47 protein-coding genes and 1 riboswitch (1 of these 48 running past the window's edge) are annotated in these 57,671 nt (G+C 44.7%); of the genes, 34 read left to right on the top strand and 13 right to left on the bottom strand.

Annotated elements, in window-relative coordinates; all coding sequences use genetic code 11:
* Together ACWNM1_RS12135 and ACWNM1_RS12140 are read right to left on the bottom strand one after the other, a co-directional pair.
* On the bottom strand, positions 1–965 hold a 965-nt coding region (locus ACWNM1_RS12135; protein WP_449601116.1), incomplete at its 3' end, for a ketoacyl-ACP synthase III.
* Between the two features lie 10 nt (positions 966–975).
* Complete coding sequence (locus ACWNM1_RS12140) at positions 976–1,317, bottom strand: hypothetical protein (RefSeq protein ID WP_449601117.1); 342 nt, start codon at positions 1,315–1,317, stop codon at positions 976–978.
* Between the two features lie 323 nt (positions 1,318–1,640).
* Between ACWNM1_RS12140 and deoC the strand changes: the two genes are divergently transcribed.
* The 7 genes from deoC (at position 1,641) to ACWNM1_RS12175 (ending at position 10,680) form a co-directional block, all read left to right on the top strand.
* Positions 1,641–2,318 carry a deoxyribose-phosphate aldolase gene (gene deoC, locus ACWNM1_RS12145; protein WP_449601118.1) on the top strand — a complete coding sequence of 226 codons (678 nt, stop codon included), beginning with the start codon at positions 1,641–1,643 and terminating at the stop codon, positions 2,316–2,318.
* A 271-nt stretch (positions 2,319–2,589) separates the two neighbouring features.
* Positions 2,590–3,882: a homocysteine synthase gene (locus ACWNM1_RS12150; protein WP_449601119.1), complete on the top strand. Its 1,293-nt coding sequence runs from the start codon at positions 2,590–2,592 to the stop codon at positions 3,880–3,882.
* Positions 3,883–4,093: 211 nt separating this feature from the next.
* On the top strand, positions 4,094–5,170 hold the full coding sequence (locus ACWNM1_RS12155) for a hypothetical protein (RefSeq protein ID WP_449601120.1): 1,077 nt from the start codon (positions 4,094–4,096) through the stop codon (positions 5,168–5,170).
* Positions 5,171–5,699: 529 nt separating this feature from the next.
* The gene (gene aroB, locus ACWNM1_RS12160; protein WP_449601121.1) at positions 5,700–6,839 is read left to right on the top strand and encodes a 3-dehydroquinate synthase; all 1,140 of its coding nucleotides are present in this window, start codon (positions 5,700–5,702) and stop codon (positions 6,837–6,839) included.
* 475 nt (positions 6,840–7,314) lie between these two features.
* Positions 7,315–9,279 carry a heavy metal translocating P-type ATPase gene (locus ACWNM1_RS12165; protein WP_449601122.1) on the top strand — a complete coding sequence of 655 codons (1,965 nt, stop codon included), beginning with the start codon at positions 7,315–7,317 and terminating at the stop codon, positions 9,277–9,279.
* A 156-nt stretch (positions 9,280–9,435) separates the two neighbouring features.
* The gene (gene trxB, locus ACWNM1_RS12170; RefSeq protein ID WP_042191901.1) at positions 9,436–10,377 is read left to right on the top strand and encodes a thioredoxin-disulfide reductase; all 942 of its coding nucleotides are present in this window, start codon (positions 9,436–9,438) and stop codon (positions 10,375–10,377) included.
* Positions 10,378–10,446: 69 nt separating this feature from the next.
* Complete coding sequence (locus tag ACWNM1_RS12175; protein WP_234538840.1) at positions 10,447–10,680, top strand: glutaredoxin family protein; 234 nt, start codon at positions 10,447–10,449, stop codon at positions 10,678–10,680.
* Between the two features lie 266 nt (positions 10,681–10,946).
* On the opposite strand, the gene ACWNM1_RS12180 is transcribed toward ACWNM1_RS12175, so the two are convergent.
* Positions 10,947–11,147, bottom strand: a complete 201-nt coding sequence (locus ACWNM1_RS12180) for a hypothetical protein (RefSeq protein WP_042191897.1) — start codon at positions 11,145–11,147, stop codon at positions 10,947–10,949.
* Positions 11,148–11,362: 215 nt separating this feature from the next.
* A complete protein-coding gene (locus tag ACWNM1_RS12185) occupies positions 11,363–12,523 on the bottom strand; it encodes an ROK family protein (RefSeq protein WP_449601123.1) in 1,161 nt (386 codons plus the stop codon).
* Positions 12,524–12,898: 375 nt separating this feature from the next.
* On the opposite strand from ACWNM1_RS12185, the gene xylA reads away from it, so the two are divergent.
* From xylA to ACWNM1_RS12230, 9 genes are all read left to right on the top strand, one after another.
* Entirely contained in the window at positions 12,899–14,215 is a 1,317-nt protein-coding gene (xylA, locus tag ACWNM1_RS12190; RefSeq protein WP_042131068.1) for a xylose isomerase, read from the top strand.
* Between the two features lie 186 nt (positions 14,216–14,401).
* The gene (xylB, locus tag ACWNM1_RS12195; protein WP_449601124.1) at positions 14,402–15,898 is read left to right on the top strand and encodes a xylulokinase; all 1,497 of its coding nucleotides are present in this window, start codon (positions 14,402–14,404) and stop codon (positions 15,896–15,898) included.
* 217 nt (positions 15,899–16,115) lie between these two features.
* Positions 16,116–17,903 (top strand): sensor histidine kinase, encoded by a 1,788-nt coding sequence (locus tag ACWNM1_RS12200; RefSeq protein WP_449601125.1) that lies wholly within the window; start codon positions 16,116–16,118, stop codon positions 17,901–17,903.
* Positions 17,900–19,444: a response regulator transcription factor gene (locus ACWNM1_RS12205; protein ID WP_449601126.1), complete on the top strand. Its 1,545-nt coding sequence runs from the start codon at positions 17,900–17,902 to the stop codon at positions 19,442–19,444. Before ACWNM1_RS12200 ends, ACWNM1_RS12205 begins: the two co-directional genes overlap by 4 nt.
* A 709-nt stretch (positions 19,445–20,153) precedes the next feature.
* The gene (locus ACWNM1_RS12210; protein ID WP_231574304.1) at positions 20,154–21,089 is read left to right on the top strand and encodes an ABC transporter permease; all 936 of its coding nucleotides are present in this window, start codon (positions 20,154–20,156) and stop codon (positions 21,087–21,089) included.
* Positions 21,090–21,154: 65 nt separating this feature from the next.
* A complete protein-coding gene (locus ACWNM1_RS12215) occupies positions 21,155–22,060 on the top strand; it encodes a carbohydrate ABC transporter permease (protein WP_042131063.1) in 906 nt (301 codons plus the stop codon).
* A 146-nt stretch (positions 22,061–22,206) separates the two neighbouring features.
* Positions 22,207–23,964: an ABC transporter substrate-binding protein gene (locus tag ACWNM1_RS12220; protein WP_449601127.1), complete on the top strand. Its 1,758-nt coding sequence runs from the start codon at positions 22,207–22,209 to the stop codon at positions 23,962–23,964.
* Positions 23,965–24,079: 115 nt separating this feature from the next.
* On the top strand, positions 24,080–26,461 hold the full coding sequence (locus tag ACWNM1_RS12225; RefSeq protein WP_449601128.1) for a glycoside hydrolase family 95 protein: 2,382 nt from the start codon (positions 24,080–24,082) through the stop codon (positions 26,459–26,461).
* A 140-nt stretch (positions 26,462–26,601) separates the two neighbouring features.
* A complete protein-coding gene (locus ACWNM1_RS12230; protein WP_449601129.1) occupies positions 26,602–27,741 on the top strand; it encodes a transglutaminase domain-containing protein in 1,140 nt (379 codons plus the stop codon).
* Positions 27,742–28,106: 365 nt separating this feature from the next.
* On the opposite strand, the gene ACWNM1_RS12235 is transcribed toward ACWNM1_RS12230, so the two are convergent.
* Both ACWNM1_RS12235 and ACWNM1_RS12240 read right to left on the bottom strand, forming a co-directional pair.
* Complete coding sequence (locus ACWNM1_RS12235) at positions 28,107–29,585, bottom strand: amino acid permease (protein WP_449601130.1); 1,479 nt, start codon at positions 29,583–29,585, stop codon at positions 28,107–28,109.
* A 201-nt stretch (positions 29,586–29,786) separates the two neighbouring features.
* A riboswitch (Lysine riboswitch) is annotated at positions 29,787–29,992 on the bottom strand.
* Positions 29,993–30,094: 102 nt separating this feature from the next.
* Entirely contained in the window at positions 30,095–31,231 is a 1,137-nt protein-coding gene (locus tag ACWNM1_RS12240) for a virulence factor (RefSeq protein WP_449601131.1), read from the bottom strand.
* Positions 31,232–31,477: 246 nt separating this feature from the next.
* On the opposite strand from ACWNM1_RS12240, the gene ACWNM1_RS12245 reads away from it, so the two are divergent.
* Together ACWNM1_RS12245 and ACWNM1_RS12250 are read left to right on the top strand one after the other, a co-directional pair.
* Complete coding sequence (locus ACWNM1_RS12245) at positions 31,478–32,443, top strand: MBL fold metallo-hydrolase (protein WP_449601132.1); 966 nt, start codon at positions 31,478–31,480, stop codon at positions 32,441–32,443.
* 156 nt (positions 32,444–32,599) lie between these two features.
* On the top strand, positions 32,600–34,225 hold the full coding sequence (locus ACWNM1_RS12250; protein WP_094872450.1) for an ABC-F family ATP-binding cassette domain-containing protein: 1,626 nt from the start codon (positions 32,600–32,602) through the stop codon (positions 34,223–34,225).
* 396 nt (positions 34,226–34,621) lie between these two features.
* On the opposite strand, the gene ACWNM1_RS12255 is transcribed toward ACWNM1_RS12250, so the two are convergent.
* Positions 34,622–34,807: a hypothetical protein gene (locus tag ACWNM1_RS12255; RefSeq protein WP_094872449.1), complete on the bottom strand. Its 186-nt coding sequence runs from the start codon at positions 34,805–34,807 to the stop codon at positions 34,622–34,624.
* A 124-nt stretch (positions 34,808–34,931) separates the two neighbouring features.
* Between ACWNM1_RS12255 and ACWNM1_RS12260 the strand changes: the two genes are divergently transcribed.
* On the top strand, positions 34,932–35,801 hold the full coding sequence (locus ACWNM1_RS12260) for a cation diffusion facilitator family transporter (protein WP_042191865.1): 870 nt from the start codon (positions 34,932–34,934) through the stop codon (positions 35,799–35,801).
* 201 nt (positions 35,802–36,002) lie between these two features.
* On the top strand, positions 36,003–37,079 hold the full coding sequence (locus ACWNM1_RS12265) for a C40 family peptidase (protein WP_449601133.1): 1,077 nt from the start codon (positions 36,003–36,005) through the stop codon (positions 37,077–37,079).
* A gap of 236 nt (positions 37,080–37,315) precedes the next feature.
* Here ACWNM1_RS12265 and ACWNM1_RS12270 read toward each other — a convergent pair whose 3' ends face one another.
* Both ACWNM1_RS12270 and ACWNM1_RS12275 read right to left on the bottom strand, forming a co-directional pair.
* The gene (locus ACWNM1_RS12270; RefSeq protein ID WP_449601134.1) at positions 37,316–37,690 is read right to left on the bottom strand and encodes a hypothetical protein; all 375 of its coding nucleotides are present in this window, start codon (positions 37,688–37,690) and stop codon (positions 37,316–37,318) included.
* Between the two features lie 125 nt (positions 37,691–37,815).
* Entirely contained in the window at positions 37,816–37,983 is a 168-nt protein-coding gene (locus ACWNM1_RS12275; protein WP_042131050.1) for a DUF1328 family protein, read from the bottom strand.
* 188 nt (positions 37,984–38,171) lie between these two features.
* Here ACWNM1_RS12275 and ACWNM1_RS12280 point away from each other — a divergent pair, with 188 nt between their 5' ends.
* From ACWNM1_RS12280 to ACWNM1_RS12320, 9 genes are all read left to right on the top strand, one after another.
* Positions 38,172–38,678 carry a DUF948 domain-containing protein gene (locus tag ACWNM1_RS12280; protein WP_076285482.1) on the top strand — a complete coding sequence of 169 codons (507 nt, stop codon included), beginning with the start codon at positions 38,172–38,174 and terminating at the stop codon, positions 38,676–38,678.
* 60 nt (positions 38,679–38,738) lie between these two features.
* Positions 38,739–39,263, top strand: coding sequence for a hypothetical protein (locus ACWNM1_RS12285; protein WP_449601135.1), 525 nt, complete (start codon positions 38,739–38,741; stop codon positions 39,261–39,263).
* A 235-nt stretch (positions 39,264–39,498) separates the two neighbouring features.
* The gene (locus tag ACWNM1_RS12290) at positions 39,499–40,671 is read left to right on the top strand and encodes a SpoIIE family protein phosphatase (protein WP_449601162.1); all 1,173 of its coding nucleotides are present in this window, start codon (positions 39,499–39,501) and stop codon (positions 40,669–40,671) included.
* The gene (locus ACWNM1_RS12295) at positions 40,668–44,339 is read left to right on the top strand and encodes a response regulator (RefSeq protein WP_449601136.1); all 3,672 of its coding nucleotides are present in this window, start codon (positions 40,668–40,670) and stop codon (positions 44,337–44,339) included. Before ACWNM1_RS12290 ends, ACWNM1_RS12295 begins: the two co-directional genes overlap by 4 nt.
* 87 nt (positions 44,340–44,426) lie before the next feature.
* The gene (locus tag ACWNM1_RS12300; RefSeq protein WP_449601137.1) at positions 44,427–45,293 is read left to right on the top strand and encodes a CheR family methyltransferase; all 867 of its coding nucleotides are present in this window, start codon (positions 44,427–44,429) and stop codon (positions 45,291–45,293) included.
* A gap of 21 nt (positions 45,294–45,314) precedes the next feature.
* Positions 45,315–46,985: a response regulator gene (locus tag ACWNM1_RS12305; protein WP_449601138.1), complete on the top strand. Its 1,671-nt coding sequence runs from the start codon at positions 45,315–45,317 to the stop codon at positions 46,983–46,985.
* 99 nt (positions 46,986–47,084) lie between these two features.
* Complete coding sequence (locus ACWNM1_RS12310; RefSeq protein ID WP_449601139.1) at positions 47,085–47,423, top strand: STAS domain-containing protein; 339 nt, start codon at positions 47,085–47,087, stop codon at positions 47,421–47,423.
* 18 nt (positions 47,424–47,441) lie between these two features.
* Positions 47,442–47,894, top strand: coding sequence for an anti-sigma B factor RsbW (rsbW, locus tag ACWNM1_RS12315; RefSeq protein WP_449601140.1), 453 nt, complete (start codon positions 47,442–47,444; stop codon positions 47,892–47,894).
* Positions 47,891–48,661, top strand: coding sequence for a sigma-70 family RNA polymerase sigma factor (locus tag ACWNM1_RS12320; protein ID WP_042131042.1), 771 nt, complete (start codon positions 47,891–47,893; stop codon positions 48,659–48,661). The genes rsbW and ACWNM1_RS12320 overlap by 4 nt, the downstream gene beginning before the upstream one ends.
* A gap of 151 nt (positions 48,662–48,812) precedes the next feature.
* Here the strand turns inward: ACWNM1_RS12320 and ACWNM1_RS12325 are convergent, their stop codons facing one another.
* The 3 genes from ACWNM1_RS12325 to ACWNM1_RS12335 all read right to left on the bottom strand — a co-directional run bounded on the left by ACWNM1_RS12325 (position 48,813) and on the right by ACWNM1_RS12335 (position 51,669).
* On the bottom strand, positions 48,813–49,145 hold the full coding sequence (locus tag ACWNM1_RS12325) for a DUF5665 domain-containing protein (protein WP_449601141.1): 333 nt from the start codon (positions 49,143–49,145) through the stop codon (positions 48,813–48,815).
* Between the two features lie 149 nt (positions 49,146–49,294).
* Positions 49,295–49,804, bottom strand: a complete 510-nt coding sequence (locus tag ACWNM1_RS12330) for a YtxH domain-containing protein (RefSeq protein ID WP_042191844.1) — start codon at positions 49,802–49,804, stop codon at positions 49,295–49,297.
* Between the two features lie 104 nt (positions 49,805–49,908).
* Positions 49,909–51,669, bottom strand: coding sequence for an alpha-glycosidase (locus ACWNM1_RS12335; protein ID WP_449601142.1), 1,761 nt, complete (start codon positions 51,667–51,669; stop codon positions 49,909–49,911).
* 453 nt (positions 51,670–52,122) lie between these two features.
* Here ACWNM1_RS12335 and ACWNM1_RS12340 point away from each other — a divergent pair, with 453 nt between their 5' ends.
* The 4 genes from ACWNM1_RS12340 (at position 52,123) to ACWNM1_RS12355 (ending at position 56,986) form a co-directional block, all read left to right on the top strand.
* Positions 52,123–53,457, top strand: coding sequence for a sugar ABC transporter substrate-binding protein (locus ACWNM1_RS12340; RefSeq protein WP_449601143.1), 1,335 nt, complete (start codon positions 52,123–52,125; stop codon positions 53,455–53,457).
* A gap of 19 nt (positions 53,458–53,476) precedes the next feature.
* A complete protein-coding gene (locus tag ACWNM1_RS12345; protein ID WP_449601144.1) occupies positions 53,477–54,784 on the top strand; it encodes an ABC transporter permease subunit in 1,308 nt (435 codons plus the stop codon).
* Positions 54,781–55,617, top strand: coding sequence for a sugar ABC transporter permease (locus ACWNM1_RS12350; RefSeq protein WP_149644890.1), 837 nt, complete (start codon positions 54,781–54,783; stop codon positions 55,615–55,617). Before ACWNM1_RS12345 ends, ACWNM1_RS12350 begins: the two co-directional genes overlap by 4 nt.
* Before the next feature lie 364 nt (positions 55,618–55,981).
* On the top strand, positions 55,982–56,986 hold the full coding sequence (locus tag ACWNM1_RS12355) for an asparaginase (protein WP_149644891.1): 1,005 nt from the start codon (positions 55,982–55,984) through the stop codon (positions 56,984–56,986).
* A gap of 77 nt (positions 56,987–57,063) precedes the next feature.
* On the opposite strand, the gene ACWNM1_RS12360 is transcribed toward ACWNM1_RS12355, so the two are convergent.
* A complete protein-coding gene (locus ACWNM1_RS12360; RefSeq protein WP_042191840.1) occupies positions 57,064–57,288 on the bottom strand; it encodes a DUF1128 domain-containing protein in 225 nt (74 codons plus the stop codon).
* 144 nt (positions 57,289–57,432) lie between these two features.
* On the opposite strand from ACWNM1_RS12360, the gene yyaC reads away from it, so the two are divergent.
* Positions 57,433–57,671: the 5' portion of a spore protease YyaC gene (yyaC, locus tag ACWNM1_RS12365; protein ID WP_231573347.1), read on the top strand. It continues 289 nt past the right edge of the window; the window shows 239 of its 528 coding nt (coding positions 1–239); the start codon lies at positions 57,433–57,435; the stop codon falls past the right edge of the window.

Consider the following 57,671-nt stretch of genomic DNA (forward strand, 5'->3'; position numbering starts at 1 on the left):
TGCCAACCAGCACCAACCGACCAGAAGAAGACATAATCGCCACGTTTGATTCGTCCGTCTTCGACTCCGCGTTGAAAGGCGATAAAAGGACTGCTTGTAGCCGTATACCCGAACTCGTCGCCTACATAGATGAATTTCTCATCAGTAAGTCCAAGACCCTCTTGGATGAGTTCGATATTTTTGAGAGAGAATTGGGAAAGGCAGAAGGCAGAGATATCATCTGTAGTCAGGCCGTTTCTTGAGAGAAGCTCTTTCATGTCTGCAACCGCCGCATTTACACAAACAGTACCGTCAAAGGGTGTCCAGCGTATCCGAATTTGCTCAGGTGTGATGTCCTCGTGATAAATATTCGATAAACCGCAAGCAGGGAACATAATGTTCTCAGATCCCTCAGAATCAGTGTAATAAAGGGAGTCAATGAAGCCTGATTGCTCGCTACTCCGTTCCAGAATGACAGCTGCAGCGGCATCTCCGAAGTTAGGGTAAGTAATTTCATCATCCGTATTGCAGTGCACTGAGCTATAGTCGCTTCCCACGACAAGTGCGTACCGGATACTAGGATTAGCTTGCATATAACGACTTGTCTGCTCTACAGCAGACACCATTCCTGCACAGTTGGCATTGGAATCTTGCGTAATGGTCCGATGTTTACCTTGTAGCATGCGGTGCAGCAGGAGTGCGTTGGTAGGATAGGTATATTCCGGTGTCTGTGAAGCGAACATGATCATATCCATATCTTCACCTTGTAAATTGGCTTCTTGTAGCGCTTTTTGGGCGGCCTTGAGTCCCATCGTTAGGGCATTTTCATCCTTATCGTTTACGATGTATCTCCGGTCACGACCCATGACTTCTAGGAATCGCTTAATGTCCTTGCCCATGCTCTGGAAATGCTCCAGATAATAATCATTAGATACGACATGTTCCGGATGGTAATAAGCGGCTTGGCGGATGGTTATATGTCCCAAATGAAACCTCCTATGCTTCAATAATTTCGTAATTTTCTAATTTCGTTGCCCGGGCTACTCGACTTAGCTGCATTTTTAGGACAGGGCTTTTTGCAATAATGAAGGTTACTTTTTTAAATCCTGATTCTTTATACAGTATGTAGCATTGCTCAAGCATAGGAAGAGTGTCGGGCGAGGATACGTTTAATGTCTTGCAATCTAAAATGATCTCATATTGTGCTGGGTCAAATGTACTTACGATTTGGTTGTACTCTTGAATGAAGCGCCCGGCGTCCTCGGGTGACATAGTACCTTCTACTTGTACATTCAGTTTTTGGGCTGCAGCGTTTGAGGTGAAATTAAAGTTTCCCATTTTAAAATCGATCTCCTCCTAAATATGATAAAAGAAAAATTTAAATAAATAGGCTAAAAAACCCATTTATATAGATATTATCGTATTTTTTAATGGGAAAGTTTAGGGGTATTATCCTTTGTATTTTAAAAAATACAAGAAGGTATAAAATTAACTTGAAAAAGATAATTTAGTAAATAATGACCTTCTCTAAGTGTATTTATATGAGTTAACCGAGGTTAGGGTGGGTCTGATCGCCCAGTCGACTTTGCAAAGCAGAGTTCTATTGGTATGATTACAGAGATGAAAAAAATTCACTATCCAATCATGGAGGAATGATAAAAATGAGCGAAATTACACTATCGCGGATCATTGATCATACACTGCTTAAAGCAGATGCACGGAAAGAAGATATCGTTAAATTGGCAGAGGAAGCAAAAGCATATAAGTTTGCTTCAGTCTGCGTAAACCCTGCTTGGGTAGCTACTGCCCATGAAGTGTTGAAGGATACGCCTGAGGTTAAAGTCTGCACAGTTATCGGCTTCCCGCTCGGATCCTCGACAACAGAGACCAAAGCATTTGAGACTACCAATGCTATCGCTAATGGTGCAGGTGAAGTGGATATGGTCATCAACATCGGAGCGCTGAAAGATGGTAACAATGAGTTGGTTAAACGTGATATTGCAGCAGTTGTAGACGCAGCTCGCGGCAAAGCACTGACTAAGGTCATTATCGAAACCTGTTTATTAACGGAAGAAGAAAAGGTTCGCGCCTGCAAGCTTTCTGTTGAAGCTGGAGCAGACTTCGTAAAAACATCGACAGGATTCTCTTCAGGTGGGGCAACGAAGGAAGATATCGCGCTGATGCGTGCAACGGTTGGACCTAATGTGGGTGTGAAGGCTTCCGGTGGTGTTCGTAGTGCTGAAGATGCACATGTAATGGTACAAGCTGGTGCAAGCCGAATTGGTACCAGCGGCGGTGTAGCGATTGCTAAGGGAGAAACAAGCCAAAGCAATTACTAAAAGAAGATAAGTAAAATGGTAGCGGTGAGATGAGGTAGACAAGCTTTATCCGCCGCTATTCTGTTTTTTATTGCGTAGATGTAAAAACTTTTTTTGAAAGCGTTATCTGATGTTCATCGGACATGCTTTCCTTTGAATAAATCAAAATATAATAATTCACACCGGAATAATAAGATTTTTTTCTTTTCAAATGATGTCGTTTATGAGAGAATGGGTACAATTATTATTTGTTAAAGATTTCTATTCTTATTTTTAAAGGGAGGAAATACCTATGTCAGAAGACCGTAAGCTGTCATTTGAAACTTTGACTGTTCATGCAGGCCAGGAGATTGATCCAACTACTTTCGCACGTGCTGTACCGCTTTATCAGACCACATCTTATGGATTCCGTGATGCTGATCATGCAGCGGATCTGTTTGCGCTCAAAGAATTCGGTAATATATACACTCGGCTGATGAATCCTACTACAGATGTATTTGAACAGCGTTTGGCAGCACTAGAAGGTGGAGCAGGTGCACTTGCTACAGCTTCCGGGGCAGCGGCTATTTCTTTCTCCATTCTAAATATTGCGGGCGCTGGGGATGAAATTGTATCTGCGGCAAGCCTATACGGTGGAACTTATAATCTTTTTTCTACAACGCTTCCTAAGCTTGGCATTAAGGTGCATTTTGTGGATTCGGATAATCCAGAGAACTTCCGTGCTGCGATTAATGATAAAACCAAAGCTTTGTATGCAGAAACCATTGGTAACCCACAGGGGAATGTACTAGATATTGAAGCCGTTGCAGCGATCGCGCATGAACATGGAATTCCTCTTATCGTGGATAATACGTTCCCAAGTCCATATTTACTGCGTCCGATTGAGCATGGAGCTGACATCGTTGTCCATTCAGCAACCAAATTCATCGGCGGACATGGCACGTCCATCGGCGGAATTATTGTGGATGGCGGTAAGTTCGATTGGAAGGCAAGCGGTAAGTTCCCAGGACTTACAGAGCCTGACCCAAGTTATCATGGCGTTGTTTATACGGAGGCTGTTGGACCGATTGCTTATATTATCAAAGCCCGCGTTCAATTACTTCGCGATTTAGGTGCTTCTATTTCACCATTTAACTCTTGGATGCTGTTGCAAGGGCTCGAAACACTCCATTTGCGGATGGAACGTCACAGTCAGAATGCACTAAAGGTTGCGCAATTTTTGGAGGGGCACGCAGATGTAGAATGGGTAAGTTATTCTGGACTTTCTACTCATCCATCTCATGAATTAGCGCAAAAGTATTTACCTAAAGGTCAAGGAGCGATCCTTACCTTCGGTATTAAAGGTGGAAGTGCTGCGGGACGCAAGCTGATTGAAAATGTGAAGCTGTTCTCGCATTTGGCGAATGTCGGTGACTCCAAGTCATTGATTATCCATCCTGCAAGCACAACACATGCACAGCTGTCGGATGAAGAGCAAACCACAGCGGGAGTAACTCCGGAATTGCTCCGCTTATCGATTGGTACGGAATCCATTGATGATATTATTTATGATCTGGAACAGGCCATCGCCGCCAGTCAACAATAGAACATTGAAGTTCAGGGAAGGCATTCGCTGCTATACGGCGATGCCTTTTTTTGTGATTTAATAAGGCTAAATTATTCACATCATTTGGCAACGCTTGCATATTTCATGGGAGGTTCCCGTATTTATAAGTGTGGTAATAAGATGTCGGTGGCATGATGTTTATTAACTTGGCGTACCGGCAGCAATCCAAAGATAAAGGGTGGGTGCGAAGATGAAGGGTGAACGTCAGCAGGATGGTTTTCGGAGTAGTGAAGAGCGCCCGTTCAAGTTCTTGTATAAGGCTGGTGATCGGGCTGTTGGGATGGAAATGAGCCAAGCCGGATCCGTTGCCTCCGCTGCCGCAGAATTTATCACCGGAGTAGAGCAGAAGGATGTTGTAGAACCTTTGAACCGTTCTTATTTTAAGCGCCCTGGAGAACAGTCGGCCTTCTTAGTGCTGCGTGAAGGACGAGAAGAACGTGAAGAGCGCCCTACTACAAGGGAAGGAACAAGATCCGTTCAAGCTGGACCTTGTCTGATACGAAGTGAGGAATGGCTGCTTGAACCTGAATTGTTTTGTCTTTATGAGAACTGGTTATCCAGTGAAGATGAGCTGCAGGCTAATCGAATGCTGCAGCGGATTTATTATCGATTGCAGGCAGCGACCACAGCGCTGCTGGAATCGGCGGATGGTGAATGGGCAGCAGTCACCCTGCTTCATCCAGAGGAGCTTGCGGCGCAGCCCGCAAAGCTCACCGCGCTTCAGGACGCGCAGCTCGAAGCGCTTTTTACTGCGGTGGCGGAGAGCCAGCGGCAAGGCGGCGATTGCCGCCTTGACCTGCTGGTCGCCTACACCGCAAGCGGAGCCGAATTCGCGGCAAAGCGCGAATTCATCGAGGTCGTGGCCGATCAGACACTCGGCCACGCTTATGCGGCGGCGTGCCGCATCGGGGCGCTGATCGCGCCCGATGTGGAGCCCTCCGCCGCCGCGGAAATCGCGCGCATCGCCGATTTCCTAGTGCTCGACGGCGCGGCGAGCGAGCTCGCGCCGGAAGAGGCCGCCGCAGAGGGCTTCGCCCTGGCGGCGGGGGAGATCCTTGCCGCCGTGCGGAGCGTGAAGCCGGCGGCGGTAGTTCTCGCCGCGGGGACTCCGGCGGCGTCGGCTTTGGCCGATCTGTATCAGATCGGCCTCAGTGGGATCTTTTGCAGCGCAGGTCAGCGGACCGAAGCGCTGCTTAGAGCAGCTTGTCTAATCTGGATCGCCAGGCAGCAGGAAACACTGGATACTGCCGCCGGTGGAAGGCCGTGATACAACAACGAAGCGGCTGTCACATAAGCCGCCTTCTCTTCTAAATAAGAGATACGTTTCATTTAGAATCGATAAAAAGACAAAAGGGCAGTGATTCTGCCGTTATTAGAGAATCACTGCTCTTTATTATTAGAGGATCGCTGCTCTTCGCTATTGAATGATCACTGTAATTTATGGTTGGGAGATCTTCTTCATTTGAGTGTTTTGGCTACTTGCTTCAAAAGTAAAATCATCATCTTTTGAGGCTTACGGACTCAGATGACCTTATTGCATGATTTATGTTTCAGCAGTGTACATGTGTTCAATGGGCGCTTCGTCCACGGAGATCTTACTACTCAAATGAAGTTAAGTACATAACAAGTACGGCTGCACTATGACCTTTGCTTCATTCATAATGCTGCCTGTCGTCAATGTCATATCGTCTTGCCTCAGTCGATTTGCTTTCAGGTCCTCATTGGTTTTACATAAAAAGGATAATTGAAGAGGCGGCACGAATCTATTAGCATCCTACTGAAAAGAGGCGCTGCACATGTCCGCAAATTTTAGAGTTGCCCTGAAGAAGGTTGTTGATGATTCTTACGACATTGAGATCGGTGAAACTTTATTTAACTCATTAATAGAAGACTTAAAACGAGGAATCGTAGAGAATGTGAGCAAATTTGCGATTATTACGGATTCCAAAGTTGAAGCGCTGTATGGACAAGCCTTGCTGGAACAGCTGATTCAGAATGGTTTCCATGGGGAGCTTTTTTCTTTTCCAGCCGGAGAAAAGTCCAAAACCCGTGAAACGAAGGCACAGCTTGAGGATCAGCTATTAAGTCGTTCGTATGGAAGAGATTGCTGTATTATTGCGATTGGAGGCGGGGCGGTAACGGATTTAGCAGGTTTTCTGGCAGGGACATTTGGCCGGGGAGTGCCAAGTTTGAACTATGCAACTACTTTATTAGCGGCAGCAGATGCATCCATTGGCGGTAAAACAGGCGTAAATACACCAGTCGCTACCAATCTAATCGGTGTATTTCATCAACCCAAAAAGGTGTACATCGACTTAGCGACTTGGAGAACTCTTCCGGTTCGTGAGTTTCGTAGCGGCTTGGCTGAAACGATCAAACATGCCTGCATCGCTGATATAAGATTTTTTGAGTTTTTGGAGCGAAATATGGATAAAGTAGTCTCCGACGATGGTGGACTTGTATTAGATCGCGAAGTTTGCGAACGGATTGCACTTTACAATTGTGAGATCAAATATGGTGTGGTAGAGAAGGACGAATTGGAGAGTAATCTGCGTCAAATTTTAAATCTGGGGCATACCGCAGGTCGAGCACTGGAGGCTTTAAGTGGTTATGAATTGTTACATGGCGAGGCCATAGCGATTGGACTTTCGATTCAGGTGCAGTTAGCAGAGCACTTGGGGTATGTGACTCCGGATCAAGCTCAGCGTGTGATTGCTTTGCTACAGAAGGCAGGTCTGCCAACTGAAATCCCAGCAACCATTACAGACCGAATGTTAATCGATAAAATGTACACTGATAAAAAAGTACGCAAAGGGCGCATACGTTTTGTATTCCAAGAAGGAATCGGCTCGATGAAACGTTTTGAGGATGGATCTTATTCAACTCCAGTTGAGGAACATGTCCTAACAGAGCTTTTAGATAAAATTCGCCACTAAACGGGCAGCTAACACATATTCTGAAATAAATGGCGTTTAGTTGAATAGATAGGCTTTACTTTTTAATTTCTGGTGGTATGATTGAAATATAAGTTGCACTAAGGAAATATAGTTGTACTATTGCAACAATGATTATCATTCTCACTACCTATAGTTATCAATCATGCTGTCCCGGCTAAGCCGGGGCAGCATGTGTCATTTTAGGGGTCTTAATAATGGCTCTCATTCTCACTTGGCAGAAGCAAAACTCCACAAAACAGAGTGTATGCTCACGAAGTAAGTTTGGTTGCGAAGAAAACCAATAAAGTTAGGCTCCACAAAACAAAGCGTATGCTCACAAAGCAAGTTTGGTTGCGAAGAAGAGTCACAGAAGGAACGCTCCACAAAACAAAGCGTATGCTTACGAAGCAAGTTTTGTTGCGAAGTAGAGTCAATGAAGTAAAACTCCACAAAACTTTAAAGGACGGCGATTATTATGCAAGCAACATCAAAACATTTACCCAAGCAGTCATCTATCTCTGGCAGCATGAAGAAGCCAGGCGCTCCAAAGCGCCGGTTCGATCCGCGTGCCATGCTCAGCAATTCTGAAATGCAGGCTGCTCTGGGCAGCGGACTGCTTATGCTTTTCGCTTGGGCTATTGGTGGTTGGTCTGAAATTCTCTCGATTGCACTCTATGTCATTTCTTATACGATTGGTGGCTGGAACAAGGCAAAGGAAGGCGTAGAGACGCTCGTCAAAGAACGAGATCTCGATGTGAACCTATTAATGATTGCAGCCGCACTAGGCGCAGCTTCCATTGGATACTGGAATGAAGGTGCTATGCTTATTTTCATTTTTGCACTCAGTGGAGCATTAGAGAGTTATACGATGGAACGTAGTAAAAAGGATATTTCCTCGCTGATGGCACTCAAACCAGCTACGGCTATGCGTATTGAAAAAGGAAGTATGAATGAGGTTAATATTGACCAGCTGGTGATCGGAGATCTGCTGCTTGTACGCCCGGGAGATTTGATTCCGGCAGACGGCAAGGTATATCGGGGGGAATCAGCAGTAGATCAGGCTTCCATTACGGGAGAATCGGTTCCTGTAGAGAAATGTGCCGGTAGCGAGGTTTTTGCAGGCACTGTTAATGGAGAAGGACCCCTTTATATTGAGGTAACGAAAGCAGCTGAGAACACCCTTTTTGCTAAAATCATCAAAATGGTAGAAGAGGCAGAGACGGAAGTTCCTAACTCCCAGCGTTTTATTAAAAGACTAGAAGCCATCTATGCACGGGTTGTCGTAGCCTCGACAGTGGCACTGATTATCCTTCCACCGTTTTTGCTGGACTGGACCTGGAGCGCTACCTTCTATAAAGCGATGGTCTTTCTAGTAGTAGCATCACCTTGCGCTTTGGTCTCTTCCATTATGCCAGCGATGCTGTCAGCCATCTCCAAAAGTGCGCGAAAAGGGGTTCTGTTTAAAGGCGGGGTCCATCTGGAAAATATGGCACGCACAACGGTTGTGGCATTCGATAAGACAGGGACGCTTACAGAGGGAACTCCTCAGGTAACTGATTTTATTGCAGGTGAAGGCTACAGTCGGCAAGAGTTGCTAACGGTTAGCGCATCCATTGAGCATATGTCCCGTCATCCACTGGCGGAAGCGATTGTGCGTAAAGCAGAAGAGGAAGGTTTAGCGCTACAGGGAGTAGAAGACAGTAAAACCATCACAGGTTGGGGAATTGAAGGTCAAATCGACGGACATCTCTGGAGAATCGGAAAGTCTAATTTGCTCGATGAGCTGACTCCATCTGCTATGAATCCTGAACTAGAGCATTGGAAACTTAAGCGGCAGCAGTTGGCTGAAGAAGGGAAGACCGTCTCCATCATTCTGGACGGTGAGCAGATTGCCGGAATGATTGCTTTACAGGATACGGTTCGCCCTCAAGCAGAAGCCGCAGTGCGTAAGCTGCAGGAGCTTGGGATTAAAGTGGCAATGCTTACCGGTGACCGTGACGCTACAGCTCAGGTTATTGCAGGTACAACTGGAGTGGATATGGTATTTGCCGATCTATTACCGGAGGATAAAGTGAAGCATATCAAAGCACTACGTGAAAAGTATGGTCATGTTGTTATGGTAGGTGATGGTGTGAATGATGCACCTGCTTTGGCGACAGCAACCGTAGGCATGGGGATGGGCATGAAAGGAAGCGGCGCAGCACTTGAAATAGCCGATGTAGTTCTTATGAATGATAATATAGAAGAGATCGCTTCAACCATATCATTGGCGCGTCGTTCGCAGCGTATTGTGAAGCAAAATATGATTTTTGCTGTGACTGTGATTGCAGTGCTTATGATCAGCAACTTTGTGCAAGGGATCGCGCTTCCTTTTGGCGTGATAGGGCATGAAGGCAGTACGATATTAGTGATTCTAAATGGACTAAGATTATTACGATAATATTTTTTGAAATTAAATTGTTCACAAAATAGTTTTGGAACTTGGGAGTCTGGCATATTGACATATTTGCTTTCAGTTATCATAATTAACACTACATTATAATTATTTTAAATAAGAAGCGACGTCATTGCCGTTTAGCTCAAGGAGGACATAGATATGTATAAATCAATAATTGTTGGTACTGGACCGGCAGGATTAACCGCCGCTATCTATTTGGCTCGTGCCAATTTGAACCCACTAGTAATCGAAGGACCTCAACCCGGTGGACAATTAACCACAACTACAGAAGTGGAGAATTTCCCTGGATTTCCTGAAGGAATCATGGGCCCTGACTTGATGGATAATATGCGTAAACAAGCTGAACGTTTTGGTGCAGAATTCCGTACGGGCTGGGTGAACAGTGTAGAACTTGGAGAGCGCCCTTTTAAGCTGAATGTTGAAGGAATGGGTGTTCTTACTACAGATACATTGATCATTTCCACAGGCGCTACAGCGAAATACCTCGGTATCCCAGGGGAGCAAGATAACGTAGGACGCGGTGTTAGCACCTGCGCTACCTGTGACGGATTTTTCTTCCGTAATAAAGAGATCGTGGTTGTTGGTGGCGGAGATTCCGCACTTGAGGAAGCGGGTTTCTTGACTCGTTTTGCTTCCAAAGTGACTTTGGTGCACCGTCGTGGAGAATTGCGTGCTTCGAAGATCATGCAGGATCGTGTACGCGCTAATGTTAAAGTAGACTGGAACTTGAACCGTACTCCTCTGGAAGTGACTTCGAGCGAAAGAGGCGTCAATGGACTAAAAGTGCTTAACAATGAGACTGGTGAAGAAGAAATCATCGAAGCAAGCGGCGTGTTTGTTGCGATTGGCCATCACCCGAATACCTCTTTCTTAGGCGGACAGATCACAACCAATGCGGATGGCTATATCATGACGAACCCAGGCACTTCCGAAACTAATATCCCAGGCGTGTTCGCATGTGGTGATGTACAGGATACTCGTTACAGACAAGCGATTACTGCAGCAGGTAGTGGATGTATGGCAGCTATGGATGCTGAGAAATATATCGAAAGCTTGGAGCACAGTGCAGTTATTCTATAATTTGGTTTGAAAAACCCTCAATGCTACAATTGATATCATCACTGTATAACTTTTATAGGAGGTCATATCATGGAGAATGTAATTGTATATACCTCAACAAATTGCCCGCATTGCCGTCAGGTGAAGAGCTTTTTAAGCGAAAAAGGCGTATCCTACGAAGAACGCAATGTCGAGCAGAACGATGATTTTGCTCAGCAAGTATGGGACATGGGAGTGAGGGCTATTCCTGTAACTGTAATCGGTGAGCATAAAATTGTTGGCATGAACAAAACTCAGTTCGACAAAGCACTTACAACTGTTTAAAAATATAAGAATTTATATGCTGCACAACTATAATATCCTTATATTTCTACGAGGAACCGATGTCGTTTTAATAGGACGACAAAGTCGTTTCTTCTTGTTAAATAAGATTTCCATCAGGAAATTGTAATGGGCCGCTTCCGATCAGGAGGCGGTCTTTTTTGAAATATAAGAAAGTATAAAATGCTTGCGAGCTTTAAGCATACAAAAAATAGTCTGACGCATCTGTGCGCAGACTATTTTTATGAAAGTAGATCTAGAAGTAGAGTTTAGGTTTGAGTGAAGGATGTAATGAGCTGAAATAGAACGTATACAGCAGCGCCGCTGCCAATAAGAATAAATCCTGATTTCTTTTTAGCTTGAAAAAAACGGAGCACGCCGAGGCTGATCAAAGGGGCAATAATGAGCAGAAAAAGCAACACAGTGATGAACATCTGTGCCGAGATATCAGACGTATCAACATAGGTCATGGACTCGCTCTCCATTTCAAAAAAGGGGTTGTAGTGATAAATGTCACACTAGCTTGACCTTTATTATATAGGATTTCTGTTCTTTTTACTGCACTTTTGATTCACTCAAATGCGTCAATTTTACGTCAATTATTTCAAAATATAAGAATGTATATGTTCCACGTTATAAATTATTCTTATATTTCACACATAAACGCTTCGCTTACCGTTATGGATTATAGGGTCACCCGAATATCGCCCAGGAAATGCATAACAGCAGAGAAACCTGCGCCGATCATCGTTCCACGGCTGCCGAGCTTAGAGAATGTAATTTCGAGTTGCTGCTTATGGTAAGGAAGAGTACGCTCAGCTACAACCCGGCGCAGCGGTTCGCCTAGCCATTCTTCAGCCTCAGACAATGCCCCACCGATCACAATAAGCTCTGGATTGAAGCTATTGATTAGATTGGTCACCCCGATACCGAGATATTCACCCATCGTTAAGAAGTGATGCAGGGCATCTTCTTGCCCGCTGGCTGCATAACGAACCAGCTCTGGCGTAGTATGGGCAGGGAGGGAGAGGTTGGGATTATCATAAGTTTTCTCAGAGGCATATAACTCCCAACAGCCACGACTCCCGCAACTGCAAGGCTTGCCTTGTGCTTCAATCGTCATATGTCCGGTTTCGCCGGCATATCCTCTTGCACCCTTATATAACTCTCCACCAATAATAATTCCAGATCCAATCCCTGATCCCGCACTGATGTAAAGGAGATGCCTTACCTCTCGTGCCGCTCCAAAGTTGAGTTCACCCTGTGCACCCGCGTTCGCTTCGTTATCAATGGTGACAGGAACGGAAAATTCAGCTTCGAGTATCGCTCGCAGCTCGACCATTTCCCAGCCAAGGTTGGGAGCGAAGAGTACAACACCATTTTCATCCACCATCCCGGGGACACCTACTCCGATGCCGACGATGCCGTAAGGGGATTCTGGAGCATTGAAAATCAAGCCTGAGATAAGTTTTTTCATTTGTTCCAGAACGTAAGGAAAATCATGGTTTTCTAAAGAAAAATCGCTTTCGTAAAGAATGCCCCCGCTCAGATCACATAAGACCGCTGTTAGCTGCTTAACCCGTAATTCTATGCCGATTACACTACCAGCCATCGTATTAAAATGCAGCATTAACGGTTTGCGGCCACCGCTTGATTCCCCAGGTCCGACTTCAGTTACCAATTCTTGCGTGCACAGCTCGGCTACCAAATTGGACACAGTAGCTTTATTCAGTCCGGTCATCTCTGAGACCTTCGCGCGCGAGAGTGGAGAGTGTCTTCGAATGGTATGTAGTACAATCGATTTATTTATTTTTTTGACCAGCGCTTGGTCTCCAGTAACCTTCACAAATCACACATCCTTCTTAAATATAAGAAAGTATAAGCTTCACGGTATACTTTCTCCTTATAATTCTCGCATAAACGCTTACCGTCCTTAAAAGGACGCTAAAGGCGTTTTAGCTTGGCATAGTTCCCATTTGTTGTATGCCACTTAGTCTAGAGTGATGTGCTGCAAATTGCAATACGTAGCGTCCAGAGGAAATTTTCCAACAGGGAGCTCTAATATTTGGGAAGAGGAGAGAGGAGGCTAGACAGGGTCCCAAAAAATGGTCATAAAAAACTTATCAAAACTTTGTTTAACCAATATACAAAGTCCGAAAGATGTGTTAAGATGATCCTGTAAACGCTTGCGGGCGAAGCACAAATTGAGGAGGATTACACAATGGCTTATTTTGAGACAGTGAACAAAATCTCTTACGAGGGAAGCCGTTCCACCAACCCTTTCGCATTTAAATTTTACAATCCTAAAGAAGTCGTAGCCGGCAAAACTATGGAAGAACATCTGAAATTTGCAATGGCTTATTGGCATACATTAACTGCTGGCGGTTCTGATCCGTTTGGCGCTGAAACAGCAATTCGCAGCTGGAACAAATTGAACGGTCTGGACAAAGCTAAGGCTCGCGCTGAAGCAGCATTTGAATTTATGGACAAGATGGATCTGCCTTACTTCTGCTTCCATGATGTAGATATCGCACCTGAAGGCGCATCTTTGCGTGAATTCTACAGCAACATCGACACTATCGTTGATATCCTTGAACAAGGCATGAAGACTTCCGGCAAGAAATTGTTGTGGAATACTGCTAATATGTTCACTAACCCACGTTACATGCACGGTGCAGGTTCTACACCTAACGCTGATGTTTTCGCACATGCAGCAGCACAAGTGAAGAAAGGTCTGGAAGTTGGTAAACGTCTGGGTGCTAGCAACTATGTATTCTGGGGCGGTCGTGAGGGTTACGAAGAATTGCTGAATACAGATATGGGTCTTGAACAAGACAACATTGCTCGTCTGTTCAGCATGGCTGTAGATTACGCTAAGGAAATCGGCTTTGACGGTCAATTCCTGATCGAGCCTAAACCAAAAGAGCCTACGAAACATCAATATGATTTCGATGCAGCAACAACGATCTCTTTCTTACAAAAATACAACCTCGACAAGCACTTCAAGCTGAACCTTGAAGCTAACCATGCTACGCTTGCAGGTCATACATTTGAACATGAGCTTCGTGTAGCTCGTATCAACGGCATGCTCGGATCGCTTGATGCTAACCAAGGTGATACATTGCTTGGATGGGATACAGATGAATTCCCAGTTAACATCTACGATGCAACACTTACACTGTATGAAGTACTCAAGAATGATGGTCTTGGCAAAGGCGGAATCAACTTTGACTCTAAAGTACGTCGTCCTTCCTTCGAGCCTGAGGATCTGTTCCTAGCACATATCGCTGGTATGGATACTTATGCAAAAGGCTTGAAAGTAGCTGCTAAATTGATCGAAGATCGCGTATTCGAAGATTTCGTTGAAAAACGTTACAGCAGCTTCAATGAAGGCGTTGGTGCGGACATCGTATCCGGCAAAGCAACTCTGGCTTCCTTGGCTGAATATGCTTTGAACAATGAGAACCCACGCCCTAACCAATCCGGACGTCAAGAATACCTGAGAGCTACCCTTAACCAATACATCTTGGCTGAGTAGTCTTTACAGGGAGCTTGAAGCTTAGGTTTTGAATCCAGTTTGAACAAATGCAACGGGGGTTGCTGAAGAGAGCATTCTTCGGCAGCCCCCTTTTTGTAGTAAAAACTAAGCGGATGCTTACGAAGCGAGTTTTATTCGGAGTATTTCAACGAAGTAAGCGCTCATAAAACTTTTAGGAGGTCAAAAATGAAATACGTTATAGGTGTAGATTTGGGCACTAGCGCAGTGAAGACTGTTCTAGTGGACCCACAGGGCAAGGTGGCTTTTGAGCATTCCGAGTCCTACCCGCTAAGCAGACCGCAGCCGAACTGGAGCGAACAAAATCCTGAGGACTGGGTAAAAGGCACGCTGGTCAGCCTTCGTCGTCTAATTGAAGTATCGGGCATAGACCCATCACAAGTTGATGGTCTTAGCTTCTCCGGGCAAATGCACGGATTGGTACTAGTGGATAAGGAAGGGCAAGTGCTTCGTCCGGCCATTCTTTGGAATGATACTCGTACTACTGCACAGTGCAGAAAAATAGAGAAGACGCTCGGAGCAAAGCTTATTGAGGTTGCTAGAAACCGTGCGCTGGAAGGCTTCACACTTCCTAAAATTCTATGGGTACAAGAGAATGAACCTGAGGTGTTATCACAAGCGCATCAGTTCCTGCTGCCAAAAGACTATGTGCGTCTCCGGTTGACCGGTGATTATGCGATGGATTATTCCGATGCTGCAGGAACGCTTCTATTAGATGTAGGTTCTAAAACGTGGAGTGCTGAAATTGCTGAAGCTTTTGAACTGCCGCTTTCCCTTTTCCCTAGACTGGTAGAGTCCTTTGAACAGACGGGAACGTTATTGCCAGATATTGCGGAAGCATCAGGTCTTTTATCATCAACAAAGGTATTTGCTGGTGGTGCGGATAATGCATGTGGCGCACTTGGAGCAGGTGTCCTTGGTGAAGGCCGGACGATGTGCAGTATTGGTACATCTGGTGTAGTTCTTTCCTATGAGAGCAACAAAGACTTAAATCTCGAAGGCAAAGTTCATTTCTTTAACCATGGTGAAAAAGATGCCTACTATATCATGGGCGTTACTCTAGCGGCTGGTCATAGCCTTACATGGTTCAAAGAAACCTTTGCGGCAGACAAAAGCTTTGATGAATTGCTAAGTGGAGTAGCTTCCATTCCAGCGGGTAGCGGCGGACTGCTCTTTACACCTTATATCGTTGGGGAACGTACACCTCATCCAGATGCGAATATTCGCGGAAGCTTTATTGGTATGGATTCAGGGCATACGTTGACTCATTTTACACGTTCTGTATTAGAAGGCATTACCTTTTCGCTACGTGAATCTATCGAGATTGTACGTGATTCAGGCAAAGAGATTACAGAAATCATTGCGATCGGTGGAGGGGCTAAAAATGAGGCATGGCTCCAGATGCAAGCAGATATTTTCAATGCATCCATCGTGAAGCTTGAAAGTGAGCAAGGTCCGGCTATGGGAGCAGCGATGTTGGCAGCTTACGGTAGTGGCTGGTTCACATCACTTAGTGCATGTGCAGAAGCTTTCATCCGTCCTGCGGATGTATATAAACCAGATCCGAAGCAAGCGGCAATCTATGACGGCTTATTTAACCTCTATCAGGAAGTATACGGTCAGACCCGTGAACTGAATAACAAGCTGGCAGCGTACCGCCAATAATTAAGGACGCCGAAAGGTTTATGCTTGATATGTCTGATAAAAAAGGTCTTTCGCATATGGCGAAGGACCTTTTTATGACCATCTCGTTTATTGATCTGAGGATAGGCTGTATTCGAAGTTGTTGCCGTTCCTATTTTTCTTCTGTAAAGTATGGGGTATCTCCAGGGCAGCGTTAAACTCTGCATGAGATAGTGAAGGTTTTGGGGGGCGGAAGGCCATGTTCCAATGGATGGTTAAGCTGTTGAATGACATCAAAATCCGCAATAAGCTGTTGCTTGCTTTTTTACTCACCACGTTACTTCCGGTATTGCTGGTAGGCGGTTATCTTACGTTTGAGATGAGGACCATGGCATTTCAGAGCGCACTGGAACAAGCTTCAATCAACGTAGATCGGGTAAAGAAAAGAACAGAAGAAGTCATCGGTGTATCTCAAGATATCGCATATCGCTTGAGCAATGATGCACGGTTGAAGAGACTTGCCATACGTCAGTATGTTAGCACTTATGATGTGGTGGAAGCTTACCGCGATTACTCGGATATGCGTGAGTATCTAAGGTTGTATAAAGATATATCCAACATTCGCTTATACACTGACAACGCTACGCTGCTTAACAACTGGGAGCTGATCAATCCTTCACCTGAGATTAAGGAGAGCCAGTGGTATCAGAGAGCACAGCGGTACGATAGTCTTGTCGGTTGGGAATATATCGAAGATGAGCGTGATAAGCGGAATTATTTAAGTCTTGTCCGCAAAATTGAGCTGGAGGGCTCCAGTAAGATCGGTGTGCTCGTTATTAATGTGAACAGTCAGCAGCTTACATCCATTCTAAGCCAGGAATCTTTTGATACCATGATCGTCGATGATCAAGACAATATCATTGCAGCGAACCGGAAAGATCGGACAGGTAAAAAGCTGGCGGATGTTTCTTTTGACACGAAGCTCTTGGGGCAGGGAAGTGGAAGCTATGAAGCAGTAGTAGATGGTGAAGCTTCCAAAATTGTGATCGAGGAGCTTAAACCACAAGCCAGCCGAAATGCACTACGAATTATATCTGTTTTTTCGATTGAAAGTATAGTTAAAGAACCCAATCAAGTGATTAAGCTTTCGATTACTGTGGTTGCGATAAGTGTTCTATTGGCCTTTTTAATTATATATAGCTTCTCCTCGTTGTTTTCGCGACGATTGCTGCATTTAAGCAGACATATTAACCGAGTCAGTACTGGGGATTTTGATACGACATTAAAGATGGATGGCAAGGATGAAATCGCCCTGTTAGCTCGTCAATTCAATTCCATGGTACGCAGCATTAATGATTTGATGTATGAGGTACAGGAATCCAATGCTCAGAATAGTCTGCTGGAACAGAAACAAAATGATATACGATTCAAAATGCTGGCCAGCCAGATTAACCCGCATTTCTTATTCAATGCACTAGAAGCGATTAGGATGGAAGCTCACATGAAGGGGCAAGTGGAAATTGCCCGTGTGGTACGTCTTCTAGGTAAAATGATGCGCAGTAGCCTGGAGGTAGGCCGAAGTAAAATTTTGCTTAGTCAGGAATTAGAAGTGGTACGTTGTTACTTGGATATTCAGCAATTCCGTTATGAGGAGAGGTTGAAATATCAATTTACTGTAGACCCTGCCGTTGAATCTCTTTATATGCCCCCGCTTCTTATTCAGCCACTTGTTGAGAACGCAGTAATCCACGGACTGGATAATAAGATGGAAGGTGCATTTGTGACGGTGGAAGTTGTACAAGTTGGGGATCATGCTAAATTTACGATTACAGATAACGGAGTAGGAATATCTCCAATTCAGCTGGAGGAATTACTGAACACGCTTGAGCGTAAGGAAGAGCGTGAAGGTGAGCGAATTGGACTTCGTAATGTACATGACCGGCTAAAACTATCCTACGGCGCAGAATATGGGCTAACGATTGAAAGTAGACCTAATGTAGGAACGGTTATTTTCTTCTGCATACCAATGGAGGACAACAATCTATGATAAAAGTGATGATTGTCGATGATGAGCCGAAGCTACGGGAAGGACTTCGAAGTCTGATCCCATGGGAGAAGCTCGGTTATACGGTAGTAGCTACAGCAGCTAATGGCTTGCAAGCACTTGAAAAGTATCATACCTTCTACCCGGAACTGATCGTTGCTGATATTCGTATGCCTGGAATGGATGGTCTGGAAATGATTAGTGAGCTTCGCAAAGAAGGCTCAGAAAGTCATGTACTCATTTTGAGTGGACATGCTGATTTTGAATATGCTAAGCGGGCGATTGGTTATCGGATCGACGGCTATTTGCTGAAGCCAGTGGATGAGGATGAGATGATCGTATGTCTGGAACAGCTACATGAAACGATCGAGCAGGAGCAGCGGTTCAGTGACTGGAATGAGGAGGAGCCCGCTCGCAATAGGGAAACTTTACTTCGAGCGCTTATGCAGCCAACTTTAGAGGAAGAACTGGAGGAGGAGAACCTTAGCAGACATGTGAATGCACTAGGACTGGAACAGGGCAATTACGAAGTCATCCTCATGGAGTTAAGAAAAACAGCTGGTGCAAACGATGAGGATCTACGGGAAATCAAAACAGTGATGGAACAGCATTTTAGTAATCACCCTAATGCTTCATTCTTTACGTTGTCGCAGTATTTGGGGATTCTTATGAAGGACCCGGACCAGAGCGCGAGCAAGCGGGAAGAATTATATAAGGGATTATCTGCAGTGATAGAACCAAGGGGTTACGACTTCATTGCAGTAGCGGGGGGAGTAGTACCTCGACCTGAAATAGCAGGAGAATCGTTTAATTCAGCACGTGAACTGTTAAGACGTTCCTTCTTCTTCAAGAAGGGGATCATCATCAGTACAGATCCTTCAGGATTTCTGATGGAGATGAAGGAGAAGACTGAAGAGGATCAGGAGACGGAGAGTCGTCTGCTGCTTGCAGTAGAAACCGGAAGTCTGAGCGCGATCCGACCGATAGTGCAAACCATCTGTGCTGAACTTATATCTGCGGGCAGTGATGAATTGCGAATTAAAGAGACCTTTGTGAGGCTCCTTAGTACTGTGCTGGCCCGTCTGGAGCCTACGTATCCAGAAATTCGTACCTATGCAGCAGAGCATTCCCCTCCGATAGGGGAGCTTTATCAAAGTTATTATTTGTCTGATTTGCAGGATCAGGCTGTCTCATTTCTCGAAGAAATTGCGAGTCAGATGACCAGTGGGCGTGGAAATGAAATTAAGAAGATCACAGAAATAATCAACCGACGCTACAATGAGAACCTAAAGCTGGAGACCTTATCCGAGTTATTCTGCTACAACAGCGCTTATCTCGGTAAAATGTTCAAGAACACCACAGGGGAATATTTTAATACGTACGTGGACAAAGTGCGGATTGAGAAGGCTAAGGAATTTCTGACGCAAGGTATGAAAGTATACGAGGTGGCTGAGAAGGTAGGATATATGAACCCTGATTATTTCAACGCTAAGTTCCGTAAATATGTAGGAATCTCACCAACTTCTTATCGTAAAAGTATTTAAGGTTTGGTGTGGTGTTCTTGTTTGATATACCTGCGGCTGTGGATCAGATGTTTATCTGAATCACAGCCGCAGGTCTTTTTTTTTTGTTTTCCCTACCTCCCACCAATTGTACGTGGTGAAGTATTAATGTAGTTAAATAGACACCTGCTTAAGCTTATACGGGTGGAGGGCTAATGCATTTTCTTTAGAATCAGGGTTCTAAACATCTGCTGGTAAATGAGCGAAGAGGGATTTTTGGAACTGTAGAAGCGGAGCGTTCGCCCGAAAGCTTTTCGTAGAAAAGCTCGCTTCGAAAGCATATGCTATCCTCGGATTTCTACCGCGAAAAGCGGTTTAAATCAAGAAATCTGAGGATAACAGCGATCGGAAGTCCAAAATTCCTCGTAGTGGCTGTTACCAGAAGCCTAGTTGAAAAATTCGAAGAAGCAGCGATCGGAAGTCTTAATGTTCCGCGGTAGCGACCAACATCCAGCAGATAGTTTTATGAACCATATCAAAAGAATAATGCAGAGGCCAGCAGCATTAGCCCCCCTGTGTCGATGAGCCGAAATGAGAATTCACCCCGGACAAAAATCTCTAATTTTCACTGATTTTAAGTCGAATTTATAGGGTACTGCAATCGCTTACAAAGTTTTAGAATTAAGGCATAGAGAGGAGGGGCTTTATGAAAGCGGACACAGTAACTGCTCAAATCCCGCCGGACACCCGAATGCGCAACAAAAAGCCTGCTTCAGGAGGACGGTTTTGGAGAAGCTTTAAGAATCAAAAGTATTTGTGGATGATGTCGATACCTTTTGTAATCTGGGCATTCGTCTTCAGTTATCTCCCATTATGGGGCTGGACGATGGCTTTTCAAAAGTACAAGCCCGCACGTGGCTTTTTTGAACAAGAATGGGTAGGCTTTGAACATTTTAAGACACTGTTTAGCGATTCGCAATTCCTACTGGCATTACGTAACACGCTGGCGATGAGCGGAATGGGCCTCATCGCAGGCTTTATCTTTCCGATAACGTTTGCAATATTGCTCAATGAATTGCGTCTTGGATTTTTTAAACGTTTTGCTCAGACCGTCTCGTATTTGCCTCACTTTGTATCATGGGTGGTTGCAGCGGGAATTGTAACTAAAATGTTATCTAGCGAAAATGGTCTTGTAAACGATCTCTTGTTAACAATTGGATTTATAGACTCACCTATCCAGTTCATGGCTCAGGGCCATCTCTTCTGGGGAATCGTTACTTTATCTGATGTGTGGAAAGAAACCGGATGGAATGCGATCATCTACCTTGCGGCCATCTCGGGTATTGGACCTGAACTGTACGAAGCGGCTCGAGTGGACGGTGCCAGCAGGCTCCGCCAGGTATGGCATATTACTCTTCCTGGTATCCGCCCGACCATTACAGTACTACTCATTATGTCGATCGGTAATTTGCTAAATATCGGCTTTGAGAAGCAATTCTTGCTTGGAAACAACCTCGTTACCGACTATTCTCAAGTGTTGGATCTGTATTCTCTGAAATATGGACTAGGCATGGCGAGATATTCCTACGGTACCGCGATCAATATATTCAACTCAGTGATCAGTGTAATCCTGCTGTTTACGATTAATGGAATCTTCAAACGTACAACTAAAGAGAGCCTTCTGTAACACAGAAGGCCCTTCTACCAATCGTGGCAGCAAAATTGCCCTTTTCTTGAAAGGAGAGCGTTACAGTGGGAAATACAGCTATCACCGGAAAGTCGTGGTCAGACCGGATCTTTGACTTCATTGTATACTTTGTAATACTGTTCGTGGTTGTAATCACAATCTATCCGTTTCTGAACGTGCTTGCGATCTCGCTGAATGATTCAGTGGATAGTGTGCGCGGCGGTATCACCATCTATCCTCGGGAATTTACCTGGGACAATTACTTGAAAATCTTCAGTTTCTCAGGGCTGATCACCGGGTTTAAAATATCTGCTTTGCGGACTGTCGTCGGTACTTTGTTCGGTCTGATCAGTGCCTCGATGCTAGCATTTACGATCAGCCGTCCTGATTTTGCAGGCCGCAAGTTCGTCTCCACATTCTTGGCGATGACCATGTATATCTCTGGAGGAATGATTCCAATATACATGCTGATCAAGGATCTGCACATGATGAACAGCTTTGCAGTCTACGTATTGCCTGGATTGGTTAGTGCTTTTAATGTCTTCGTTATCCGTTCCTTTATTGACGGCCTGCCGTATGCACTGCAGGAATCGGCGAAGCTGGATGGAGCGAATGATTTTACCATTTACTGGCGTGTCATCCTGCCGCTGATGAAACCGGCGCTAGCAACAATCGCACTGTTCCTAGCGGTAGGTCAATGGAATGCATGGTTTGATACGTATTTGTATAATGGTTCAAGTCCTCATCTGACGACATTGCAATATGAACTGATGAAGGTTCTGCAGAGTACAACCAGTGGCAATGGAGGCGATTATCGCTCCAACATTGCTTCTCTAGCTTCGAATCAGGTCTCTCCAGAGTCTATCAAGATGGCGATTACGATTGTCGTAACCGTGCCAATTTTGTTGGTGTATCCGTTCATTCAGAAGTACTTTGTTCAAGGTATGACACTTGGCGCTGTGAAGAGCTAATTACAGCTAACAGGGGAGTATAGTCTCCCCTAAGCTTTAAGAGTGTTTTGTATCCGTTTTCTTTTCTTGTGGGAAGTTTTGGGATAAGTATTAACAGGATTTATCTGTGATACGATAGATAAACAATTTTAAGGAGGGTTTATGTAATGGGGAATAATAGAAAAATAAAAGCTAAAGCAACTGCACTTACACTCACTTCTATTATGATGCTCGGCATGCTCGCAGGTTGTGGTGGAAACAACGGCAATAACGCAGCTGGAGATGCAGCTGGAAATGCAACAAATAAGGGTAACTCGGCTAATTCAGCCAATGCGGTTGAGGATACTTCTCCGCTCACGATGACTTTCTTCAGTGCTGACCCTAACCCAAACTGGACAGGCATGCAAGACGAAGTAGGTAAAGCGATTACGGAAAAAACAGGAGTTACCTTGAATGCTGAATACGCGGTTGGTGACCCAGCTCAGAAAGTAGCGCTGATCGCAGCGAGTGGTGATTATCCGGATTTGATCAGTGCCAAGACCGACGTAAGCAAGCTGGTGGATGCAGGCGCAATGCTTGATCTGACAGATCTAATTGAAAAATATGCTCCGAACATTAAAAAAGTATTAGGCGAAGAAGGCATGAAACGCTCACGCTACAGTGACGATGACCACGCGATCTATGCTATCCCTACGTATGCAGGTGTGGATAACAAATACTTTGATGCTGGCGGCGGATTTGAACTGCAGCACCGTGCTGTTAAAGAAGCGGGATATCCTGCAATTAAAACTGTCCAAGATTATGAGAACGTAATCAAGGCTTACCTGGAAAAACATCCAACCGATGAAAATGGTAACAAAAACATCGGTCTGACCCTAAATGCAGATGATTGGTACATGTACATTACAGTAACTAACCCAGCATTCACTACTACAGGCTCTCCTGATGATGGTGAATATGCAATCGATATCGACACACAAGAAGTAACTTATCACTTCCGTCGTCCTGCTGAGAAAGAATATTTCCGCTGGCTCAACCATATGAACGATATCGGATTGCTTGACCCGGAAAGCTTCGTTCAAAAGTATGATCAGTACAAAGCGAAAATCGCTACCGGCCGTGTTATTGGTTTGATCGACCAAGACTGGGGTTATGGCGATGGAGAAAGAGCATTGAAGGCTGAAGGTAAGCTTGATCAAGGATACGGACACTATCCAGTAACCCTGTCTGAAGAGTACAAAGAAACTTCCTTCTGGCCTACAGGTTTTATGGGTGGTAACGGTATTGGGATCAGCGTAGATGCTAAAGATCCGGTACGTGCAATTAAATTCTTGGACTACTTAGCTTCCGATGAAGGTCAAGTATTGGTTAACTGGGGTATCGAGGGCAAGCATTACAACGTAGTTGACGGCAAACGCGTCATTCCTGAAGATGTGAACAACCGTAAATATAATGACACTACCAATTTCCAAAAAGAAACAGGACTTGGCAATGTCGGATCAAACTACGCTCTGCTTAGCGCTCACTATGGTGACGGCGTATTGGATCCAACTGGAAACTACTATACAACTCGTTTCCCTGAGCAAGTAACAGTAGGCTACAATGCAGTTGAAAAAGAAACACTTGCTGCTTATAAAGCAACAACTTGGAAAGACCTCTTCCCAAATGAAGATGAATTCAAAGTTAAACCTTGGGGTGCGGCATGGAACATCACGATTCCTGGGGATAGCGAAATTGTCGTTCTCGACAACAAGCTGAAGGATATCAGTTGGAAACGAATTCCTGAAGCCATCTTGTCCAAACCAGCTGATTTCGACAAAGTTTGGGATGCTTACATGGCTGAACTCGATAAAGCTGGTGTAACAAAAGCTGAAGATTTACGTGAAGAGCTGGTTAAACAACGCGTGAAACTTTGGAATGAGTAATTATTGAATTAAGGTTAATAAAATAAAAGCATGAAGATGGCGGGAAGTCCGAACGAAAGTCCGGGCTTCCCGCCGATTTGTTTTCATCTGTAATTACAGGATAGGAGGAATTTACGTGGAAGAAAGTAAGAACACTGGGCGGCATAAGCTCTGGTATAAGCTCTGGTATAAGCAGCCTGCAGATGTATGGGAAGAGGCACTGCCAGTGGGTAATGGCCGTTTGGGTGGCATGATCTTTGGCGGAACGGAAGAAGAACTAATTCAATTAAATGAAGACACCTTATGGTCGGGCTTTCCGCGGGATACAGCTAATTATGAGGCGCTGCGTCATTTGGCTCCGGCCAAACAATTAGTGGCAGAGGGGAAATACAAGGAAGCGGAAGCGCTGGTAGATTCCAAGATGTTAGGCAGACGGACTGAATCCTATCAACCGCTCGGAGACTTGCGAATGAAGTTCAATCTTGCTGGTCCTGTAGAGGATTATCAGAGGGAGCTTGATTTGGATCAAGCGCTTGCTACGGTATCCTATACTGCTGGTGATGTAAGGATTGTGCGCGAAGTTTTGGCCAGCAGACCGGATGGACTTATAGTCATTCATATTCGTGCAGAGGGGAAAGAGGGGCTGGGTATTTTGCCGGATTTCTCAGTGGCACTGACTTCGCCGCATCCTATTCGACTAGAGATCACTCCGGATGGCGCGCTGATGATGACCGGCCGTGCTCCATCGCATGTGGCTGATAATTATGTAGGAGATCATCCGCGTCCCGTATTATACGAAGAGGGTCTTGGCATAAGTTTTGCCGCTGCAATGGAGATCCGTACAGATGGCGGCAAATGTGATGCTGAGAACGGCATGTTGTCGGTTTCAGGTGCGCGCTCCATTACCATCCGTCTGGCTGCAGCAACCGATTATGCCGGGTATGACCGGATGCCAGGAAGCGGCGGTAAGCTGCCTTCGGAGTTGTGCCTAGAGCAATTAGCTTTATCCTCAACGGGATATGCGGAGCTGAAGAAGCGCCATCTAGAGGATCATCAGTCCTTGTTCCGCCGCGTGGAGTTGACGCTTGCATCTTCCCCTCGGATAGAGCTTCCCACGGATGAGCGAATAGCACGGTACCGCGAAGGGCAGGCAGATTCTGCGCTAGAAGCGCTGCTGTTCCAGTATGGCCGCTACCTGATGATTGCTGGCTCGCGGCCGGGGACGCAAGCTCTGAATCTGCAAGGGATTTGGAATCCCTATCTCCAGCCGCCATGGAACAGCAATTATACGACCAATATAAACACTGAAATGAATTACTGGCCAGCCGAGTTATGCGGGTTGGGCGAGTGCCATGAACCTCTAATCGATTTTATTATGGAGCTTAGTGTGGTTGGCAGCCGTACAGCAAATATTCATTATGGCGCACGTGGCTGGACGGTGCATCATAATACAGATTTGTGGCGTATGACGTCTCCGTCAGACGGCAAGGCGATGTGGGCATTTTGGCCAATGGGAGGGGTTTGGCTCTCTCGCCAATTGTGGGAGCGTTACGCTTTCCGTCCAGATGAGGAATATTTGCGAAACACAGCTTATCCTTTGTTAAAGGGAGCCGCGTTATTTTGTCTGGATTGGCTGGTAGAGCTGCCTGATGGAAGATGGACAACGGGTCTGTCTACCTCACCGGAGAATGTATTCTTGACCGCTGATGGCACGCCATGCAGTGTTTCAGCTGGCTCAGCTATGGATTTATCGCTGATCGCTGAGCTGTTTAAGCATTGTATTCAGGCTGCTGAGATTTTGAATACCGATGCCCAGCTACGTCAGGAACTTAAGCAGAAGCAGGAACGGCTCGCTTATCCGAGGATTGCTCCGGACGGGCGTATTCGTGAATGGAATGAGGATTTTGCTGAACAAGAGCCTGGGCATCGCCATGTCTCCCATTTGTATGATTTATATCCTGGGAATGTAATTAGTCCTTCCTCCACACCAGAGCTAGCGGAGGCGGCAGCGTTATCGCTTAAGAAGCGCTTGGAAGGCGGGGGCGGACACACGGGCTGGAGTGCAGCCTGGCTACTTAATCTATATGCGCGTTTGAAGGATGGAGAGAGTGCGTATAGCTGTTTACGTCGTATTTTGCAAGATTCAAGTCTGCCGAATTTATTCGGTAATCACCCTCCATTTCAGATTGACGGTAACTTCGGAACTACGGCCGGAGTTGCTGAGATGCTCTTGCAGAGTCATCAGGAAGGGCTTGAATTATTACCCGCTCTTCCAGAAGAATGGTCTGAAGGTAGTGTGAAAGGCTTGGTAGCACGAGGCGGCTTTATCACAAATATAGAATGGAGCGAGGGGCGCTTAAAGAAGGCAGAACTGACCTCTACTCATGGACAGCTATGTAGAATTGTTAGTCGCGAGTCTTTACTCATTCAAAGACCAGATGGTTCACGAATAGGGATAGAGATGGAATTTGAAACTGTAATCGGAGAGACCTATATCATTACACCACTAAGCGAATAAAACACATCGGTCTAGCATATAGACTGTTCTCAGAGTAGAATTATTTCTACAGGGAGCAGTCTTTTTTTGCCCAAGCGCTCATTATCTATTAAATGGTAGGGTTTATGATAAGTCTATGGAGCCGGAGGAAAGGAATATATATGTGGAAAAAACGCTTCACATTAGTAAAGATCATTCTGGGAGGAGTAATTATATTCGCTGCTATTCCACCGATGATTTATTGGGGCTGGGGTCAGGCTTATGCGGCCTCGAGTTCACCCACCCTTCGTTCTGTAAATGAAGTGGCGCAGAAGCTAACGGGTGCAATGAACAACCGCAGGGAGACCATTACTTTTACTTATGAGAGCAAAGCTTCAAATTTGAAAACGAAAATACAAGCGGCTCTGGATCAAGCGATGGCTAGTGACCCTTATTTGTATTACATTATAGACAGCTACGGATATACTTATCGAGGAAGCGCAAGCTCTGTAAAAGTTACGGTGGAAGTGAAATATTTGGAGACGCTGGAGCAGACGGCTTTTGTAAACAAAGAAGTGAAGGCTGCGCTGAAGAAGATCATAACGCCGGGCATGAACAATCATCAGAAGGTGAAGGCTATCCACGATTGGGTTGTGCTTCATCTGAAGTATGACACTTCGTATCGTAAATATACGGCTTATGAAGGATTGAAGAGTGGCAGCGCCGTTTGCCAAGGGTATTCGCTGTTGACCTATAAGCTGTTAAAGGAGGCTGGATTCACGAATAAAATCGTTGAGGGTACAGCCAAACAGCCTGGAGGACGTAGCCAGTTGCATGCCTGGAATCTTGTGTTGTTAGATGGACGGTGGTATCATCTCGACACGACTTGGGATGACCCGACACCTGATAAAGTAGGTGTGGCTAGCACAGCATACTACTTGAGAACGGATGCGCAGATGCGTCAGGACCATAGCTGGACGAAGTCTTATCCGGCAGCTTCCGTAGGTTATCATAAGACCTTGTCTGCGCTTGTGGGGCGTGGAGGACAGAATGCGGCTGTCTATAAACAGCTTCAGAAGGATCTCAATTATGAGCTATATTCCGAGGAGCTAATTGTACGTTCGGTAGAAGATCTGACTCGACTAGCGAATAAGGCAATTGCCTCCGGTGAGGTGTCTATATTATTCCGTTATCAAGGGAGTGGGACCAAGCTTAAGAATGACCTGCAGGAGCTATATAAGCTCGGGCTAGAGGATGTATCTTACTCCAGTTCTGCTTTTGACAATACGGGCGATCTCAAAGTGTTTGTGACTTGGGAATAGATTTATATAATAAAAGGAATATCCCAGAAGCCTGAATGGCTGCGGGATATTCCTTGATTTTTAATGGTTCTTGTTTGTGAGTCTCTTTGTGTGTTACTTCATTGATGCCTACAAACTGGATTACCGCTGATTAACAATTGAGGAAAATATCCCTGAAATTCAGCGATTTCAGCTCTTAAGACTAATCATCAGGGAATCCCTCCCTGAAATTCTAAGGATATTTTCCTTAATTCCTCTCACCTAGCTTTGCTGTAGGAAACGCCAAAAATGAAGGAGCTAAGCGTCTACAGACTGCTTAGCTCCTTCATTTGCATTTCAACAATATTTTACCACTCAGGTTGCTCAAAGTTACTTTTGAGTCTATTTTATTCTGGGTGAGTACTTAGGTCGCATTTATCCAAAGGAATAATATTACTCTTCCGAAACCAGCGATAGCCGACCCAGATCAAGACAAACAGCGGCAAGCTGATATAGGAGACGGCGATACCATACCAGTCGATATTTCCACCTGAGAAGGCGCCCATATTCTGACCGAGAATAGCTACAATACAAAGTCCTAAGGCAAAGATAGGTCCGAATGGGAACCATCTAGCTCGGTAAGGTAGTTCATCTAGCGAATGCCCTTGTGCTATAAAAGCACGTCTGAAACGGTAATGGCAGACCGCAATACCCAACCAGTTAATAAATCCGCACATACCAGAGGCGTTCAGTAGCCAGTTATATACGGCACCGTCACCAAAGAATGAAGCGAGAAAGGCGAGCATTCCGACAGCCGTAGTTACTAGCAAAGCGCCAACAGGGACACCACGGCGATTGAGCTTACCCAGTGCGCGCGGAGCCATGCCATCCTTAGCCATTGCATACAGGACACGGGTGGAAGCATACATTCCAGAGTTCCCTGCCGACAGTACAGAGCTGAGAATGACGGCATTCATTACGGATGCAGCAATTGCAAGCCCGGCTTTATTGAACACGATCGTAAACGGACTGACTCCGATGTCATCGATGCCTCCACGCAGAAGATCTGGATTCGTATATGGAATCAACATTCCGATTACAAATATAGCAAGGATATAAAAGATTAATATACGCCAGAATACTTGGCGAATCGCAATCGGAACGTTGCGGCGTGGGTTCTCGCTCTCACCAGCAGCAACGCCGATTAGCTCGGTACCCTGGAAGGAGAATCCGGCTGCCATAAAGACTCCGACGAAGGCGAAGAAGCCACCGTGGAAGGAGCTGCCCCCGATTTGGAAGTTACTGAAGCCTACGGCTTTTCCACCCATAATGCCGAATATCATGAGTACACCGACAACGAGGAAGGCGATAACGGTAATGATTTTGATAATGGCAAACCAATATTCTGATTCCCCGTAGCCACGAGCAGATAGGAAATTAAGACCGAACATCAGTAGTAGGAACACCAGACTCCAGAGAAAGGAAGGGCTGTCCGGGAACCAATATTTAATGATGACGGTAGCCGCTGATAGCTCTGCTGCAATCGTAACCGCCCAGTTATACCAGAAGTTCCACCCGATGGCGAAGCCAAAGGCGGGACTGACGAAACGAGTACCGTAGGTACTGAAAGACCCGGAGTCCGGTAAATAGGTGGCGAGCTCCCCAAGACTAGTCATGAGAAAATAAACCATTACACCCACAGCGGTATAAGCAAGAAGAGCTCCACCAGGTCCTGCTGAAGCGATAGCGCCGCCGCTGGCTAGAAACAGACCCGTACCAATAGATCCGCCAAGCGCGATCATGGTCAAATGTCTTGCTTTGAACGATTTTTTTAGCGCAGGCTGATTTATGTTGCCTTGCGCTGGGTTTTGCTGATTGCCCTGCATGAATATAACACTCCTTATGATCTAATCTTACTGTTCATGAACGGGGAGTGCTGAGCTGCTGACTCCCGCAAAACGGGAGGTATACTTCGTGATTTCCAGAAGGTTATGGATGACTGTACGAAACATACAAATTCTGTAAACGCAAAGAAGCCGCAAACTATGTCTGCGGCCTCCATCTATACAGCTCCGCATCATACTCCCTGTGAAGATAGCGCAACACACTGCAGTCTGCTACTTACGCAGGCTATACAATGTGACAGTTCCGTGCCTTTCGGCAACGGCCCCAGCTTGCACCGCTGTAAGAGCTACAGCACAAGCTTCGGCAGATATTCCTTTCGGCGTGATTCATAGACGGCTCTAACGTCTCCACACGCGTACTCTTTATATCCGCGACCTCTACCTCATCCTAGTATGACGAGGCTATCTTTACTTCATTCATTTATAAACAACAGGAATTAGTATAAAGCAAGTTTACATCTCAAGCAATGACAAAATCAGGTACTTCACTGTTAATTGCGGCGGCGTTCTGACATCTGCTGCCAGACGGTGCCCGCTGCAGCTTCACCTGAGGCGATGCGCTCCAAAGCCATCTTGGCCTGAAGGCCAACCTCGAACTCTGGATCATCCGCAGCAAGTGTGAGCGCGTCTTGAGCTTCGGATGTGCCGACTTCATAAAGGAAACGAGCCGCGCGCCAGCGGACAAGCTTGCTCTTATCTGTTAGCGCCGCCGTCATCACTGGCGTGGCGGCAGGATCGCCGATGTCGGATAGCGTATCGCCAGCCGTACGTCTTACGGCTGGGGCGCTGTCAGCCATCGCCTCATAGAGCAGCTCCATCGCCTCAGGCGTGCGAAGGTCGCCTAGATACACGACCGCAAGCCTGCGAATATGCAGCTTGGGATCGTGTAGCGCCGCCTTAAGCTCCGGCAGGAGCTCCGCCGTCGGCGTAAGATCCTCTAGCGCGGCGTAGCGCACGCGCCAATCCTCATGCTTCAGGTCTCGCAGCAGCTCATCCTGTGTGCGAGTCCGTCTCTGCTCGACGAACTCACCTTCGGCTCCGTGCGCAATGGCTTGCTGCACGAGGGATTCGAGGCGTTCCTGCGGATACGCTGCCTCGATCTCTTGCTCGACCTCGCGCGCAATGTCCGCGGGCTCGCCATAACGCACGCCGTAATCGGTGAGCTTGCGCTCTTTGATCATCACGGCGCTAGCCACATCCATAACCGCTTTAGTAAAGCGGTTAGCTAAGGATATGCGCTCTTCATTCGCGCCCGTTTTGACGCGGATTTGCATCGGAATTCCGCGGAACAATTGGACGAAGACCTGCGCTTCCCCAAAATGAGCACCGGCATTCTCGTCAGCTAGGCTCCAATCTCCAGTTACACCTTCGTTGCTCCCGAAGCGGCTTTGAACTTCTCTTAGAATGGCTGCCCAATCGGCATTGCCTTTGCGCTCAAGTGCTGCGAAGTCAGCAGCATGATAAATGCTAATAACGCCCGGTATCGTTAACATTTCACGTGCCCAAGCAGGTGCGGAACGCTCACTTTCTGGAGTATAGGTTCTGCGAATTCCGGGTTCTAAACTTTCGTCCAAATGTAGCTTCATCGTATTTGGACTTGGAGTCGGTTCAATAAAAGTAATCTTCATACGTAGCTCCCCCTTGAACGGTATATGCACCGCCATACTTTATACACATATTATCTCATTTCTGGCGTGAAACCAAAAGAACTCTTCTATTATTTCGCTAAAGTCTGCCATTGTGATGAATAAAAGGGCGAACTTTTATCATGCTATTTGTATATTTTGCAAAATACGCTGCTGTTCAATATAGTTGTTGTAGTATATTCGCTAAAGCTAGGATTGCTCGGTAAACTTCTGTAGAAGAGGTGTTGTATGCCTAAAACTCGTTACCATAACGTAGATAATGTAAGTACCGATAAATCATTAAAGGAATTTCGCCAGTGGCGTGAGGAGCGTCGTCGCAAGAAGAAGGACTATTCATATGTTGTACCGAATACGCCGCCCAGATTATCTTATCTGTCTGAGAATCGACTGGAGTCTACCATTACATGGATTGGGCATTCAACATTTTTCCTTCAATATGAAGGGATGAATATCATTACAGATCCCATCTGGGCGAGAAGGCTAGGCTTTGAGAAAAGACTGGGACAACCTGGGATTCCACTTAGCGAAGTGCCACCGACTGACCTGATTCTAATTTCGCACTCTCATTATGACCATTTGCATATCGCCTCTATCCGCAAATTATATCGGGCAGGGACAACGCTTGTAGTTCCTGTTGGTCTGAAGCGAAAAATGCTTCGTAAAGGGTTCCACAACTGTGTGGAAATGGAATGGTGGCAGGAGATTAAGCTAGGTAAGATCAAGCTTAGTTTTGTGCCTACCCAGCACTGGACGCGGAGAACGCCATGGGATACGAATACTTCTCATTGGGGTGGGTACATCTTGGAGCCCGCTGATTCCGGAAATCAGAAGTCTTCTCCGAATCTTTATTTCGCTGGGGACAGCGGTTATTTTCCTGGCTTTAAGGAGATCGGAAGTCGTTATAAGATCGATATCGCGCTTATGCCGATTGGGGCCTATGAACCGGAATGGTTCATGACCTCTCAGCATGTAAATCCTGAGGAAGCCATTCAAGCTTTCCTAGATGTAGGGGCGGAGACCATGATTCCGATGCATTACGGTACCTTCAGACTTGCTGATGATACCGCCCGGGAAGCACTGGATCGCATGGAGAACGCCCGAGTTAAACAGGCGATTTCGGAGGAAAGAATTCGTACACTCGGTTATGGAGAAACACTGGTCGTACAAAAGGAAAATCGCACATCTGGGGAATAATTGAAAAAATCCCTTCTTAAAAGTTGTCGCCGTAAAACAGTTGGAATAAGTTTCGTAGGAGAGAGATCAGCTTAAATGCCTATTTCACGGGATTTTTGCACTGATTTTATGCTATAATGAGCCGAAACCCTAAAGTGAAAAGGATGGTAATGCGTAATGATTAGCACAAGCGGCGTAACACTCCGCTACGGAAAACGCGCTCTCTTCGAAGATGTAAACATAAAATTCACCCCTGGTAACTGCTATGGTTTGATTGGTGCCAATGGTGCTGGTAAATCAACCTTTCTGAAAATTCTGTCTGGGGAGATTGAAGCGAACACGGGTGATGTTCATATAACACCAGGTGAACGCCTTGCAGTTCTGAAGCAGAATCATTTCGAGTACGATGAATTCCCGGTACTTGAAACAGTAATTATGGGTCACACTCGTCTTTATGAAATCATGAAAGAAAAGGACGCGCTTTATGCGAAGTCTGATTTCACGGAAGCAGATGGTCTACGTGCCGGTGAGCTTGAAGGCGAATTTGCAGAACTTAATGGCTGGGATGCAGAGCCGGATGCGGCGGCTATGCTGATCGGTCTTGGCATTATGCGTGAACTGCATGATAAGAAAATGGCCGAACTGAGCGGCAATGAGAAGGTACGGGTACTCTTGGCACAAGCCTTGTTTGGCCGTCCAAACAACCTCCTGCTCGATGAGCCTACCAACCACTTGGATCTAGAATCGATTGGCTGGTTAGAGAACTTCCTCATGGATTATGAAGGTACTGTTATCGTCGTATCCCATGACCGTCACTTCCTGAACAAAGTATGTACGCATATTGCGGATATTGATTTTGGCAAAATCCAGATGTACGTTGGTAACTACGACTTCTGGTACGAGTCCAGTCAGCTTGCTCAAGCTTTACAGCGTGATTCGAACAAGAAGAAGGAAGACAAGATCAAGGAACTGCAAGCCTTTATTCAGCGTTTCTCGGCCAATGCTTCCAAGTCTAAACAGGCGACTTCTCGTAAGAAACAACTCGAGAAAATTACGTTGGATGACATTCGTCCTTCTAACCGTAAATATCCGTTCCTCAACTTCAAACCTGAACGTGAAGCAGGTAAGCAGCTTCTGACGATCAGCGGATTGACCAAATCGGTTGAAGGTGAGAAGGTTCTTGATGAAATCAGCTTTGTAGTTAACAAAGGTGATAAGATTGCTTTCGTGGGTCCTTACTCCCAGCCTAAATCACTGCTGTTTGATGTGATCATGGGTGAGCAGGAAGCGGATGCAGGTGAATATGCATGGGGAGTCACTACAACTCAAGCTTATTTCCCGAAAGACAACTCCAGCTATTTCGATGGCGTGGACATGAATCTCGTAGAATGGCTGCGTCAGTATTCTAAAGATCAAGATGAGACGTTCCTACGTGGATTCCTTGGACGGATGCTGTTCGCCGGAGAAGAAGCACTGAAGAAAGCAAGCGTATTGTCCGGGGGCGAGAAGGTTCGCTGTATGCTGGCGAAGATGATGCTGAACGGTGCGAACGTACTTGTATTCGATGAACCTACCAATCACTTGGATCTGGAATCCATTACGGCACTGAATAACGGACTGATCGATTTCGACGGGACTATTCTATTCACTTCCCATGACCATCAGTTCATCCAAACGATTGCTAACCGTATCATTGAGATCACACCTACAGGTGTAATTGATCGCACGATGACATACGATGAATATTTAGAAAATCCTGAAATTAAGGAAATGCGCCAACGCATGTATCCGGTAGAAGTATAAATTGAAACAGCTGTCCTAATCCGATGAGATAAGGGCAGCTGTTTTATTTAAAATGCAAGAATATTATAAGTTTCGCTCTTTATATTTAGTAATATAGACAATTTATCCCTATATTTTGATTAGAACAGTTCCTACGGATGTGCAATAGGGAATTCCTCCCTATAATGTGCCGATTTTATATCGAAACGATTGCTTTACGCACTTTTATAGGGAGGTTTTCCGTATAAGTACCTTTTTTAAGCAAAATCTAGGTATTTATAAGGAGGAATTCCCTATAGTCAGTCGCAACCTTAATTACTTTTGAATATCGTGGACTATGCAACGTGTGTGGCTATTAGCATAAAAGGCTGCGTTGTCCCTGAGGGATACGCAGCCTTTTATGTTTATAAAATAGTACTAGGATCCGCCGGTACGACGGCGTTGGTTGCTAGGCTTTTTGTTATTCTGACTTTTTAGGGGTTTAGCGGATCCGGCCTGGAAAGTTGACCCAGGTTTAGAGGAAGATTGTTGTTTCTTCTGCTCCAGCTTTTGCCGGATAGCTTCAGCTAAATTGATTTTTCCTTTTTCATTGTTTTCGCTCATTATGATAACCTCCTTTGAAGCAAGTCCTTCACTTTATTCTAATTGTTTTTAAATGCTGCTACAAGGGCAAGAATAATTGAAAGAATTCTTTTCTAACAAAACAGAAAACGAGGAGATAGCCAAAATGGTTGATATTTACGAAGATATACGTAAAGGCGAGCGTGGCGCTTGGGTTAGCATAGCGGCTTACCTCATTTTATCGACATTCAAGCTGGTTAGCGGTTATCTATTCGCCTCTAGTGCATTGGTCGCGGACGGTGTCAATAATTTAACTGACATCGTAGCATCTGCAGCCGTGTTGGTTGGTCTAAAGATTTCGCGGAAGCCACCTGACTCTGACCATGCTTATGGACATTTTCGGGCAGAGACAGTAGCTGCATTGTTGGCTTCATTTATTATGGCGGTAGTTGGTATTCAAGTGATTGTGGAGGCGGTGCGGTCCTTTTTCGATCGTGCAAAGGAAACCCCGCAGCTATGGTCTGCTGGTGTGGCTCTAGTGTGTGCAGTAGCAATGATGGGAGTATACATATACAACAAAAGGCTGGCTAAGCAGATAAATAGTAGTGCACTCATGGCAGCGGCGAAAGATAATTTTTCCGATGCTATGGTTAGTATAGGTGCTGCTGTTGGGATTGTAGGTGCTCAGTTCGGACTGCCATGGATTGATTCTGCGGCGGCAGTAGTTGTCGGACTGATTATCTCTAAGACGGCTTGGGATATTTTTCGTGACTCGACCTACCGGCTTACGGATGGCTTTGATGAAGATAGATTGATGGATCTACGTAGTACGATTGCTCGAACACCGGGAGTAGAGGGGATTAAAGATGTGAAGGCACGGGTTCATGGGAATCATGTACACGTGGATGTTGTAGTGGAGGTAGACGCGAATATTACAGTGGTGGAAGGTCATAGGATCAGTGACTCCATTGAAGAGAGAATGAGCAAGCTACACAATATTATGAATGTACAGGTGCATGTGGAACCTAAAGATTAAATTTGAAAAATTCTATTTTAAGGAAAAAACAAACATATTTAAGGAGGATTCAAGACTTTAGTCCTGTGTTTTACCATAAAGTGGCATGATTATATGTGCAATTTGGAGCATGTTCCAAATCCCGGGCAAGCCTATAATGAGGGCATAAAGGAATGTAGTACACACCTTTGTTGAAATCTCATCATGGTATTGGGGGAACGTATGATTAAATCACATAAGCAATTAACAGCATCCTTATTGGTTTCAGCTGCAATTGTTGCAGGTTTAGGAGTATCTGCTCCTGGAAATGCAGCAGCAGCCTCAAGTCCATCAAATTCAGTTATGGCAGCAGCAGCCGGTCAAACAGCGGTCATCGAGGCAAGTGTTCGCCTTCGCAGTACACCTTCTACAAGTGGAGAAGTAGTGAAGTATTTGCAAAAGGGAGATCAAGTGCAGATTGTGGCACAACCGAATAGCTATTGGTATCAGGTGAAAGCAGCGGATGGATCCGTAGGCTATACAAGTGCAGATGATAAGTATATCAGCGTAAATTCATCATCAGTAGGTATACCCTCAGCACCCTCAGCACAAACGGGAACCATAAAGTACGGAGTGAATCTTCGAACTGCACCTTCTACAAGCGGAAAATTACTAAGACTTCTGAAGAAGGGGGAACAAGTACAGCTTCTGGCACAGCCTAACAGCTCCTGGTATCAAATTCAAACCTCTGATGGTAGCATTGGATATATAAGTTCAAGTGATCAATATACTTCGTTCGCTAATAATGGGGGGACTGGGACGGTAACGCCAACACCAACGCCGCCAGCACCAGTACCACCTATTTCTACACCTGGGGCTTCTGCCCAAATCGAGAGCGTAATCTCAGCAGGTATGGGCTATCTTGGGACACCTTATGAGTTTGGTTCCAGCAGATATGATACAAGCACCTTCGATTGTTCTGATTTTATCCGGCAAATTTTCATGGATGCTGTGAATTTGAAACTGCCTGCTGATTCCCGTCAACAGGGAGATTGGGTGAAATCGAATAGTACGGTAGTTACGTCTACTTCCGGTTTGAAACGCGGCGATCTAATGTTCTTTATGGATTATAAAGGGAACTCCGCTTCAGCGTATGAAGGGATCGACAAATCTAAGGCAAGAATATCGCATGTTGCTATGTATCTAGGAGATGGACAAGTTCTCCATACGTATTCAGTTGCTTCAGGCGGGGTGAAAGTAGATAAATTAAGCGCTTCTTGGACGAATCGTTTCCTCTTCGGGGGATCGGTCATCCGATAATTATATAGGTATACAGAAGCGGCAGCATCGCATGTTTGTGACGGGTGAACAAAGGCGGCGTAAGCGCAAAAGCTACCCCCTCAGTAGAATGATCTACTGAGGGGGTAGCTTTTTGTAAATATAAGAATTTATATGTTCCGTTCTATAAATTATCCTTATATTTCTCGCTTAAACACTTGCCGTCCTTATAGGGACGCCGAAAGCGTTTATGCTTGTTATCATCTTTTCTGTACTAATTACATAATTACATTGGCAGCAACAGGAACCTTTACCCACGCTTTTCCTAGCCAAGTGTAGATTTCTCTCCATTCATTGCCCCAGGTATCCGTAATCACTTCACCTGTGGTATCAAGCGTTTGAGCGCTAAGCCAGCCTGCGGGAATCATACTGCCAACTGAAAAGTGGAAAGCTGTTTTTTCGGTTAGAACAATTTGTGGTGTGGCTGGAGTAATATCTGATGGGGTAATGATCGTTTCAAATGATGTTGTGTAAGTGCTTCCAGTTGCGGTCGTTGAATCTGTAGTTGTCCCTGTTACCTCTGCGGCTGATGCTGTAGCTGCTATTGAAGCCATAAGTCCCAAGGCAAGTGTAATGCTGGCGAATTTTTTCATGTTAAGTTCCTCCTCATTATGATCTAACTTCAAAAAATTTCTTATTTTCTCAAGTGACATCTGTGTGGGAATGACCTATACTTTCTGCATGATGAATAAGATATATGGATAGATATGGGAGGAGGCTACATCGATCTACCTCTGCGTCCCGTGAAGAGGGAAACAACAAACAGAACCAAGAATACGAAGAATAGTATCTTTGCAAGACCAGCAGCGGCTGCTACAAGATTGAAGAAACCAAAGATACCAGCGATTACAGCTACAACTAGCAGAATTGCGGACCATTTTAACATTACATATCACCTATCCTTTTTTTGATTTGTAGTCATTGTATAAACGGGAACTTTGATTCTGAAACAAAGGGGAGCAGGGAGTTTTGACAACGCTCGACAGATTGTTTCGGCATATGGCAGCAGGGGTAACTATGCAGTATACAAGGCTGATTAGCCATTATTTATGAGATTTGGAAGGGGTTATGAATATGATCATTGAACTTAGTGTAGCTCTCGTTGCTATCGCATTCGCAATACTTGTTTTCTTTCTAATTAAGACTTTGCAGTCAGCGAAGCAATCTCTCGACAAAGTAAGCCAGACCTTGGTGGAAGTGCAGAAGACGATGGATGAACTGACTTATGAAGTGAAGACTACAGTCAGACATGCAAATGAAATTACCGCTGATGTACAGAATAAAATTCAGAAGATTGATCCTGTCATAGATTCTGTGAAGAATTTGGGAGAAGTTATGAATGAGTTAACCTTAACCGTTAAGCAAGTTTCAGTAACTGTGATTGAGAGATATCGTAAATCACATGAATTGAGGGAGAAGCGCAAGGGGGTATCCATAAAAGAAGCTCCGCTGACTCCAGCTGAGGAACGTACGGTAAACTCTTATGATGCTGTTAATAACGAGAAAGCACCGGGGAAAATAGCTACTGTGTTAAAAAGTGTAGATGTAGCTGCAACTCTTTGGAAAAAATTCCGTCATTAAAGTTAAGGCAGCAAGTCCTCTGTAAATGGCGGCTGCAGATAAGAAAGGTGGGATAACAACATGAACATTATCATACTCTTGTTTAGTCTACTTTCCCCATACTTTGATGCGTCTCCACAGTTGACGCCTATCTCAACTTTTAGTGATCAGCCTAAGACAGTTCTTACATTTGAACATTCCTCAGAAACGAGCCCTGCTATAAATCGGTTTGATTCACTGCAAGGTGTCGCTTTATATGCTACGAAGGGAGAATTGCTTCTGGCCAAGGGCAATCCGCTGGCGGTAACAAATGATCCATTGCAAGGGACAGAGGAGTACCAATACGCAGATGTAACAGTGGGTGTTGGTGAGGGGTTTGTACTGTATGTGCATGTCTCACCTTCTCAAGCACAGCAGTTTGGTCTACAGGTAAATGGGGTGGGAATTGATCCCGTGAAGGATAATGTGCAATCGACCTTGGGTAAACCGTATTTTATTGCTGAAGATGGTGATGTATATATGAGAGGAAACAATGCGCTCAAAATATATCGAAATTTGGCAGGTGAATTTGAAGGTATTGATTTATTTGATAGTATTTCTTCTTAATATGTTTCACTTTTGATCATTTTGGTTAATAAACATAGGCTGTCTTTACCATAGAGTAACCTCCCGACCCACTACATGTAGTGGGTCGGGAGGTTACTTTGCTGAAGGCGTAAATGAACCTATTACTATATTTACATATATTAAAAATAGAAATAACACATTTAAATAGCGTATGATATAGGTAATGAGTCGCAGAATTTTACGTTCGTAATACTATTCGTGTGAGGTGAAGATGATGAGAATCTTAATCGTAGATGACAATCCGACTAATGTTATCATTATCCGTGAAATCCTGAAAAAAGAAGATTACCGAAATTTCATAACCGCATCCTCTGCAAAAGAGATGCTTACACGGTTGGGTATCGGTTCTGTGAGTGAAGATGGACGTCCTCGGATGTCAGATATCGATCTGATTTTACTGGATATGATGATGCCGGAAATGGATGGAATCGAGGCATGTCGTGTTGTACAGCAATACGAACACCTAAAGGATATTCCAATAATAATGGTTACAGCTGTTGGAGATTCCAAGAAGCTGGCAGAAGCACTGGATGCAGGTGCAGTAGATTATGTTACGAAACCCATTAACAAAGTGGAGCTGATGGCCCGAATTCGGCTCGCGCTGCGGTTGAAGCGAGAGAAAGATTGGCATAAGGAACGAGATCAGCGAATTCAAGAAGAATTGAGACTGGCCGCACTTGTTCAGAATGCTGTGTTGAGCTTGCCTCTTCAGGAAGAGAATTTTGAGGTCAATGCCATCTATCAGCCATCCTCTGAGCTTGCCGGTGATTTATACGCGTGGTACCCCCTTGGTGATGGCCGATATGGCGTGATTCTGCTGGACATTATGGGACACGGAATATCGTCATCTCTTTTTTGTATGTTTCTTGCTTCTGTGTTGAAGGACACGGTAACTACGTATGTAGAGCCGGAAAAGGTAATTCAGGAGCTCAATCGAAGGTTTAATCAGCTCTATATTGAGAAAAAGTTGATCCAATACTACTTTACGACCATTTATCTTGTGATAGATACCCGTATGAAACGTATTGACTACGTCAACGCCGGGCATCCACCTGCGCTATTTTTTGAAGGTGTGGCTAAGACTCCGGTCATGCTGGAAAGTAACTGTCACCCAGTAGGTTTGTTTGAACGGATTGATATTCAGCCACAGAGTTTAACCTATGAAGATGAAGGGCATCTAGTTCTTTATACAGATGGTCTATTGGAACTGGTTGAGGGCGAACAAGAAGAGCAGCTGAAATTTATGATTCAACATTTAAATGTTGAACATGAGTGGAACGAAGAAGCTATTCGAGCTGCTTTTTTCAATGTTGAGGTTCCTAAAGAGCGTGATGATGATAAGTGTATTGTGTGGATCTCACTGAAGAAGGGAACAGATAGAGAATGAAGATAAAGGCTAAACTCTTAATTGGCTTCAGTGCTTTGTTAGCGATTATGTTTGCACTTACGATGATAGGATACGACCGCTTAAATTATATGAATACCCAACTGGAAGGGTATCAGGATCGATATATGAAGGGGCGGTCTTCTTCAGGGATGCGTGGAGAAGTCAATGATATGGCACGAATATTAACCACGACCATGTTAAGTGCAGATGCATCATCGGTAGAATCTCAAAAGAATGAGATTGATAAAAAGATCACTAAAGCGAATGAGCACTACGAGAAAATAAAAGCGTCGATGACTAGCGCTGAAGAAATGCAAATGGTTAGTCAAATAGATGGTGCGTACACCACTTATTTAAATTATCAGGAAAAGGTATTAAAACTGCTGTCGGCTGGTTATTTTCAGAATGCTAGCACGTATTCCAACACAGAGGGACAAGCGATTCAGAATGCCGTGTTAAACGCTCTGAACAGTCTCTCTGATTATAATGCTTTTATTATGAATGAAGAGAGTACGAAGGCCAACGAAGCTTATAAAAGTTCGACTCAGATGGTAGTTCTAATGATGATTATGGGCTTACTTCTCGGACTTGGAGTGGTTCTATGGATCATCCCAAGCATCACTCGGGGGCTTAATGTCGTTTCGATGATGATTACCAGCTTTGGCAACGGTAGAGTGAGGGCCATACGGCGTATAAAGGTTACTACTAAAGATGAAATTGGTGAGGTTGCTCTTGTCTTTAAAAAGATGGCTTTAGATCTTGAGCAGAAGCAGCAAATGGAACAGGCCTATGCGCAAGCGCAGAATGACCAATCCTGGCTGAATGCGAATGTTGCTCAGGTGACGGAACTATTGCGAGGTGTTAGCTCCTTGGATCAGGTCTCACAGACCTTCATCAATGAGTTTACCCCTGTGCTGGGAGCACAGTTCGGAGCTGTATATTTAAAAGATGCCAATCGTCCTGACTTTTTACGAAGCAGTGGATATTATGCAGTAGATAATGATAAAAAGCCTAAGGAAGGCTTTGTGATTGGAGAAGGGCTCGTAGGACAAAGTGCGCTCGATATGCACCCGATCAGACTGGAAAAGGCTCCTGAAGACTATTCATCAGTTAAGTCCGGATTCGTGGATGCGCAACCTGGATATATTTCTATCCATCCGCTTATTTTTGAAGACGAACTGCTGGGCGTAGTAGAATTTGCTTCATTCCAACCTTTTAGCAGTTTGAAAAATGATTTGCTGCAACAACTCGCTAATAATTTGAGTATTATTTTTAATAATATTAGCCGTCGTTTGATCGTCGAGAAATTGTTGCGTGATTCACAAGCTCTTACGGAAGAGCTGCAGTGTCAGTCGGAGGAATTACAGACTCAGCAAGAGGAATTGCGTCGTTCCAATGAGAACTTGGAAGAGCAGACGGATGCGCTTAAACGTTCGGAAGAATTGCTCCAGCGTCAGCAGGAAGAACTTGAACATTATAATACGGAACTTATTGCCAAGACCCGCGCTTTAGAGGAACAAGTGCAGGAGGTTGAAGAAAAGAAAGATGAAATTGAGCATGCAAAAATTCAATTAGAGAAACAGGCCAAGCAATTATCTGTTACTAGTAAATATAAATCAGAGTTCTTGGCGAATATGTCTCATGAATTGCGAACTCCGCTCAACAGTCTCTTGATTCTGTCGCAGCTACTCACGGAGAATAAGGATGGCAACTTGTCAGAGAAACAGGTTGAATTTGCACATACGATTTATATGTCAGGTGCAGACTTGCTTAAGATGATTGATGAGATTTTGGACTTATCCAAGGTTGATGCTGGCAAAATGGAACTGAACCAAGAAGAAATTAAATTAACGGAGCTGAAGAGCTTTGTGAAGCAGAATTTTGCTCCGCAAGCGCTCAAAAAGGGACTTTCTTTAAAAATTACCTTTAATGAGCCACTGCCAGATAGTGTCATTGCCGATGGTCATCGGTTGAAGCAGGTGCTAAGAAATCTGCTTTCTAATGCCTTTAAATTTACGATGGAAGGATTTATTGAGTTCTCGGTTAGCCAAGCAGATGACAATCTTATTCCACTAGATTTGCCAGGTGAAGTTGATTATATTGCTATTGCTGTGAAAGATAGCGGAATTGGTATTCCGGCAGACAAAACTGATATTGTGTTCGAAGCCTTCCAACAGGTGGATGGAACTACCAGCCGTAAATTTGGGGGGACAGGCTTAGGTTTGTCCATTAGCCGTGAGTTAGCACGTTTAATGGGTGGAGCTATTGTACTGGAATCTCGTGAGGGCCAAGGTAGTACCTTTACTATGTATTTGCCAGTTATAGGGAATTATATTAAGCAGCAACCTGCAGTAATAGAAGCTGCTGCTTCTAGAGAAGATGCAACCTTCGAGGGGTATATTGGAGATATACTTCCAACCCTTGTACCAACGCAGGCTCATGCACCTATCCCACAATTAGTGATCGATGATGATCGTGATCAATTAACTGCAAATGATAAGGTTTTGCTTATTATTGAAGATGATGAGAGCTTCGCAAAAATACTGCTGGATATGGCTCATGGCCGCAACTTCAAAGGACTGGTAGCCCTCCAAGGGGATACCGGATTGCAGATGGCGAAGACTTATTTACCAGACGCGATTATTCTTGATATTCAGCTGCCGGTTATGGATGGCTGGACCATCCTTAGAGAACTAAAGAGTGCATCACAGACTCGCCATATCCCTGTCCATGTCATCTCTGTAAATGATGAAGTGAAGCAGGGGCTTATGATGGGGGCAATGGCTTATTTAAGAAAACCTTCTTCTAGAGAGGCGCTTGAACGGGCTTTCTCGCAAATTGAGAACTACACCTCCAGTACGTTGAAGTACTTGCTGATTGTAGAGGATGATGAGATTCAACGTCGTTCGATTATGGAATTGATTGGTCATGATGATGTGGCTATAACCGCAGTTTCAACTGGCGGGGAGGCACTGAATGAGCTGCGGAAGCAGAGATATGATTGTATGGTTCTAGATTTGATGCTTGAGGATATGACAGGCTTCGACCTGCTGGATCAGATTCGTGATGATGAGGAATTAAATGATCTGCCTATTATTATTTATACGGGTAAAGATTTGGATGGCAAAGAAGAGACGCAGCTGCGTAAATATGCGGAATCAATCATTATCAAGGATGTACGTTCTCCAGAGCGGTTGTTGGATGAGACAACGTTGTTCTTGCACCGGGTAGAAGCAAATCTTCCGGAAGATAAACGTAAGATTCTGCAGAAGCTTCATAATAAAGAAGAATTGTTCGAAGGAAAGAAAATACTGCTCGTCGATGATGATATTCGTAATGTCTTTGCGCTCTCCAGTGTACTCGAAGAGTATCATATGGAAGTGAAGTTTGCGGAGAATGGACGCGAAGCGCTGGAAATGCTGGTAGAGCAAGAAGATTTTGATCTTGTACTAATGGATATGATGATGCCAGAAATGGATGGATATGAGGCTATGCGCCGGATTCGTGAGATGCCACAGTATCAGAAACTGCCTATTATTGCGCTGACCGCCAAAGCTATGAAAGAGGATCGTGCCAAATGTATTGAAGCTGGAGCCTCTGACTATATGAAGAAGCCAATCGCAACAGGTCAACTTCTATCTTTAATGCGGGTCTGGCTGTATTCGTAACCTTAATATTGGGGTAATACTTTAAAAGAACTAACAAAAAGCCATTCTTCAAAAGTACGGCGTGTTGATAAGGGAGTCGGGATAACAATGAAAGCAACAGAACACGGTTATGAGGAGCAACCCGTTCTGGCGGGAAGTGACGAACTGGAGCAAATTGAGATTGAGCTGCTTCTTGATGGGGTACACCGTTTATATGGCTATGATTTCCGGAATTATGCGTTGCCTTCATTAAAACGACGCATTTGGCATCATGTTCATGCGGAGAATGTACTCACCATATCCGCGCTGCAAGAGAAGGTTCTGCATGATCGGGCTTGTTTTGAACGATTTGTCTACAGTCTCTCTATTCCTGTTACTGAAATGTTCAGGGATCCGGGATTATTTCTAACTTTTCGCCAGAAGGTAGTTCCTTTGTTAAGAACCTATCCCTATATTCGTATCTGGCATGCCGGATGTTCCACTGGGGAAGAAGTTTATTCTATGGCCATCCTGCTTCATGAGGAAGGGCTTTATGATAAGGCTCGAATTTATGCCACAGATATGAATGAGCGTTCTTTACAGCAGGCTAAGGAAGGCGTTTATGATATTAGCAGAATGAAGCAATACACAAAGAATTATTTGGAGGCAGGAGGTACTCGGGCATTTTCCGAATACTATACTGCGAAGTATAACTCAGTTATTTTACAACCTTATTTGCGCAAAAATATTATTTTTGCTGAGCATAATTTAGCTACTGACACTTCATTTAATGAATTTAATGTTATTTTCTGCCGGAATGTAATGATCTATTTCAATGATGAGCTTCGTGATCATGTTCACGGGTTGTTTCATGAAAGTCTAAGTCGCTTTGGAATCCTTGTTCTGGGCTCTAAGGAGTCCATTCACTTTACGAAATATAGCGATTGCTATGAATCTTTAGACAGAGTGGAGAAAATATACCGTAACATAAAATAACGCATGTAGGAGGGTGGTCCTATGGGGTTTCAAGAACCAATTCATATACTACTAGTAGACGACCGTCCTGAAAATTTGCTGGCGCTGGAGGCAGTGCTGGAGAGCCAGCATTACGAGCTAATTAAAGCTACCTCCGGTGAAGAAGCGTTGCGCTGTTTGTTAAGGTATGATTTTGCTGTCATTGTACTAGATGTACAGATGCCGGGTATGGATGGAATTGAAACTGCCAAATTGATCAAGGCCAGAGAGAAAACGAAGGATATTCCGATTATTTTTATCTCTGCTAATAGCAAAGAAGCGGAGCATTTATTCGCGGGCTATTCGGCAGGGGCTATTGATTATATGGTCAAGCCTTTCATTCCACAAATTTTGAACTCTAAGATACAAGGCTTTGTCGAAATGTACATCACTAGCAAGAAGCATCAGACTCAAACCATGCTGCTGCAGCAAAAGACGAAAGAACTGGAAATCATTAATAGTGAGCTTATCAAGGCAAAAGAAGAGGCGGAGATTGCCTCCAAAGCAAAGTCGGAATTTCTAGCCATGATGAGTCATGAAATTCGTACACCTATGAACGGCGTAGTTGGCATGATCGATCTGTTAATGGAGACGGATCTTACTTCTGAGCAAAAGGAATATTCGGAGATCATTCGGAAAAGTGCCGACACGTTGATTACGGTAATTAACGACATTCTTGATTTTACTAAAATGGAATCCGGAAAAATGGAAGTTGAAGAGCACTTATTTGAACTCCGAAATTGTATTCAAGAGGTGTTCAGCCTCTTCTCGATAGAAGCGGGAAAGAAGAACCTGGAGCTCGCTTATTTTATTGATCAGAAATTGCCTCGTCTTTTATATGGGGATATGGCTCGTTTACGCCAAGTTTTAATTAATCTGATCGCTAACGCAGTTAAATTCACAAATCAAGGTGGAGTCTATCTAGTCGCCTCGATCAAGAGTGTTGCGAATCATAAGATGGAAGTTGAATTCACAATTATGGATACGGGGATTGGCATTTCTCCGGAGAAATGTGACCGATTATTTGAGCCCTTTTCGCAGCTTGATTCTTCCATGACACGGAAATATGGGGGAACAGGTCTGGGACTAGCTATATGTAAATCTCTTGTCGGAATGATGGGCGGAGAAATTCGGGTAGAATCGATGGAGCAAAAAGGAGCTACTTTTATCTTTACGATTCAGGCATCCATGCCAGGAGAAGATTTGATAGGTGGATATCAAGAAGAGGAATCCACGCATCTTGTTCCCAATCAAGAGGGGAGAAGTAGAATCCTTGTTGTGGATGACCATCCGATTAATCAGCGTCTAATGGTCAGCATGCTGGATAAGCTGGGCTATGCGGCCGATATGGCTGAAGATGGTCAAGAGGCTGTGGAGATGGCGATTAAACATCCTTATGATTTTATCTTTATGGACCTTCAAATGCCAGTGATGGATGGCTTAGAGGCGACCGCTCACATTCGTCGAGAGGGTGGTCCTGTTGCCGAGAAGACCATTATCATTGCAATGACGGCGAACGTCATGGAAGGGATTCAGAATCGCTGTAAGGCCTCTGGAATGGATGATTATATCAGCAAACCGCTGAAGATGAGTAGTATAAAACAAATTATTTCTCGATATTCTAGCAACGACAATGTATTAGTAGAACCTGATATGTCTATTTTCCAAGCGTAATCTAGTATTTACCAATCCGTTTTTTTAACATTATCTGATTCAAAGGTATATCATTAAGGTTATTAATAGAGAAAATATTTGTTCAGGAGAGATCGTCTAATGAATACGCATAAAAGTAACAAGTTCCATGCTAAGACAGAAACCAAAGGGAATGTATGCACAGTTTTCCTGAGTGGTGAACTTGATTTATCAGTGGCTTCCGATTTCCGCCTGGTTATGGAGCCACTTGTGGGAGATTCCAAACTAGATTTAGTTATTAATCTAAAAGAATTAAAATACATCGATAGCACAGGGATTGGTATTCTACTTTCGATCCTGAAATCAAGACAAGGAATGGACGTTAAGTTTATGGTTGAGGATGTTCCTCCACAAATTCAGAAACTGTTTGACATGACTGGTATTTCCAAGTTTTTTGCCTCCCAAGAGAATTCCCACTAGGAAAGGATAGAACAAAGAATGAGTGATGATGTGCAAAAAGTAATTCTTCAGTTGCCTGCTAGCGCAGAGTATGTGGATATTGTTAGGTTGAATTTATACGGCATTGCCTCGAAAATGGGTTTCACCTATGAGGATATAGAAGACATGAAAGTGGCAGTGTCAGAGGCATGTAACAATTCAGTATTATATGCTTATGGCCAAAAAGACGGAATAGTAGATGTTATTTTTGAGGTAGAGGAAAGCTCCTTATCCATTACAGTCAAAGACGAAGGGGAGAGCTTTGACGGCTTGGACAAGTCTAATGATCGTATGACACTGCACGATAAGGAGTTAAGTGACGTTCAGGTTGGCGGGTTAGGGTTCTACTTAATGCAAGCGTTGATGGATGACGTAAGTGTCGTAAGTGAAGCCGGAAAAGGGACGGTGGTAACTTTGAAGAAGCACCTTAATTTTAGCGAGGAGAAAGTATGAGTGACAAAGTGACTCCCCCCGAGTCCATGAATGAAGCAGTCACCCAAATTTGGGAGTATCAGCAGACCAAGGATAACGATCAGGCGACGTTGCTGATACAGAAATATGAGCCTATGGTGAAAATGGCTGCTGGGAAAATTTCCCGTAATCGCCCCGACTTGTATGAGGATTTATATCAGGTCGGGCAAATGGCGCTCATCCGGTTACTGCAGCAATATGATATCAGTCTCGGAATCCCTTTTGAGCCCTATGCGATGAAAAGCATGATTGGACATATGAAGAATTATTTGCGTGATAAATCTTGGTACATACAGGTTCCTAGGCGGATTAAAGAAAAAGGAGCGCTTGTTCAACACGCGATTGATGAACTTACAGTGAAGCTTGAGCGTTCTCCTGCGGTCGATGAGATCGCTCATTATCTTGATCTGTCGGTTGAAGAAACTGTAGAAGTACTGGCAGGCAGAGAATGTTACCATTACGTATCTCTAGATTCACCGCTTTCCCAAGAGGAGACTGGAGCTACGCTAGGGGAGCTTATCAGCTCTGATGCCAACGATTATGAGACTGTAGAGAAACGAATGGATCTGCAGCAAGCACTAGGACAATTGAAGGAGCAAGAGCAGCAAGTGTTGCTGTTAGCCTTCCAAGATGGTCAATCCCAGCGGGCAATCGCTCAGAAGCTGGGGGTTTCACAGATGAGCGTTTCACGGATACAGAAGCGGGCTACTGAGAAGTTAAAGCAGATTATGGCCAACTCATCCTATTGAGCTCCTTTATGTGTAATATACATTCCCTGGATTTGAATTCTACTGTTCGACGATAAGGACATGCCTATCTCCGTGCCTGGAGAATAGCATGTCCTTTATTTGTGTTCCACAAGGGGGAGCGATGATAGATGGGTGATAGGTAGCCCAGTTGTTAGCTGTTCGCATCGATGTATTTTTTGATCTCGCCAAGGTACTCACCGATCACGGGAACATCAAGAAATAGGCTAAGAATGTAGCCCAGAACACCAAGGACTACGAACGTTCCGAGAGATAGGCCGAGACCTCGGGATATACCGGCCATCAAGTTTGTGATAATTCTTTTTTTGGGATCGGAGTAGTTATCAAGGATGTCCTTAAATTCTGACTTTTCTAGTGAGTCAGCAATCTTATCCAGACGATTGTTTAAGCGTTTGACCTCATGCCGTAATTCGAAAGGATGTTCATCAATTTCATATGCTTTTGTTTGGTGATTTGATTCTCCCATGGAGTACCCCTGCTTTCTGTAGCCCGAACGGGCATTCATTAAGGATCTATTCAATCAGATAAAAATTTATATAGGGTATAACTAAACAACAGCCAGCTGTGGACAGCTGGCTGTTGTCGGATGAAATGATAGCTGTATTGTGCCGCAGATTAGTAACTGGATTTATAGGAGGATTTAACATCCTCTTTCGCATCTTTAGCCTCATCGGCAACTTCTTTAGAGGATGCTTTGGCTTCGTCAGCCACTTCTTTAGAAGCGTCTTTAACATCCGAGGCTACATTATTTGAGGCTTCACTTACAGTGTCACCAATTTTGCTGCCTGCTTCTTGAAGGGTAGCGGCAATTTGCTGCTTGCTGTCACTGACAGTAGTGTAGATATCAGAGGCTTTGACTGAAACCGTACTAGCCAGATCGGTTGCTTTTTCACCTACCGTTGTGGCAATGGCTTTGGTCTTGTCAGTTACGACACCAGCAACTTCTTTGGTTTTGTCAGTCGCAAGCGTAAGTTTATCGGACAGATCACTGCGCATTTCTCGACCAGGCTTTGGTGCAAATAACAGGGCTGCTGCAGCACCTATTAAGCTACCAATAAAGATGCCTTTGAAAAAGTTGCTTCCGTTTTCTACTTCATGCTCTACTTTATGTTCTACGTTACTCATCACCAATCACTCCTTATAAGTTATCTTACTTCGTATTTAAACTTTGGCGTATAGGCTGAAACAATTGATGAGCAAGGCGAAGATGGCGAGGGACTCCTGTTGGACTATTTATTAACCGCTTGGAGTACCGCATAGCCGAATTCGGGCAGATCCAGATGTAGTGATGATGTTAATTTTTCTGTTCGCTTCTGCGTCTCTAGGTTTACCCATATAGCATCCATCCCGGGTACAGGAATGGTGGCGTCGACTAACACCTCTTCATTGTTGAGCACGATTAAAAAGCGGTTATGTTCGTCCCACCGTTCATATACAAGCAGCCTTGGGTGGTCCGGGATCTCCAGCGATTTAAAGCCGCTACTACGGAACGCAGTATGGGACTTACGAAGACCGATCGTCCAGCGATAGTATTCGAACAGTTCCCTGTTCTGTTTCTGTTTGTCCCATTCCATACATTTACGATTATCTGGGTCATATTCACCTTCCATACCGATTTCATCGCCATAGTAAATACAAGGTGCTCCCTGAAAGGTCATTTGGAACAAAACGGCCAGTTTTAATCTTCGGATGTCACCACCGCAAAGGGTCAGGAAACGAGTTGTGTCATGGCTGTCTAATAGATTAAAAGTGGCCTCTGTAATTTGCTGCGGGTAATTCGCTAGCATAGTAGCAATCGATAGAGAGAATTGTGAAGCATTGATTTGTCCGTGAGCGAAGAAATTAATCTGAATATTGGTTAGTGGGTAATTCATAACGGCATCAAATTGATCGCCAAGTAGCCACGGCAAGGAATCATGCATAATTTCGCCAACAAGATAGGCTTCTGGATTAATGCTTTTGATCGTATTACGGAATTGTCGCCAGAACGTATGAGAGACTTCATTCGCGACATCAAGCCGCCAACCGTCTACACCGATTTCCTCAATCCAATAACGACCAACGTTCAACAGATAATCTCTGACTTCAGGATTCTCAGTGTTGAATTTTGGCATGATAGGCTCGAATGCAAATGTGTCATAGGTGGGAATTCCGTCGATGACTTGTGGTGGCCACACACGCACATGAAACCAATCGGCATAACGGGAAGAGCGCCCGTTGGTGAGCAGATCAACAAATGGCGGAAAGGTATGGCCGCAATGATTAAAGACACCGTCTAGAATGACGCGGATACCTTTGGAATGACAGGCGTCGACAAGTTCTTTTAGCAAAGCGTTGGTTCCAAAATGAGGGTCCACCAAGAAATAATCCTTTATATCATATTTATGATTGGTGGTTGCCTCAAACAGAGGATTGAAATAGATGGCGGTAATGCCCAATTCACAGAGATAATCCAAATGATCTAGTACACCTTGCAAGTCTCCTCCGAAGAAATTCCGGGGACTCGGCGTACCGCCCCAATCTAGCGCATCTGCCGGATCGTTAGTAGGATCGCCATTTGCGAAACGCTCCGGAAAAATTTGATAAAATACTGCATCCTTCACCCATGCTGGAGGGGAGTGTACATCTTCACGGTTCAAGAAAGGAAAGTCGAATAAGCCCTCATATATTATGATTGGAGGCTCTAAGAAGAAGCCTTTTTCCAAATAATAAAGAACCTCATCTTTGTTATAAAGTGCAAAATAGTAAGTGAGTCTGCGATAAACAGGACGGACCGCAGCCTGCCAATAATCGAATAAGCTGTCAGAAGCCATGTGCTGCATGGGAATAACCTCATGGGTTTTGTCCCAACCGTATTTATCTCCGCAAAAAAGATCAATCTGTGACACGTTATCCCGTTTAGTTCTTATGCGAATATGCAGTGTAGACTCATCGTAGGCATATGACCAATTCTGCCCCATGCGATGATAAACGGCTTCTTGTTGAATCATAATCAATTTCCATCCCTTCGCGGCCTGTAAACGCAAAAAAGGGCCAACCTCATGATAATCAGAGGTTGAACCCTTGGCGGTTTCATTGCCTTTAAATTTTGTCTGAATCTTATCATACCCCTCAAGATTAAAGCAAGAGATTATTTCACATGAATTCACAATATGGAATATTTAGTATGTAGTTAAAAAAAGGAGAAAATATAAGGAAAAACAAGAAAAGTGCTATAAAATCACCCCATTTGGATCTATACTCTGATTGCAATCCAAATTATGGGTATTATAGAATGAGGGCGAACGAACTTGATTTTTCTTAATACGCAAACAAATTAAAGGCACTGTTACCTAAAAGGTACAACCTCGGCACTTTGTGCAAATGAGGTTGTACCTTTTTTGCATGCTCTTTTTCTATGCGTGTTAGGTCTGATCACTTATGAATAAAGGGGAGATGAGCAAATGAAGAAGAGTAAACGATCTAAAATGCAAGCGGTATCATTTAGTTTGACCCTAAGTCTGCTGTTGGCATTGACCGTTACGGCTTGCGGTTCAGGCAATGGGAACTCTACGGCTCAGCCGAATTCAAGCCCGAATTCCACAGTGAACGAGCCGGGGGGAACTACAAATGAGACGAATCCCGCCGAAGAGGAGCTGAAACCGGAAGCTGGGGCCGAATTAACGGTCTGGGAAGCCAAGGAGCAGGTTGAGTACATGAAGCAGTTAGCCGCTGATTTCGAAAAAGAATACGGCGTTCCTGTCACGGTTGAGGAAATGGCGGGCGGCGATCAGGGAACAAGGTTGGCGACGGATGGCCCGTCCAAACTAGCCGCCGATGTGTTGACTCTTCCGCATGATCAGATCGGTCAGGCTGTCAAAGCGGGATTGCTTTTGCCAAATGATGTGTTTGAGGAAGAAACGAAATCAACTATGGTGGAGACAGCTATTCAGGCATCGACTTATGACGGTATCCTGTACGGTTATCCTAAATCGGTGGAGACCTATGCGCTGTTCTACAACAAGGATCTGATATCCGAAGCTCCAAAAACCTGGGATGATGTGATCGCTTTTGCCAATACGTACAATAAGCCGAAAGAGAACAAATTTGCGATCATGTGGGAATTCGTCGGGTATTACAGCTATCCATTCATTGGCAGCTTCGGCGGATACATTTACGGTGACAACAATACGAATGTCAAGGATATCGGCTTGAATAATGAAGGCACCGTAAAAGGATTTACTTTTCTCCAGAGCTTAAAAGGAATCCTGCCATTGAATGCAGGAGATATCACCTATGACGTTAAAACCCAATTGTTTCAGGAAGGCAAGCTGGCAATGAACATCGACGGGCCATGGTCCATAGCGATGTTCAAGGATCATATCAACCTTGGAGTGGCACCTCTTCCGAAGGGACCTGACGGTCAAGACAGCATTTCTTTTTCCGGAGTTAAATCGTATTATGTTAATTCCTATACGGTATATCCGGTCGCAGCTCGCCTGTTCGCACATTTTGCAAGCAGCAAGGAGAATCAGCTCAAGAACTTTGAAATGACGGGTGCGATTCCTGCGAACATTGAAGCCGGAGAAGCGCTGGTAATCAAAGATGATCCGATTATAAGTGGATTCTTCGAGCAATTCCAACACTCCGTGCCGATGCCTTCCCTATCGGAAATCAAATCCGTCTGGGAACCGCTAAAGGCAGCATTTGTATCCCTGTGGAACGATCCGGGTCTTGATGTTAAGCAGACGCTCGATAAGACTGTATCAACGATTCAGGCCGATCTGGATTCGAAGTAAAGGACAGGTGATTTGAGCTATGCACAAAAAAACAGGTGCAGCGCTACTCTCGGCTATTATTCCGGGACTGGGCCAGTTCTTCAATCGACAGTGGCTGAAAGGATTAGTATTCCTGCTGGTGGGGTCTGCTGGAATCTATTTTATTGCTCATGATCTAATGGGGTATTTGCAGGGGTTGATCACACTTGGTGAATTTCCAAGCCGTATGGTCAAGGTAGGTAAATTAACCCGGATGGTGGAGGGGGATCACTCCATTTTTATGATGATCAATGGTCTGATGTCATTGCTGGCGCTGCTGTTTTATACAGCTTTTCATTTACTGAATATCAGGGATGCCTTTCTAGTTGGAGCTGCGCGGGACAGGAATGAGCCCATTCATTCATTCGGTGAATCGCTCAGACATATGGGGCGTAGAAACTTCGCCTATCTTGTACTAGCGATTCCTTTTGTGGCAGTGGTTTTTCTGACGATATTGCCGCTTGTTTTTTCGGTGCTACTGGCGTTTACGAACTATGCCGACCCGATTTTACCGCCTGCGCATCTAGTAGAATGGGTGGGGTTCGGTAATTTTAATAAAATGCTAAGTTTGGATGTATGGAGTTCAACCTTTGGCGGAGTGCTGACTTGGACACTGATCTGGGCGATTATTGCTACTGCGACGACTTACATTGGAGGTGTGCTCATCGCTGTACTTATTCACCAGCCCCGTGTTCGGTGGAAAAAGCTTTGGCGTACACTGCTGATCGTTCCCTTTGCTATTCCTAATATGATTTCTCTGCTCGTCATGCGGAATATGTTCAATAATCAGTTCGGACCGATCAATAGTTATGTAAGAGCTCTGGGATTGGAGGGGGTGGCCTGGCTGACTAATCCTTTCTGGGCAAAGGTCACCGTAATTTTGGCTAATATGTGGATCGGAATTCCGGTTACTATGATTCTGGCCTTTGGGGTACTGACAACGATTCCAAGGGATATGTACGAAGCTGCTGAAGTAGACGGAGCTGGGGCATTCTACAAATTCCGAATGGTTACACTGCCTATGGTGCTGTTCGCGACCGCTCCAATCCTGATCATGCAGTTTGCCGGTAACATTAATAGCTTTAACGTCATTTACCTGATGACCAACGGAGAACCGGTTAATCCGAATTACCAGTACGCGGGTCATACCGATCTGCTGGTGACTTGGCTCTACAAACTGGCGCTTAACCAATCGCAATACAGCTTTGCTTCCGTAATCGGGATTGTCATATTCCTGTTGGTCGCGACCTTCTCCATCTGGAGCTACCGCCGAACGCGATCCTACAAAGAGGAGGATATGATTGCATGAAGCCAAAACTGACAGAAGCGTTTAAAACGATTGGAAGTCATTTTCTACTGATTGTGCTCAGTTTTATTAGTCTTTTTCCAGCGTTTTGGATTATTATGTCTTCATTCAAGACGGGAAACAGTTTGTTCAGCGACTCGTTGATTCCTAAAAATTTCACGTTCATTCATTACAAGGAACTCTTTGAGCAAACTAAATATTTGATTTGGTTCATGAATACACTAAAGGTTGCAGCGCTGTCTACGCTACTTGGCACTTTTCTGCTGCTGTTGACTTCGTATGCCATCTCTCGCTATCGGTTCACGGGCAGAAAAACGACACTGACCGCGCTTCTAGTTCTGCAAATGTTTCCGGGATTCATGGCTATGATTGCAGTTTACGTGCTGCTGAACACGCTTGGGCTACTGAATTCCCATTGGGCACTTGTGCTTGTATACAGCAGTGGCGCCATTATCACCAATGTGTTTGTGGCTAAAGGTTTTTTTGATACTATTCCTAAAAGTCTGGAAGATGCTGCGCGGATGGACGGGGCGAGTCATATGAAAGTTTTTCTCTCTATAATGATCCCGCTGTCCAAACCGATGCTTACCTATGCCAGTCTTATGATATTTAATGGCTGCTTTGTGGATTTCATATTCGCGGACCTTGTATTGCGTACGGAAGAGACGAGAACGCTCGCTGTCGGGCTTTTCCGGATGGTGAATCAAAGCAATTCGACCGAATTCACATTGTTCGCCGCCGGAGCGGTGCTGGTTGCTCTCCCGGTCACGCTACTGTTCATTTTCCTTCAGCGTTTCCTGGTGGACGGTCTGACCGCGGGTGCAAGTAAGGGTTAATTCGATTTGCGCTCCCATTCTAGAGCAGTACTGAATTCTATAAAAACCACTTCCTTTTCAGAAGAGCAAGAATCTGAGGCGGAAGTGGTTTTTTATTTTAAAAGCTTCATTTATGTTCCTGTCATTCAGGATTTATTGCTGATGGAATTGATTTTGTGTGATTTCTAAAATCTTCTTGGTGTGGAGAGGATTGAAGAATGATGAAAATAGGAGTAGAATTCCTCATGGAACTAACACTTAAGGGAGTTTGTGATGTACAAAAAATCCCCGGAGCACGGGGTTATTTTCTAGCATTTATTAAATGTAGAATCCTAATAAATCCTTGTGAGTTATAGAGCAGCAAAGAGAAAAGAGGAGAGTTACCATGGAAACAGTATTAGTACGAGAATATCGGTCAGATTTGCTGGAATGTGTCCATAGCGGACATATTGCTATTGTAGGAGAACACGGGAACGTAAAGGGCTATGCAGGTGATCCTGAGTTTGTATCCTTTACCCGTTCTGCGGCCAAGCCACTTCAGGCTATCCCAGGCATTCGTGGAGGAATCGTGGAGCATTATGGTTTTACACCCGCTGAGGTTGCCCTAATGACTGCGTCTCACCGAGGAGAGAGCTACCATGTTGCCGCGCTAGAGAGTATTTCCTCCAAGATTGGGATCGATGAGCAACAAATGATATGTGCCACTAGCTATCCACTGGATTATACGAGTAGAGAGAATGCCATTCGCGGCGCGGGCAAAAGAAAGTTCTATCATAACTGTGCGGGCAAGCACATGGGGATTTTATCGTATAGTAAGCTCAAAGGACTACCACTTGAAGAATACTCTCAGCCGGAGCAAACGGTTCAGCGTGAAATTATAGATACGATTGCTTATATGGCTGGTGTAGCACCAGACAGTATTGGTCTAGGTACGGATGGATGCGGTCTACCGGTATTTGCCATGCCTTTGACAGCCTTGGCGACTGCGTATTTGAAATTAGCCAATCCTGATTTAATTGCTGACGAGGCAACTCGTAGAGCGGTCACTACGATCACTGCGGCCATGAATGCTCATCCGGAGATGGTTTCTGGGTCTGGACGCCTTGATTCAATCCTTTTGGAAGATGAAAATATTATTGCTAAGGGTGGATTTAAAGGCGTGTATTGCTTCGGGTTGCGCCGCGAGCGACTGGGCATTGCCTTCAAGATTCTGGATGGATCAGAAGAAGAGTGGGGACTTATTGTACAGGGGATTTTAGATCAGATTGGATACAGTCAGAAAAATACTTTGGAAAAGCTACGTAATGCATTTTCAGGTGTGATCTACAATGATGGTGGTACACGGGTAGGTCATGCAGATACAGAATTTCAGCTTCATTTCATGAAATAGGAATTTAAAAAGGAGCCCCTCGCTGCGCATCCATCTCGGATTCGCAGCGAGGGGCTCCTTTTGTAAACGAAGAACAATTATTTCTGACGTAGACGGCCGAGTTCGGAGACGAGCGCTTCCACCTGAGAAATACTGAGTCTATCGCTGCCCATGGCTACCTCATAGACATCGAAGATATCTTCATATTTATCTACTGAAAAAGCGGAGGCTTGCATTGCAGCAGCACTTGCCATCTTCAGTTTGTTCTTGATGGCCTCGATCATATATTCAACATTTTCCTGACTAGGTTGTGTTAAATCCATAGGGTTATTAACATCCTTTCTGTACACTGATTCATGTATTTTACCATGATTGTGAGCTTGATCACCATTTTTTTGTCGGGCTCACAGAAATCATGTTAAATTAAAGGCATGAAATCAAAAATATCATCGAAGGGAGGAAAGGTATTGGCAATTAGAGAACAGGGAAGCGGTAAACGAAGCAAAATGGACGATGTAGGATTGGTGTCCTTTTTTATGGAAATTGCAGCGCTGCATTCAGCTAAGAAAGTTACCTTTCTGTGTATCGGAACGGATCGATCTACAGGTGATGCTCTCGGTCCACTAACAGGCAGCAAACTTCTGGAATATGGCTTTCCACACGTAATCGGTACGTTGCCATCTCCTTGCGATGCAGATAATTTGGT

This window comes from Paenibacillus sp. Marseille-Q9583 (assembly GCF_976954365.1).

Excerpts from the sequence above, each read along its gene's own strand:
- ACWNM1_RS12140 (WP_449601117.1), bottom strand. The coding sequence starts at position 1,317 with ATGGGAAACTTTAATTTCACCTCAAACGCTGCAGCCCAAAAACTGAAT.
- deoC (WP_449601118.1), top strand. The coding sequence starts at position 1,641 with ATGAGCGAAATTACACTATCGCGGATCATTGATCATACACTGCTTAAA.
- ACWNM1_RS12150 (WP_449601119.1), top strand. The coding sequence starts at position 2,590 with ATGTCAGAAGACCGTAAGCTGTCATTTGAAACTTTGACTGTTCATGCA.
- ACWNM1_RS12155 (WP_449601120.1), top strand. The coding sequence starts at position 4,094 with ATGAAGGGTGAACGTCAGCAGGATGGTTTTCGGAGTAGTGAAGAGCGC.
- aroB (WP_449601121.1), top strand. The coding sequence starts at position 5,700 with ATGTCCGCAAATTTTAGAGTTGCCCTGAAGAAGGTTGTTGATGATTCT.
- ACWNM1_RS12165 (WP_449601122.1), top strand. The coding sequence starts at position 7,315 with ATGCAAGCAACATCAAAACATTTACCCAAGCAGTCATCTATCTCTGGC.
- trxB (WP_042191901.1), top strand. The coding sequence starts at position 9,436 with ATGTATAAATCAATAATTGTTGGTACTGGACCGGCAGGATTAACCGCC.
- ACWNM1_RS12175 (WP_234538840.1), top strand. The coding sequence starts at position 10,447 with ATGGAGAATGTAATTGTATATACCTCAACAAATTGCCCGCATTGCCGT.
- ACWNM1_RS12180 (WP_042191897.1), bottom strand. The coding sequence starts at position 11,147 with ATGACCTATGTTGATACGTCTGATATCTCGGCACAGATGTTCATCACT.
- xylA (WP_042131068.1), top strand. The coding sequence starts at position 12,899 with ATGGCTTATTTTGAGACAGTGAACAAAATCTCTTACGAGGGAAGCCGT.
- xylB (WP_449601124.1), top strand. The coding sequence starts at position 14,402 with ATGAAATACGTTATAGGTGTAGATTTGGGCACTAGCGCAGTGAAGACT.
- ACWNM1_RS12200 (WP_449601125.1), top strand. The coding sequence starts at position 16,116 with ATGTTCCAATGGATGGTTAAGCTGTTGAATGACATCAAAATCCGCAAT.
- ACWNM1_RS12205 (WP_449601126.1), top strand. The coding sequence starts at position 17,900 with ATGATAAAAGTGATGATTGTCGATGATGAGCCGAAGCTACGGGAAGGA.
- ACWNM1_RS12210 (WP_231574304.1), top strand. The coding sequence starts at position 20,154 with ATGCGCAACAAAAAGCCTGCTTCAGGAGGACGGTTTTGGAGAAGCTTT.
- ACWNM1_RS12220 (WP_449601127.1), top strand. The coding sequence starts at position 22,207 with ATGGGGAATAATAGAAAAATAAAAGCTAAAGCAACTGCACTTACACTC.
- ACWNM1_RS12230 (WP_449601129.1), top strand. The coding sequence starts at position 26,602 with ATGTGGAAAAAACGCTTCACATTAGTAAAGATCATTCTGGGAGGAGTA.
- ACWNM1_RS12235 (WP_449601130.1), bottom strand. The coding sequence starts at position 29,585 with ATGCAGGGCAATCAGCAAAACCCAGCGCAAGGCAACATAAATCAGCCT.
- ACWNM1_RS12240 (WP_449601131.1), bottom strand. The coding sequence starts at position 31,231 with ATGAAGATTACTTTTATTGAACCGACTCCAAGTCCAAATACGATGAAG.
- ACWNM1_RS12245 (WP_449601132.1), top strand. The coding sequence starts at position 31,478 with ATGCCTAAAACTCGTTACCATAACGTAGATAATGTAAGTACCGATAAA.
- ACWNM1_RS12250 (WP_094872450.1), top strand. The coding sequence starts at position 32,600 with ATGATTAGCACAAGCGGCGTAACACTCCGCTACGGAAAACGCGCTCTC.
- ACWNM1_RS12255 (WP_094872449.1), bottom strand. The coding sequence starts at position 34,807 with ATGAGCGAAAACAATGAAAAAGGAAAAATCAATTTAGCTGAAGCTATC.
- ACWNM1_RS12260 (WP_042191865.1), top strand. The coding sequence starts at position 34,932 with ATGGTTGATATTTACGAAGATATACGTAAAGGCGAGCGTGGCGCTTGG.
- ACWNM1_RS12265 (WP_449601133.1), top strand. The coding sequence starts at position 36,003 with ATGATTAAATCACATAAGCAATTAACAGCATCCTTATTGGTTTCAGCT.
- ACWNM1_RS12270 (WP_449601134.1), bottom strand. The coding sequence starts at position 37,690 with ATGAAAAAATTCGCCAGCATTACACTTGCCTTGGGACTTATGGCTTCA.
- ACWNM1_RS12275 (WP_042131050.1), bottom strand. The coding sequence starts at position 37,983 with ATGTTAAAATGGTCCGCAATTCTGCTAGTTGTAGCTGTAATCGCTGGT.
- ACWNM1_RS12280 (WP_076285482.1), top strand. The coding sequence starts at position 38,172 with ATGATCATTGAACTTAGTGTAGCTCTCGTTGCTATCGCATTCGCAATA.
- ACWNM1_RS12285 (WP_449601135.1), top strand. The coding sequence starts at position 38,739 with ATGAACATTATCATACTCTTGTTTAGTCTACTTTCCCCATACTTTGAT.
- ACWNM1_RS12290 (WP_449601162.1), top strand. The coding sequence starts at position 39,499 with ATGAGAATCTTAATCGTAGATGACAATCCGACTAATGTTATCATTATC.
- ACWNM1_RS12295 (WP_449601136.1), top strand. The coding sequence starts at position 40,668 with ATGAAGATAAAGGCTAAACTCTTAATTGGCTTCAGTGCTTTGTTAGCG.
- ACWNM1_RS12300 (WP_449601137.1), top strand. The coding sequence starts at position 44,427 with ATGAAAGCAACAGAACACGGTTATGAGGAGCAACCCGTTCTGGCGGGA.
- ACWNM1_RS12305 (WP_449601138.1), top strand. The coding sequence starts at position 45,315 with ATGGGGTTTCAAGAACCAATTCATATACTACTAGTAGACGACCGTCCT.
- ACWNM1_RS12310 (WP_449601139.1), top strand. The coding sequence starts at position 47,085 with ATGAATACGCATAAAAGTAACAAGTTCCATGCTAAGACAGAAACCAAA.
- rsbW (WP_449601140.1), top strand. The coding sequence starts at position 47,442 with ATGAGTGATGATGTGCAAAAAGTAATTCTTCAGTTGCCTGCTAGCGCA.
- ACWNM1_RS12320 (WP_042131042.1), top strand. The coding sequence starts at position 47,891 with ATGAGTGACAAAGTGACTCCCCCCGAGTCCATGAATGAAGCAGTCACC.
- ACWNM1_RS12325 (WP_449601141.1), bottom strand. The coding sequence starts at position 49,145 with ATGGGAGAATCAAATCACCAAACAAAAGCATATGAAATTGATGAACAT.
- ACWNM1_RS12330 (WP_042191844.1), bottom strand. The coding sequence starts at position 49,804 with ATGAGTAACGTAGAACATAAAGTAGAGCATGAAGTAGAAAACGGAAGC.
- ACWNM1_RS12335 (WP_449601142.1), bottom strand. The coding sequence starts at position 51,669 with ATGATTCAACAAGAAGCCGTTTATCATCGCATGGGGCAGAATTGGTCA.
- ACWNM1_RS12340 (WP_449601143.1), top strand. The coding sequence starts at position 52,123 with ATGAAGAAGAGTAAACGATCTAAAATGCAAGCGGTATCATTTAGTTTG.
- ACWNM1_RS12345 (WP_449601144.1), top strand. The coding sequence starts at position 53,477 with ATGCACAAAAAAACAGGTGCAGCGCTACTCTCGGCTATTATTCCGGGA.
- ACWNM1_RS12350 (WP_149644890.1), top strand. The coding sequence starts at position 54,781 with ATGAAGCCAAAACTGACAGAAGCGTTTAAAACGATTGGAAGTCATTTT.
- ACWNM1_RS12355 (WP_149644891.1), top strand. The coding sequence starts at position 55,982 with ATGGAAACAGTATTAGTACGAGAATATCGGTCAGATTTGCTGGAATGT.
- ACWNM1_RS12360 (WP_042191840.1), bottom strand. The coding sequence starts at position 57,288 with ATGGATTTAACACAACCTAGTCAGGAAAATGTTGAATATATGATCGAG.